We start from the raw sequence: 56,222 nt of genomic DNA on the forward strand, positions 1-56,222 counted from the left end.
CTGCTTTATCCCTGTTTCTGGTAATAAAATGTTTCAGCTTTGAGACAGTCTCATCAACTGAAACACAATCCGTGGCACGCCAATAAAAACGACAACGCCCCAAAGGAGGGCGACCTTTTCGACTTTTTGATCGACATCAACTTTCCAAGACTGCTGCTGCACATCTGTACCCAAAAGGGCGAATGGCCTGATCGCCAATAACAAGCCTGACTATAAAAAGGACGAATTGATGAGCTCAAGCAAGAACCACGCAGTGTCCTTCATGGACGCAGAACCCCTGGCCCCGGCGTGCGCCGAAAGCGCCCTTGGTTTTGGCCCCTTCCTGTTACTCGCACGCCAGCACGTATTGCTGCGAAACGGTGAGCCCGTCACCTTGGGCAGCCGCGCCCTGTGTTTGCTGATTGCCCTGGCCACCCGCGCCGGCGAACTGCTGGAGAAAGCCGAGCTGATCTCGTTCGCCTGGCCCAAGGTGGTGGTGGAGGAATGCAACCTGCGCGCGCAGATCGTCGCGCTGCGCCGAGCCTTGGGCGACGATGGCAACTTCAGCTATATCGTCACGGTGCCGGGCCGCGGCTATCGCTTCGTGGCGCCGGTGACCGTGCAGGCGGCCGGTGAAGACCATCTGCCGGTGCCCCACGCGCGCGTCCATGAGCCCTCTGTCGCGCCGCCGTCCTGCGAGGTGATTGGCCGCGATGAGTTGGTCGACAGCCTTGCCGACCAGGTGCTGACCCAGCGGTTCTTGACCATCACCGGCCCTGGCGGCATCGGCAAAACCACCGTCGCCATGGCCGTGGCCCATCAGTTAGCCAACGAACTCAAGCTGGACACCTGCTTCGTCGACCTGGCGCCGGCCACCAGCGGGCAATGGGTCACCGGCATGCTCGCCAGCGCCCTGGGCATCCAGACCGTCAGCGACGAGCCATTGCGCAGCATCGCCGCCACCCTGGCCGACCGCCGCCTGTTGCTGGTATTGGACAACTGCGAACACGTGTTGCCGGCCACCGCCGATGCCGTGGAAACCCTCTTGCGCAGTGCCCCTCAATGCTACGTGCTGACCACCAGCCGCGAGCCGCTGCGCGCCGAGGGCGAGCGCGTGCACGACCTGGCGCCGCTGCAAGTGCCCGACGAACACAGGACACTCAGCGCCGTCGAAGCCCTGAAATGGTCTGGCGTGCGCCTGTTTGTGGAACGCGTGCGCGCCCTCGACCCCGACTTTGTTTTCAATGACGCCGACGTGGCGGCCGTCAGCGCCATCTGCCGCAAGCTCGACAGCAATGCGCTGGCCATCGAAATAGCGGCCGCGCGGGTACGCACCTTTGGCATCCAGGACCTGGTCGGCCTGCTGGACGGCAGCTTCCGCCTGCAAATGACCGGCCGGCGCACCGCCCTCGCCCGCCATCGCTCACTGAGCGCGACCCTGGACTGGACCTATTCGATGCTCAGCGGCGACGAGCAGGCGATGCTGCGCCAACTGGCGGTCTTCACCGGCTCCTTCACCCTTGATGCCGTCAAGGCCATGACTGCCAGCAGCGCCCTCGACCCGCGCAATGCCCTGCCCTTGCTCGAAAGCCTGATGGACAAGTCACTGCTGCTCGCCGGCGAATCGCAGTTGCTCAAACGTTATCGCCTGCTGGAGACCACCCGCGCCTACGCCCTGGAAAAGCTCGCCGAACAGGGCGAAACCAACGCCACCGCCGAACGCCATGCGCGCTATGCCCTTGGGGTGTTGCAGGAAGCCGGGCAGACCCTGGATGGCCTGTCACCGCAAACCTGGGTCGCGCTGTATGGCCCCGAGATCAACACGGTGCGCTCGGCACTCGACTGGGCCTACTCAACGACCGGCAACCTGCCATTGGGAATTGAACTGACATTGGGCGGCGTGCCGTTATGGCTGCGCCTGTCGCTGGTCAGTGAATGCCGCAGCTGGGTTGACCAGGGCCTGGCCAGCGACGCCAGCACCCCGTTGCCGTCGCGCCAACGCATGCTGCTGAACACCGCGCTGGCCAGCGCGCTGATGCTCACCGACGGCACGGGCGGCCCGTTGCGGGAAGCGTGGCGCCAGGTGCGCGAGGACGGCCGCGAACTCGGCGATGCCGAGCACAAACTTCGCGCGCTGTGGGGGCTCTGGGGTGACCGTTGCGCGTGTAACCAGTACGCCGAAGCGCTGGAGTTGGCCGAGCGCTACATTGCGTTGAACAACAGCGGGAACCAGCAACTGCTGGGCAAACGCATGCGGGCGGTGGTGCTGTTTCACATGGGCGACCTGGCGGGCGCCCGACAAAATATCGACGAAGCCCTGGGTTCACCGTCGGCTCCGCGCTCGCACATCATCGACGCGCTGTTTGATCAGCGCATCGCCGCACGCTGCCTCAAGGCGAAAGTGCAACTGATGGAAGGCGACGTCGACCCGGCCCTGCGGCTGATCGGCACCTGCGTCGATGAAGCGGTGTCACTCGATCACCCGGCGACCCTCTGGTACACCCTGTGCCTGGGGGCGATCCCCCTGGCGCTGCTGGCGTCCAACCTGCCGAAAATGCGTTATTACCTGGGCCTGCTGCAGGACAGCACCACCCGCCAGGACTTGCATATCTGGCGGCAATTTCGCCTGTGTTTCGAGAGCATCCTGCTGATCCGCCAGGGCTCGCCGGAAGAAGGCGTGCCGCAACTAGGCCAAGCCCTGCAGCACCTGCAGGGCCAGGGCGATGGTCAGCTCTACAGCCTGTTTCGTTGTGAATACGCTTTGGGGTTGGCGCGCCTGGGCCTGGAAAAACTCGCGCTGGAGGTGTTGGAGGAGACGCTGCAATTGGCTATCGGCCGCCATGAGCGCTGGTTTGTGCCGCAGATGCTGCGGATCAAGGCCCAACTGACACTGCGCCAAGGCAACTACGGGTCGGTGGACACGGCCACGGTGCTGCTGCGCCAGGCGTGGGTGGATGCACAGCTGGCCGGTGCGCACTTCTGGCGGGCGCAGATTGCCACGGACCTGGCGCGGTTGCAGGAGCCCAAGTCACGCATTGCTTCTTTGCCCAGGTTTCAGCATCGCTGAGGGCATAGCCGGTATTTGGGTGATGGCCGCCTTGGGTTGCGCCCTTACGGCGGGTCACTTTGGAAAGCCCAAAGTAAGCAAAGGGCTCTTGCCCCACCACTCGGCACCTCGCCTAGGCTCGGTGTGCCCTCACGCAGGCTTTGCAGCGTGGTTTAACGGGGCGCCTAAGATCAAAATCAAAAGCAAAGCACGGCGGCCTGACAGCCGACCTGATCCTTGAAGCTGAACCCAATTCAATGTGGGAGCTGGCTTGCCTGCGATGGCATCAACCCGGTGTACCTGACAGACCGAGTTGTCTGCATCGCAGGCAAGCCAGCTCCCACAGAAGAGCAAAAGCAGTGCAGTGGTGAAGGCTGAACTCGCTCCCACATTTGGATCTCTGTGCTTCAGATAGAAATGTGTTGCTGTGCTTTTGATCCGCTTTTGTCTCTACCACTCAGTGCTTTGCTGAAGCCCTCGGAGTGGACCAACAACAACCACGACATCATCTGGCGCGTGGGCGACGGGTATGGCGGTGAGTATCACGATGTAGACAAACCCTGAGACGTGTCGGATAAGGCCCCCATCGGATGGGGGCCCATTCGCGGGGTGCATTCAGTTGGTGTCGAAACCCAACTGGCGGTACAGCGTTTTCATGTCGTAGTAATCGGTGCATTCGACAATCTTGTTGGCCTCGATCCTGATCACGCAAGTGCCGTCGACATTGATCTTGCGGTGAGTCGCCTGATAGCCGAACAGCTCGCCCTCATGGGTGCCCGTCATATGCCACTGGATCGTCCCGCCGCGCTCGCCAAGGCTGATCAAGTCGCGGATAACCTCGAAATCGGGCAATGCCTTTCTGATCAGGTCGAAAAAGTCGCCCAGCGCCGGGCGCCCTCGCATGATTTGCCCTGCGGCCTTGTCTTCATAGACGGTCGCCTCGGAAAAGATCGCGAGAAACCGCTCTTTGTCGGCGGTAGACCAGCTGTCGGCCCACTCCTGGATCAATGCACGGTGTTGATCTGTCATGGTGAATCTCCTGGGAAAGTTGGAACAGTGCAGCGCCACCCAATTGGTTGACGCCTGCGTCCATCGCCCGTGACAGATACACCTTCAGCTCCTGCTGAGCAGATACTCCCTCCGTACCAAAGCGCCAGACAAGCGTAGTCCGCGCGACGATTAAATCAACCGCGCCGCGACCAGCCAATCCGCTACCGCCTGGAACGAAGCATCCGGCACCGGATCACCGGGCACAGTCTTGCGCGCGATCTCAGCCGCCAGGTTCTTGTCCGGCGCGTGCGGAATACCCAGGTCGTAAGCCTCCTGCAACATCAGCAACGCCTCCTCCGGTGAGGCCCGGCACACGATCACCGGCACTGGCGTCTCACCGCGCACATAACGCACGCCAATCACCCAGCCATCGGTGGTGCCGATCATCATCGACGCCCTGCCCAGCCCCAGCTTGGTCGCCAACGCCTGCATTTCATTGCGCTGGCGCCGCCGCTCGCTCTTGATCAGCGGGTCGCCGTCGATGTCCTTGCGTTCGCGCTTGGTTTCGCTGCGGGTCATTTTCATGTCGCGACCGAACAGCCAGCGCTGCATGATCACGTCCACCGCACCGACCAGGATGAACGCGCACAACACCGTGAACACCAGCGGCTTGAGCACCAGGAAAAACGTCGACTCCATGCACTCCGCGCCACAGCGTGACGACTCCATCAGTGCCTGCAACGCATGCTTGCCGATCACATAAAACGCGATCGCCAGCACATGCACCTTGATCAGCCCCTTGATGAACTCCACCAGGTTGCGCAGGGCAAAAATCTTCTTCAAACCCTCGGCCGGGTTGATGCGTTTGAACTCGGGCTTGATCGGGTCCACCGAGAACACAAAGCCGCGCATGGTGATGATATTGGTCAGGATCACCACGCCGGTGGTCACCGCCATCACCGGCAAGGTAATACCGATGACCAGTTGCTCGGCATGGTCGAGCACCCGCGGCCACACCGTGGCGAAGGGCTCGATGTAGATTTGCGCGGTGAGGTCGATCAGCGCCGTGACCTGGGCCTTGGCACGCGGCGCCAGGATCGAGATGCACAGCGTGCAAAACAGGATGACCATGCCCGACACCAGGTCCTGGCTCTTGGCGACCTGGCCTTTCTGGCGTGCGTCCTTGAGCTTCTTGTCCGTGGCCGGCTGGGATTTTTCTTCGCTGGTATCGGCCATCGGCTACTCCATGCCGGCCAGGGTTTTGAGCAACTCGACAGTGCCGCGAAATTCCGCCAATTGGTCAAGCATCAACGGAATCAGAAAGCCGATGTAGATCACCATCAGGATCGAGAAAAACAGGTTTTTCACTGGCAGTGACAAGTCGAACATATGCAGGTTCGGCGCCATCCGCGACAGGTAGGCAAGCATCAGGTCGGTGATCAGCAACGAGATCAGCAAGGGCGAAACCATCAGCACGCCGACGCGCATGATCTGGTCGAGAATCGACAGCACCGCCAGCAACGCGGAGCTGGCGAACACCGGCGTGAATGAAGTCACCGGCCATAACTGGTAGCTGTGGTAATAGCCGTCGACCATCAGGATAAAGCCGCCGGACATGAAGAACAGCGTGATCAACATCACCGTGAGCAAGGTCGCCATCACGCTGGATTCACCGGATGACAACGGGTCCACCAGCTGCGCCATGGTCGAGCCGCGTTGCAGGTCGATCAACTCGCCCGCCACTTCCGCGGCCCAGAACGGAATGCCGAACAACAGGCCGATGAGGATGCCGATCAGGAACTCCTTGATCAGCAGCCCGGCGATGAACACGCTGCCGTGCTCGGGCATTCGGGTCAGCGCGTCGAACACCGGAAAGAACATCGGGATCGAAATGGCCACCGCCACACAGCCGCGAATCATGCCGGTCAGGCCCAGGCGGTTGAACGCCGGGGTGATCACCACCACCCCCATGGCGCGGCATGCGGCGAGCGAGGCGGCGCTGATCACCGGGTAGGCGACCTCCAGAAACTGCGCGGTAAGGCTGGCATCCATGGGCGGTCAGCGCGTCCACAGCGGGAAGTTATCCAGCACCTGGCTGCCCAGCTCCGCAACTTGGCCTGCGAGTACCGGGCCGAGAAACACGATGGTCAACAGCACCGCCACCAGCTTTACCACCTGCGGCAAGGTCTGGTCCTGAATCTGCGTCAGCGCCTGGAACAGTCCCACGCTCAAGCCCACGATAATCGCCACGCCCAGCGCCGGCGCGGAGAGCATCAGCACGGTCATCAGTGCCTGTTTCATCAATGACAGGAAAACGTCCTGGCCCATGGGTCGTGCCTCAGCCGTAACTCAGAATCAAACCGTGCATCAAGCGCGACCAGCCACTCAGTGACACGAATAAAAAGATCTTCAGCGGGATCGAAATCAGGTTCGGCGAGACCATCGACATGCCCATCGCCATCAGCACGTTGGACACCAGCAAGTCCACCACCAGGAACGGGATGTAGAGCAGAAAGCCGATCTCGAAGGCGCGGGTCAGTTCCGAGCTGACAAACGCCGGAATCAGCACCACCAGGTCATCGTCGCGCAGGTCGGCGCGGGCTTCCGGTGACCAGATGGTCTCGGTGGCCTGCACAAAAAAACCGCGCTCGGACTCATTCGCAAAACGCTTCAAATGCGCCTGCAGCGGCGGGCGCAGCGCATCGCCCAGGTCTTTGAGTTGCTCGACATGCTCGATATTGAGGTCGCGCCCCTCGACCTGGCGGTACATGTCGCCAATCAACGGCGTGGTCACGTACACCGACAGAATCAGCGCGATGCCGTACAGCACCAGGTTAGGCGGTGTCTGCTGCACCCCAAGGGCGTTGCGGATCAGGAACAGCACCACCGAAATCTTCATGAACCCGGTGAGCGTGACCACTGCCAACGGGATCAGCCCGATCGTCGCAACAACCAGGATGATCTCGATCAGGTTCGGCTGATAACCGGTCATGGGGTGGCAAAACTCAGCAGGCGCACGCCCAGGCCGTCACCGATTTTTACCAGTTGGCCCTGGCCGACGCGACGCCCGTTGACCATCAGGTCAACGTTGTCCACGCCGGGCGTGTTGAGCTGCAACAGGCTGCCCGCACCCAGTTCCCGCAATTGCGCCAGGGTCAGTTCCAGGCTACCGACCTGGCACACCAGTTTGAGCGGCAAGTCATCCAGGGCCGCAGCGGCATCAACATCAGTCATTGTGTTCTCCATGTGCAAAGGGGGTGCTTGTAGTTCTTCCTGCAACCGCAATTCGTCACCCTGGTATTGGCAGCGGGCCTGCAAGCGCCCGTCCAGGTCGAGCAACAAGCCCGAGCCCTGCTCCAGCATCAGCACATCGCCGGGCCGCAGGCTGCGCAATTCGCCCAGGGTCAGCCACTGCCGCCCGGCCACCACCGCCAGGGTCTGGTGCAGGGCGGGCAGCGGGTCGGGTTCGATCTGGCCGTATTGCGCCAGCAACTGCGCCACCAGCACGGCAGCGCCTTCGCTCAAGTCCAGTTGCGCGCTCATGGCCGGCTGGTTGCCAAAGGTCAATTCGAGCGCCAGGTGCACGGCATAGGCGCGCTGATCGTCAGTGGCCTCGACTAACTGCACCGGGTGGCCGAGCACCGGTTCCAGGGTCTCGATCAGGTCGAGCACCGCCAGTTCCAGCAGCAACGAGCGTGGCAACGATGGCAGCAACTGCGCATCGAACTGCAACGCCAGCGGTACCAGTACTTGCTCCAGCGCGGCCGACGACAGACGCAGGCGCACCGGGGCGCGACCCAGCAGCAAAAACACATCGCGCGAATTGCCCAGGCCTTGCGCTTGGGCGGCCCAGCTCACGCGCAACGCTTGCCCGGCGCAACGGCCCTGCCAGGCGCGACGGCGACGGTGCAGCTGGTTATGCAGCGCCAACAGCGCCGGGTCGTACTGCGTCAGCCAGGGTGCCAATGGGCCGGCAAGGGCGGTGATCATGTGCCGGTGCCTTCTTCGCGCAACTCACCGACACGGCGTTCATCACTTTCACGCCCTTGCAGCAGGCTTTGCCAGGCTTCGGACTGGCGTTGACGGCTCAGGCGTTCCTGGCGAAACAGGTCACGCTCGCGCTCCTGGCTTTGCAGGGTGGTGGACACGTGGTGCACGTCGTTCTCGAGCAGCTGCTGGTCATCCGACAGGCCGCGCAAACGCTCCTGAGCCGCCTGCCAGCTGGCCACCGACAGGCCCTCGGTCAAGGCTGCATAAACCTGACGGGCTTCCTCGGCAATCGCTTCACGGTGCAGGCGCAGTTGCTCCTTGGCGTCGGTCAACACGTCGTGGGTCTGCGCGCAGCGTTGCTGTTGGGCGGCCAGTTGGTTGGCGGCGCGTTGTTCACGCAGCACCCGCAGGGTTTGCAGGGTGCGCAGTTGGTCGGTTTTCATTGGGCTGTCTCCATGTTCATGCCAATACAAATCTGCGTGGCGAGCAGGCTTGCCCTGCGTTGGGCTGCGTAGCGGCCCCTTGCAAACTCACCGCGTTCTTCCCGAAAAAACTCAGTGCCTGGTTTGGGGCTGCTTCGCAGCCCAACGCAGGGCAAGCCTGCTCGCCACAGCAAGCCTGCTTTTCACAAACATTTGCGCCACTCTTTAACAGGCTCATGCCAACACCTGGCGCATGCGGATCAGGGTCTGGTCCAGGCTGCTCGGCTCGCCGGCGTTCTGGCGCAGGAACGCTTCGATGGCCGCATGGCGGTTGATGGCTTCGTCGGCCAGCGGGTCGCTGCCGGCGGAGTACTCGCCGACGCGGATGAGCATTTCGATTTCGCCGTAACGCGCCATCAGCTCACGTATGCGCATGGCCAGGCGTTTGTGTTCGTCACCGGCGACCTGCTCCATCAACCGGCTGCGGCTGCGTAATACATCCACCGCCGGGAAGTAGTTGCGCTGGGCCAGTTCCGCGCTGAGGGCGATATGCCCGTCGAGGATCGAACGGGCTTCTTCGGCCACCGGGTCACTGGCCGCATCCCCTTCCGTCAACACGGTGTACAGCGCGGTGATGCTGCCGGTGGGGCCGGGGCCGGCGCGTTCGAGCAGGCGCGGCAAAGCCGAGAAAAACGACGGCGGATAACCGCGACGGGTGGGCGGTTCGCCCACGGCCAGGCCGATTTCGCGCTGGGCGCGGGCGAAGCGCGTCAGGCTGTCCATCAGCAGCAATACATTGCGGCCCTGGTCGCGGTGGTACTCGGCCAGCGTGGTGGCGACAAACGCCGCACGCACGCGCTCGGCCGCCGGGCGATCCGAAGTCGCAACCACTGCCACGGTGCGCGCGCGGGCCTGGGCGTCGAGTTGCACGTCGAGCAGTTCGCGCACTTCCCTGCCCCGCTCGCCGATCAGGCCGATCACAATCACATCGGCTTCGCTGTTGCGGATGATGCTGGCGAGCAACGACGACTTGCCCACGCCCGGCTCACCAAAAATGCCCATGCGTTGGCCCTGGGCCAGGGTCAGCAGGCCGTCGATTGAGCGAATACCCAGCGCCATCGAACGCACGATCAGTTGCCGCGAAAACGGTGCGGGCGGCTCGGCATGCAGGGGGTAACGCTGCAAGGCCAGGGTCGGCGGGACGCCATCGCCGTCGAGAAAATCGCCCATGGGGCTGATCACCCGGCCCAGTTGCGCATCGCCCACGGCAACGCCCAGGGTTTCGCCGGTCGCCGTGATTTGCGTGCGGGTCGACAGGCCTTCCATGGAGCCGATCGGCGACAGAATCGCCTCGTCGCCATCAAAGCCGATCACCTCGGCGCTCAAGCTGCGGCCACTGCCGGGGTCGCGCAGTTGACACAGTTCACCGATGCTCGCACCGGCCACACTGGCGCGCAGCAATACACCGCGAATGCTCAACACGGTGCCGTGCATCGGTCGTGGACGGGCTTGCGCCAACCGTTCAGTCAGGCGTGGCAGCAGCTGTTGCAGGTTCATGCCACACCTTCTTCGGCAAAGGGCAGCAGGCTGCGGCGCAGGGTTTGCAACTGCGCTTCCAGGCCCAGTTCGACAGACCCGGCTGGGCTGTTGAGGCGCGCCTGACCGGCGCTCAGCTGCTCATCGGCGTCCACGGCAATCGCCAGGCCTTCGTGCTTGAGGCGTTGGCGCAAGGCCTCGACGTCGGTCGGCGGCACCCACAGGGTCAGTGCCTGGTCCTGGCGAAATGCACTCAGGGCCTGGCGGGTGCAACGCACGACACGGTCGGCGTTGTCCAGCTCACCCAATACTTCGCGCACGATGCCCAAAGCCAGGTCGGCCAGCGACGCTTCCAGGCTGCTCAAGTAGTGCTGCACCTGGGATTGGGTCTGCACCAGCAACTGCGCGACTTGTTCGGCGCCTGCCTGGCGCGCGCTTTCAAAACCCTCGGCGCGGGCGGCGTGCAGCCACTGGTCGCTGTCGGCCTTGATCTGTTCGGCCTGTTCCTTGGCGGCTTGCAGAAAGGCAAATCCATCGGTCCACAGCGCTGCTTCTTCAGCACGCAGGATGCGCGCAGTGGGCCGGCTCGGTAATTCACTCATGGGCGTTGTCCTCGGCCGCAAGGCTCGCAGCAGCGGCTTGAACGATTTCCAGGTCGCGGGGCAAGCGTGCGCTGTGGCCCTGGGGGAAGGCGAAACGCAGGCGCAGCCAGCCCTGCAAGTCGGCGTGCTGGGCGTGCAGCCAGGCGGCAACACAGCCTTGGCCGTCGCGGTCGATGGCCTCAATCAGCTCCGATGGCTCGCGCAGCAGGTCTGCGGCGCCGCCAAGTTGGCGCTGCGCCAACGCCTGGCTGAACACCTCGGCACCGAGTCCCTCGCGCAATTCGTTGACCCCCTCACGGCGGATCTCGCGGCTCAGGGTCGAGGCATGCCAGATGGCACCGCACAACCGTGGCAGGCGTGAAAACTGCGCGGGTGACAACAGCAACACCGCCAGGTCGGCGGCGGACGGCGTCACCAGGTGCGCAATTGGCGCCAGCTGATAATGGTTGACCAGCAACTGCTCCAGACGCTGACGAAAACGCGCCTGGCCTTGCAGGGCCTGCAGCACTTCATCGGGCAACTCATCGGCGAAACAGGCGCCCAGGCTCGGCCCGCGCACAAACTGCAGCGGCTCGGCGATCAGCCCCTGCCAGCGTTCAACCAGGCTCATTCACCCTCCTTGAGCACATACATCGCCTGGGACTGACGCCGCGCCCAGTGTTGGCGAGCCAATACCCCAAGCGCGCCGAGGGCAATCAGCAGCAAGCCGCCAAACATCACGCGTGCCTGCGCCAGGTTGTCTTCCAGCAACCACAGCCCCATGAAGCGCGCCAACCGCGGTTGCGCCGGGTTCTGGCTGATGGCGACGGCGGCCTTGATCGCCGTCACCGAGACGCCGTCGTAGCTAAGGCCGGAAATGCCGTTGGCGACCAGGGTCTTGATCTGCGGGATCAGCGTATTGATGTCGGTGCCCGGGTCGTAACGCACCAGCACCGAGGCCGACGACGGTGAAATCACGCGCTTGAGCAAGTCGTTGTCGGGCAACACCACGTGCACGCGGGCGGCGGCGATGCCGTCGATCTGCGACACCGAGTGCGACAGTTCTTCGCTCAGCGCATAGATCATCTGCGCGCGTTCCTGCACCGGCGACGACACCAGGCCATTGCCCTTGAACACCTCGCCCATGTTGGAAAAGCTCTGTTGCGGCAGGCCGGCGTTGTCGAGCAGCGTCATGGCCTCGGCAAAGCGCTCCTCGTCCACCACCACTTTGAGCTGGCCGTTGTCCTGGGTCTTGCGCTCCGCCGGGATGCCACCGCGCAGCAGCACCGCGACCATGGCGTTGGCATCGCGCTCGCTGAGGTTGGTATAGAGGTCGGTGTTGCACGCCTGCAAGAGGCTGGCGAGCAGGCCGATCAGCAGCAGGCGCAGCGCGCGGTTTGGGCTTGGCATGGCGTTATTGACCCTTGAGCAACGTGTTGGCGGACCCGGAAATCTGCGTCGCACCGCGCACTACCATCTGGGTTTCGATGGAGTAATCGAACATCTTGCCCAGGGAGTGCACGATCTGGTCGACCTGTTGCTCGCCGACTTTTTTGCCCGGCTCGCCCTGCGGCGAAGCACTTGCCGTGCGGATGTCCACCGAGGCCGGCGGCGGCGCCGACGGGTTATTGGTGAGCACGTCGGCGCGTTCGGAAAACGCGCGCGTACGGTCGATGAAACTGTTCATGCGCTCCATCAGGCCCGAGCCGATCTGGTGCGGGCTGGCGCCTTCGGGCATGCCCTTGGCGGTATTGGCCATGTGCTCGAACAGGTTCTGCGAGGCCCCGGCGGGCCCCGCACCGGCGGACGGCGGCAAGGCCGTGGCGCCGGCGGCGAGACTGATAGTCATAGGGGCTCCCTACTCTTCGTCGTCATCGGACATGGCGTCGTTCAGCAGTTCCTGCATCTTCGGCATGATGATGAACTGACCGCCGATGGTGACGGCCTGGGTGATCAACGCATCGTTGAATTCGGCGTCGCTGGTCTCCGACGGTTTGTCGGCGGCCTTGGCGTTATCCACCGCGGCGTTGAACTTGGCTTCAGGGCTGGCGCCACCGGGGGCGAGGTTGCTGTCTACGGCCGTTACGGACATGGTGCTGCTCCTTTACTGGGTTGGGGTTTCGGTACTGACTTGCGCGCCACGGAACACCCGCACCCCGCGCTCGCGCGCCACCGGGGCGGCCACGACCGTGGGTTGCAGGTGGTCGACATGCTGTTGCACCAGCGCCAGGTACGGCGGCGGGCCGGAAACAAACACTTCATCGCCCTCGGGGCCGTTGCGCATGGAGAGTTGCTGGCCGAACACGTCGAGGGTGTTCAGGTAGGCCTGCAACTGGTCCAGGTTCAGGGCGCTGGCCTTGAACAGCTTGGTGCTGATTTCATCGCTGGCATTGAGGTACAGCAGGTTGCCGTCGAAGTACCAGGTCAGGGCGTTGGTGCTGCACAAGGTCTGCAGGAACTCACCGGCGGTGGCTGCGCGGATGGTGCTGCGCGCCTTGCCGCGCACCTTGTCGGAAAGCACCAGCGGCACGTCGAGGTTGTGACCGAATTCTTCCAACGCGCTGCGAACGTCCTGATCGACCAGCACGTAGGCGTAGGGCTGCGAGAACCACGCGGGCTCCTCGGCCGCATTGGCAAAACCCGCACCGAACAGGCATAGGAGCGCCATCAAAAATATGCTTACATGGCCTGCGCCTTCGCCCGACGAGTTGTGACGATGACCCACAAATTTCTGCTCGCCAGCACCTTGCTGCTGGCTGCCTGCTCCAGCAAACCTGCGACCGATACCGACAAATCCCTGCAACTGGCCAACGACCTGAGCAAGCGCGGCGACTACAGCAGCGCGGCTGCGTTGTACGAGCGCGCCACCCAACAACCGGGTGCCGGCATTGAGCTGTGGCTCAAGCTCGGCCAGGCCCGGCTCGACGCCAAGGACGCGCTGGGCGCCGAACGCGCCTTCCAGCAGGCGCTGGGGTTTGATGCCCACAACGCCGACGCCCTGCTCGGCCTTGGCACTGCGCAGTTGCAATTGGGCAAGACCCAACGCGCCGTGACAGCGTTGGAGCAGGCTGCCGAGATCAATCACTTGCCGGTGGCCTACACCCGCCTGGGCATCGCCCACGTGCTGAATGGCCAGGCCAGTGCCGCACAAACCGCCTTCGCCAAAAGCCTGAGCCTGCAGCCCGACGACCTCGACAGCCGTTGCAACCTGGCGCTGGCTTATGCGCTGGGCGGGCAGCCGCAACAGGCGCTGGATACCATTGCGCCCGTCACCCAATCGCCGCGCGCATTGCCCCGGCATCAGCGGAATGAGTTGTTGGTGATGGTGTTGGCCGGGTATGAGCAGCGGGTGGCCAGCCTTCCCCTTGATGACATCCCTGCCGCAGAACGTGCGCGATTGGTGGTGGAGGCCAAGCGGATCAAGGCGATCAGTGATCCGGTGGCGCAGGCCAAGGAATTGGGGTTGGTGGACCCGCGTTGAGCCCGTGGTGATTAAGGGTGTTGTGGCGAGCGGGCTGGTTGAGGTGAACGGGCTTGTTGTGGCGAGCGGGCTTGCCCCGCGTTGGGCTGCGAAGCGGCCCCTTGCAGTCTCGCCGCGTTCTTTCAGATAGCACTCAGGGCCTGGTTTTGGGGCTGCTTCGCAGCCCAACGCGGGGCAAGCCCGCTCGCCACAACAAGCCCGCTCGCCACAGGACGTTCTCAGAACATAGGAAACGTGGCCCTCAACAGTCATTGTTGGCCTCCGGTGGCGCCGGCTTTGGCTTCTTGTTGATCTTTGCGACGTTGCAGCTGCTCGCGGTCGAAGCCTTCGATGTAGACCTGCGCGGCGCGGCCAACAGGGGCGGCCATCGCCGGGCCGGTGGTGCGGCCTTGGGTCAGGTCCTGTCTGCGCTCAACCATCTGCATCAAATTCAAATTGTTCGCGCAGCCCAGCGGCAGCGTCGGTTTGAAGTCTTCGTCCAGCCCGATTGCGTCCTTGGCCGCCGGTTGCTGGCACTGGCTTGGCAGGCCATCCGCGCGAAACTCCGGCGCGTAATACACGGGCGCCAAGTGGGTCTGGCAGCCCATCAGCGCCAGGGGCAAGAGCATCAACACACGCAAAGCAGTCATCGCAGGCCCCCTCATCAATTCATGTAAAAACCGAACGCGCCGCCGCTGCGCGGGCCGCTGGCTGCGGCGGTCGCCGGTTGTGCGTCCAGCGGCGTGGCGAGCGTGCGACTGCGCACCGGCTCGACCAGGTACGGGGTAATCAGGATCACCAGCTCGGTTTCATTGCGCTGGAAACGCTTGGAGCGAAACAGGTTGCCCAGGATCGGCAAGTCGCCAAGCAGCGGCAGCTTTTCAATGTCCTGGCTGCTCTCACGCTGGAACAGCCCGGCAATCGCGAAGGTCTGCCCGCTGCCGACTTCCACCCGCGTGTCCGCGCGGCGCACGCTGAAGGACGGCACATGGAAGTTGCCGAAATCGACGGTACCGCCGCTGACCACGCTGCTGACTTCCGGGCGTACTTGCAGGGCAATGCGGCCGTTGGGCAGCAGCGTCGGGTTGAACAGCAGCGACACGCCGAACGACTTGTATTCGATGCCTACCAAGTCACGGTTGACCGGCACCGGGATCGCCACTTCGCCACCGGCGAGGAAGCTGGCGGTCTGGCCGGTCATGGCGGTGATATTCGGCTCGGCCAATATCTGCAAAATGCCGTTGGCCTGCAGCGCATCGAGCATGCCGTCGATGTTCACATTGCCCGAGCCGGTGCCTGCCGTTGCCAGGCCACCGGCCGTTGCCGCTGCCAGGCCGCCACCGGTGATCAGGCCAAAGGAGAAGGTGCCGTTGCTGAACATCGCGTTCCAGTTCACGCCGTAGTGCAGCAATTCGGAGCGCGAGACTTCGGCAAACCGTACGCGCAGGTTCACCTGGGCCGCGCCTGCGTATTCGGTGGTGTTGATTGCGCTCTGGAAGCCTTGGCCCTGCGGGTTGAGCAGCGCGTTAAGGTCCGTCGCTTCGGCCACCGAACCGACGGTGCCCTTGGCGATCAGGCGGTTGCCGGCGCCGCTGATCTGCGCGCCATTGCCGGGGTGCAAGGCCTGCATCGGCGTGGTCACCGCGGCCGTACCGCTGCTGACCGACAAGGTCAGGCCGGCCAGTTGTTTGCCGTCATTGCCAAGGGCGATCAGGCTGGTAGTGCCTGGCGTCTTGCCGAAAATATAAATCGTGCCCGGCGACACCACTTGCAGGTCGGCCACATTCGGCTCGGCGACCAGTACCGAATCCACCGGCGCCACAAAATGCAGAATGCGCCCTTCACCGGACGCCAGGTTGATCGAACCTGAGGCCCCGTTGGCAATGTCCTGAGCCTGACTTGCAGTGGTGACCAGAGCCAGCAACAACATACAAAAACGCATCATGAGGCAGACGCCAGGGAGGTGACTGAAGCCGCGGCAGGCGCGCGGCGGTTGGAAATATCGGTGAGGCTGATGGTCACCAGCGCTTGCAGGTTGTACTCGGTGGCCAGCTCGCGGAACGACAGCACCGCCAATTCCAGTTCACCGCGCAACACCAGACGGCGCAGGCTGCGCCGCAGCTCCGGGTGCACCAGCAATACCGCGCTGTTGACCTCGCGGGTGTTTTCACAGGCCTGGCGCAGTTGCGCGATCAAGGCGCGGCTGACGTCTTCGGGGATCAATTCGCGCTGCGGTTCCTGGCGACGCAGGGACGCGCGCAACTGGTCTTCCAGGCCCGGCGCCAGCACCAGTGCACCGATTACCCGGTTACGGTCGGCGTACTGATGGCTGATCTGGCGCGCCAATGCCGCGCGCAAATGTTCGGCCAGCCGCCCGGCATCGGTCTCGCGGGCGCCCCACTCCACCATGGCTTCGAGCAAGGCGCGCTGATTGCGGATCGACACGCCTTCGCCGACCAACAGGCGCAAGGTCTCGGCAACGCGCTGCAAGGGGACCAGGCGCAAGGCTTCCTTGACCAGTTCGCCGTACGTGGCTTCGGTGCGCTCGAGCAGCAGGCGGGTTTCCTGGATGCCGAGGAAGTCGGCGGCATAGCGGCGCAGGCTGCGTTCCAGCACGCCACGCAAGACTTCGGCGGGCAGCAGGAAACCGATGCCGGCGTTGCGCAAGGTCTCTTCGTGCTGGCGCTCGACCCAGTGGGCATTACGGCCGTTGAGCGGCGAGTCGGCTTGCACGGTGGCGATGTCCAGCAGTTGCACATGCACCGGGTCGTCCTGCACAAGCAGACAATTGATCGGCAGTTCGCCTTCGCTCACCGGCACGCCTTCCAGCGACACGCGGAAACTGACCGGCGTGGCCTTGGCCTCCATGTAGATGCCCGGCACCGGCACATCCACGCCCAGGTCAGTACGGATGTCGTGACACAGCGCTTCGACACGCTGGCGCAGCAACTGGCGCGGCGCGCTCTGGGACACGCCGCTGCCCAGGGTGAGCAGCACGCGAGTATCGGGCAGCAGGTTGTCATCCAGTTCGGCCTGCGCCTCGACCACCGGTTCCGGGGTTTCGGCCAAGGCTTCCAGCTCGCCCTGGGGCTGGCGGGTGTGCCGGCGGTACATCACAAACGCTGCGCCGCCAAAGGCTGCGGACAAGCCGAGGAATACCCAGGTCGGAAAACCGGGCAACAGGCCCACACCGATCATGATCAATGCCGTCAGGCCCAGTGCCCGGTAGCTGGCGCCCAGTTGCTTGATGATCTCGCTGCCCAGGTCGCCGGCTTCACCGTCGCTGTTAACCCGCGTGACCACCGTGCCCGCCGCCACCGAAATCAGCAGCGCCGGGATCTGTGCGATCAGGCCGTCACCCACGGTCAGCAGCGAGTAGGTGTGCACCGCCACACCAAACGGCATGTCGCGTTCGATCATGCCGATCAGCATGCCGCCGAGCAGGTTGACCGCCAGAATCACCAGGCCGGCGATGGCGTCGCCTTTGACGAATTTCATCGCGCCGTCCATCGCGCCGAACATCTGGCTTTCGCGCTCCAGGCGCGAACGCCGACGACGCGCTTCGGCCTGGTCGATGTCGCCATTGCGCAGGTCGTTGTCGATGCTCATCTGCTTGCCGGGCATCGCGTCCAGGGTGAAGCGCGCGGCCACTTCCGCGACGCGTTCGGCCCCTTTGGTGATCACCACGAACTGCGCCACGGTGATGATCAAAAACACCACCATGCCGACCACGACCTGGCCGGCGATCACAAAGTCACCGAAGGCCTTGACGATATGGCCGGCGTCGCCGTGCAGCAGGATCAAGCGAGTGGTGGTGATCGACAACGACAAGCGAAACAGGGTGCTGAGCAGAATCAGCGGCGGCAGCGCGGAGAATTCCACGGAATGGCCGATGTAGAACGCAACGATCAGGATCAGGATGCTCAGGGCAATGTTGAGGCCGATCAGCATGTCCACCAGGTAGGTGGGCAGCGGGATGATCATCATCACAATCGCCATCAGCATGAATGCGACGATGATCACGTCGGTGCGCTGCGCCGCCATGCGCGCCAGGTTGTTCAGGCGGTTGAGGGCACTCATGCGCCGGCCCTGCGCGCAGCCAGGTAGCGTTTGAAGCACTGGCGCGCTTCGTCCTTGCGCTCGCCGTACCACAGCGCGCGGGCGCGCAGCAGCAACAGGCTGGCGGACTCGCCTTCCAGCGCCACCAGACGATCGAGGGCGCCCAGGGCACGGCCGGCGTCGCCGCTGTCGGTGAACGCGAGCACCAGCGAGCGCAGCAACACACCGTCTTCTGGCGCGACGCTGACGGCGATCAGCAGCATCACCAGCGCGCGCTGGGACTGGCCGTTGCGTCGGTACAGCTCGCCAATCCCTTTGAGCAATTGCACGGCGTCGTCGTTATCGCGGGCCATCAGGCATGTACCTCCGAGCGTTGCTGTTCGAGGGTGCGGCGCATCTCGATCTCTTCGCTGATCAGGTCATGGGCCAGCTCCTTGATATCCGTCTCGGCATCGAGGGACGGCAGGATGTGTTCCATCACGTGTTCCAGCAGCTCCAGGGAGCGGGCGCTGCCGAACAGCAAGGAGTCAACGCCCGCGGCGCTGGTGAGTGCTTCGAGGTCACTGCGCAGCGAGCGGCGGGTTTGGGTCTTGCGGGTGTTGAGCACCGCCTCGAACGCAGTGGCCTGGCGTGAATTGACCGGGCGAACGGCTTCGACGGGGGCGCTGCGTGCGTCGCTGGGGATGAGCGGGCGGGGTTCGACTTTCATGCGGGGGCCTGCGAACAGCGCTCATGGCTGAATAGGTACTCCGACCCAAGATCTCTAGCGCCTGACAGATAGCTTTCGCGGGCAAGCCCGCTCCCACATTTGAATTGCGTGGCGGTGGGTAGACTTGGGTTGGCGGGGGGGACGCCATCGCGGGCAAGCCAGCTCCCACGGGTGGGTTGGGTGCGTTCCATGGGGCCACTCATAAGGTGAAGGTGAAGCGCTCTTCGCCACGGGCGAGGATCACTTGGTTGTTCTCGATGCGCTCCAGCACCCAGTTGTCCGCCAGGGCCGCGCCGGGGTACAGGCGTTTGCCGCTGTCGTTGATCACGTAGGGGTTGGTGCCGAACCACACGGCCTGGAAGCGCACACGCGGGCGTGCGGCGTCGGCGCGTACGCTGACGCGAGGGTTGAGGACGATCTGTTGGCCGTAACGCTCATCGAAGGCTTGTTGCAGGGCCAGCCATTGAGGTTTTTGCGACTGTTCGAAGCTGCCGACGGCACTGAGCTGGCCGTTGGCGTCAGTGACCTTTATTGCATCCAGGTGGGCAGCCTGGAGTTGCTGCTCCAGCCAGGTTTTGGCGTGTTCACGCGATGGTTTTTTCAGCGCAGGCACCTGCGCCGCGACCGCGGCCTGGGTGAGCGGCGTGTCGTTGCGCACCGCCAGCGCCCCCGCACATAAAAACAGCAGGACGAGCGCGACAATCCAGGGCGTAAATGTGCGCGTGGCGTCCGAAGGTTTTTCCACCCCCTCAGGCGAGGCCAGGCTGACACCTGCCGCGCCGATACGCAGCTGCAACGGCAGTCGCGCGCGATGGCCGCTGCCGTAGGGAATACGGACATTTTTGCCAAGCACAACATCGCCGCCCAACGCTTCGACTGCCACCTGGCCGCCCTCGAACCGCAGGCGCAGGTGCAGGCCGGCGATGCCGGGATCGCTGAGTACCAGATCGGCCGCGAGGTCCGCGCCGAGGGTGTAGACAGGCTGGTCGAGCACCAGGGAACTGCCCTGATGCAAACCGCTGGTCACAGTCAGGGTCGGTGCGCCAATACCAGCGACCGGACCCAAGGAAATCAAGGCTGTCATGTTCGGGTTTGCCCCCTTGAGCATGTGCAACGGGGTCAACAATCAGAAGGTGAAAACACTCAGCAGGTAAACGGGCAGCGCCGGCGCCGCCCGTTTTGGCGAATCAGTTCTGCGGACGCTGTTTGGTGGCGTCGAGTTCCGCTTTTTTCGCGGTACTGATTTCAGTGATCTTGGCCGACTTCTCGATAGCCATGTTGAAGGTCGCTTCCATCTTCGCGATAGCGTCGTCGGCGCCGCCGGCTTTTACTGGTGGGACATCAGCCATGTTCATCTCCTTGCATCGATAGGGAAGTTATTCAGTTGCGCAACAGCAAGCTGAAAGTATGCAAACCGGTGAATGCCCAAAACGTCAGACAGTGAGCCTTCGAACCGTCGTTGGTTTGCATGGGCCCCATACTACTCACGATCAAAACGCCTTCGCTGTGAAAGCTTGTGAAACGTTTCGCTTACAGGGTGTGAAAGGTTTGGCTCAACCTGGCAGTGAGAAAAACTCATGCATCTGAGGCCGTTGAACTTTTTTAAAAAAATCCATACACGCAAAAGACCCAGTGTTTACGGGCCTCTGGCGGCATCACTTGAACAGTTTGCGAACTTTCAACCCCTGGTTGAGTGTTCGATCCGGGACGTTCTCAGCGCTAATTTCGCGACCACTTCACATTTTTCGCTAATAGCCTTTTGCCCAACTTTGCGGATACTTCCATTTGTAACAAAAGCGACTTGATCATCGCGTTTGATAGCTCGGCGCGAGTGGCCTTAATCCCCGCGAGCAACTAATTGCCTGCGCCGAATTAGTACAGTTGCACTAATAGCCGAAATCATTAGTGCGCAGGCCCTGATATATGAAAGAACTTCCAGGTGATCATTTATGCCAGCGATCCCAAGTAGTCGGGACCCTGTTGACACCCCGGGCACAGACGGCTCGCAGAAAAAATTCGAAACCGCGTTGGGTATGCACAACAGCTGACCGACAGGTGTCGCACCAGCGCTAGTGTGGCAAGCGGCTTTGTTATGGCGAGCAGAGTTGTTGTGGCAAGCGGCTTGTTGTGGAGAGCGGGCTTGCCCCGCGTTGGGGCGCGAAGCGGCCCCTCCTACAAACACCGCATTCTTTCAGGCAAACCGCGTAACGGGTTTTGGGGCCGCTGCGCAGCCCAACGCGGGGCAAGCCCGCTCGCCACTGCAAGCCCGCTCGCCACAACGGGCCTGCGCCCACAGTTTTATCTCGGCCCAGGAACAACTGACCGACAGGTGTGACAACCAGCGTTATCGTGGCAAGCGGCGTTGTTGTGGCGAGCGGGCTTGCCCCGCGTTGGGGCGCGAAGCGGCCCCTCGTGCAAACACCGCATTCTTTCAGGCAAACCGCGTAGCCGGTTTTGGGGCCGCTGCGCAGCCCAACGCGGGGCAAGCCCGCTCGCCACAAGCAAGCCCGCTCGCCACTGCAAGCCCGCTCGCCACAACGGGCCCGCTCGCCGCAACAGGCCTGCTTGCCACGACGAGCCCGCGCCTACAGTCTTAGGTTTGCGGCGTACAGCTGATCGCGCTCAGGTCCAGGTGCCCGTCCTTCAGCGGTGGGCACCAGTAGTACCCGCCCGTCAACGGCTTACTGATGCGATACAGCCCATCCACTATCCCGTCTTCCAGCCCGCTCATGCGCCGCAGTTGCGCTTCAAATGCATCAAAGGAATGCCCAAACGCAAGAAACATCAACCCCGCCTGACCGTTCTCGGCCCAAGGCATCGAGCGGCGCACCACAAAGGCTTCCGGGGTGAAACTTTCCTGCGCGGTGCGTTTGGTATGCGCGGACTCGGGTGCATCGTCCAGCTCTTCGTTATCGCCATGGCGGCGGCCGATGATGTGGTCGCGCTCTTGCGCAGGCAACGCGGCAAAACCGTCGAGGTCGTGCTGCCACTGCTGGATCGCGGCAAAGCTGGCGCCGTTGTCGGTCATCGCGGCTTCGACCGCGGCGTCGTCGTGGGGGTTTTCAGTGCCGTCTTCATAGTCGGTCAAATCGAAGCCGGTCTTGTAGCGGAAACCTTCGGTCATCTGCACCAGGCGAAAGGCCGGCGCCAGGGCCTTTTCAACACTGCGGCTGCGCAACAGCAGCTCACCGCGATCCACACCATGCAGCCATACCCACAGCGCCTGCTGGGTGGAGGGGTTATGCGCGCCCGGGCCGCTGACGACAGGGAACGCGCGCAAGCCGTCAATGGTTGCGCCCAGTGCAGTCACCAGCGGCTCACCCAAACCCACCACCGCGGCCGAATCCGTCAACTGCACCAGCGCGTCCAACGCGGCGGGTACGGCTGCCAGGCAATCCACGGCAAAAAACAGATGGCGTGCCTGCAAGGGCACCGGTGCGGCAAGAATGCCCGGCTGGTACTGACTCATGTGAACTCCTTCAAGAAAGCCGCGTAGTTTAACCGCCGCACGCCTGCTTTTGCTCAGGCTTTTCCAGATCAGCGGGGCCAGAACCAATTGCGCCTTCAACTGCGTCCAGCCCTTGGGCGTAACCCGTACCGCGCGGGAATCTTTCGAGCGGCGCAACCAACCGGCTTCGCACATCGCGCTGAGCAACTGCACGCCCAACGCCCGGCCAGATGGTTGTAGCAGCACCGGCCAAAGCGCAGCGCCTGAGCCTCGCGACTTTGGGGTTTGAGCGCTATCGCCGACACAGGCGCAATCGCGCTGAGGCCGGATTCGCCGCCGGCACCCTCAACACCGCGCGACAAATCGGCGCAGCGCTGGGCGTGGCGCCGGCAGGGACGCTGCTGTAATGCGTCTGGCGCTTGCCACACAGCCCTTGGATGGGTGACTCTCTAGTCATGTTTTGCAACTATTCCAGGGGTAGCGACATGACCACCAGTAACCTGCTCGCCCAGCTGTTTCCGACCTGCGCCGCCGATATTCCCGAGCAATTTCGCCTGGCGGCGCCCATTGAACAGCGTGATTACCTGGTCGACGGCCAGTTGCAGGTGTGGAACGGCCCTTTGGCCCAGGTACTGAGCCCGGTGCAATTGGGCGATGAGCGCGTGCATATCGGCAGCACGCCACTGCTGGACGCCGACACCGCACTGACCGCCCTCGACGCCGCCGTGCGCGCCTACGACCGAGGCCAGGGCGAATGGCCGACGATGCGCGTGGCCGAGCGCATCCAGCATGTGGAAGCCTTTTTGCGGCGCATGCGCGAACAGCGTGACGCGGTGGTCAAGCTGCTGATGTGGGAGATCGGCAAGAACCTCAAAGACTCGCAGAAAGAATTCGACCGCACCTGCGACTACATCACCGACACCATCAATGCCCTCAAGGAACTCGACCGCCGCAGCAGCCGCTTCGAGCTGGAACAGGACACGCTTGGGCAAATCCGCCGCGTACCGCTGGGCGTGGCGCTGTGCATGGGGCCTTACAACTACCCGCTGAACGAGACCTTCACCACGCTGATCCCGGCGCTGATCATGGGCAACACCGTGGTGTTCAAGCCGGCCAAGCTTGGCGTGCTGTTGATTCGCCCGCTGCTGGAGGCGTTCCGTGACAGCTTTCCGGCCGGGGTGATCAACGTGATCTACGGCAGTGGCCGTGAAACCGTCAGTGCGCTGATGGCCAGCGGCAAGATCGATATCTTCGCGTTCATCGGCACCAACAAGGCCGCCAGCGACTTGAAAAAGCTGCACCCCAAACCACACCGTCTGCGCGCGGCCTTGGGCCTGGATGCGAAAAACCCTGGCATCGTGCTGCCCGAGGTGGACCTGGACAATGCAGTCAACGAAGCCGTTACCGGCTCGCTGTCGTTCAACGGTCAGCGCTGCACTGCGCTGAAAATCCTGTTTGTGCACGAAGATGTCGTCGAGCGCTTTATCGAGAAATTCAACACCAAGCTGGCGACGCTGAAACCCGGCATGCCGTGGGAAGACGGCGTCTCGCTGACGCCGCTGCCGGAAGTCGGCAAGGTCGATTACCTCAACGCGCTGGTGGCCGATGCGGCGCAGCATGGCGCCAAGGTGGTGAATGCCAATGGCGCAACCAGCCGCGGTTCGTTCTTCTACCCGGCGGTGCTGTACCCGGTGAACCCGCAGATGCGCGTGTACCACGAGGAGCAGTTCGGGCCAGTGGTGCCGATCGTGCCTTATCGTGACCTGGGCACGGTGATCGACTACGTGCTGGACTCGGACTTCGGTCAACAACTGAGTATCTTCGGCACCAATGCCGTGGAGGTCGGGCGCCTGGTAGATGTGTTTGCCAACCAGGTGGGCCGTATCAACATCAACGCCCAGTGCCAGCGTGGCCCGGACACGTTCCCGTTCAACGGCCGCAAGAACTCGGCCGAGGGCACGTTGTCGGTACATGACGCGTTGCGCGTGTTCTCGATCCGCACGCTGGTGGCGACCAAGTTCCAGGAGAGCAACAAGGCGCTGGTCAGCGATATCCTGCGCAACCGTGACTCAAGCTTCTTGACCACCGACTACATTTTCTAACGATGGCGCAGTTCACAATGTGGGAGCGGGCTTGCTCGCGAAGGCGCTGGATCAGTCAACGATGTTTCGACTGACACTGCGCACTCGCAAGCCAGCCCGCTCCCACCCTTTAGACCGCGTTCGCACTGACTACTGAGGCCACGTTTATACCGATGAACCTGCATTTGCCCGCGTTCGCCCGGCGCCTGCTGCGCCCCTTGCTCGACCCCTACCGCCGCTATCGCCATGCCAAGCTGATCCACGCCGTGCGCGTGTCCATCGGTTTGCTGGCCACCATTTTGCTTACCACCGGCATCAACCTGCCGCACGGCGAGTGGGCCTCGGTGACCATGCTGATCGTGATCGGCGGTTTGCAGCACCACGGCAATATCGGCAAAAAGGCTGTGGAGCGTGCTTACGGCACCTTGATCGGCGCCAGCGTCGGCTTGTTGCTGGTGGTGCAACAGGCCTATTTCGGCCAGCCGCTGCTGACTTATCTGTTGATGTCGGTGGTGTGCGGGTTCTTTTCCTATCACGCCATCGGCAAGGGCGGTTACATCGCGCTGTTGTCGGCGATCACGGTGTTTATCGTGGCGGGGCACGGGGATAATCCGATATCCGACGGCTTGTGGCGCACCGTCGACATTCTGATCGGCATCGTGTTGGCGCTGGCGTTCTCCTTCGCCCTGCCGCTGTACGCGGTGTACTCGTGGCGCTACAACCTGGCCAGCGCGTTGCGTGACTGCGCGCAAATCTATAGCCGAATCATCAGCGGCCAGTCGGTCACCGATGATGAACACTTGAAGCTGCTCAACCGCTTGAATGCGGCAATGCTGCAGTTGCGCTCGTTGATGCCGTCGGTGTCCAAGGAAGTGCGCATCTCCATGACCGAACTGGATGCGATCCAACGGCATCTGCGCATGTGCATCAGCACCCTGGAGATTCTCGGCAATACCCGGCCCGACCCGCGCGATGAACAGGCGATGGCGCGGATGCAGGTGATGTTGAAGGCGGAGCACCGGCAGATTCGGGTGCAGTTAGTGGGCATGGCGCGGGCATTGAAGCTGGGGTTTACCGAGCGGCTGGAACGGCCTGCCACGCACACAACGGATGACGAGGCGTTGGAAGCGCCGGTACAGAATGCGCTGGACGGATATCGGTTATTGACGTTGCAACTGGCGGCGAATGTGGATGCCATGCGCCAGCGGTTGGCCAAGACGGCGAGTCACTGGAAGATTTGACGAGAATGCAAAAGGGGCAGCGTACGGTTAAGTAGCGCTGTCCCGACGCACGCTCAAGCATGACGGATGATCAGGTCAGACGGGTGATGCGCACCGAATTGACGATAAAGTCATTGCCACCCTCCGCACCACTGCCGCCGCCTTTGGCCTGGTAGTTATAAAGCACAACTTCCGCACCGCCCATACTGCCGACAAACTCGGCATCCAGCACATACCATTGCTGCCGAGGTATGGAGACTGGGCCTTTGAGGGTTTGCCCAGCCACAAATATAGCCAGGAGCGGGTCGTTATAACCCGACTGATTATAAATAGTTGCATCAACCCGATAACGGTGAGCGCTATTGAAATTACGCACCGCATTGAACAAGACACCCGCGTTCGATGCCGGCCAGAGTGCGGTGACAACTTGAAAGCCTGTGCCTGACATGTAACCACCCGCCGCACCTGCACCGGTACTCCAGGGCCCATAGCTTCCACCCGGAAAGTTGGATACAGCGTCCGTCCACGAATCGTTAATTATGTAGCTCGCTGTTGGAAACACTACGGCTCGCCATTTGTCCGTGCCGCCATCGTAGGCCACTCGAGTCTCAATCTGAAACCTGAAGTTCCTCGGCAGCGCTGCCAAAACATTACGCAGCACTGCCTGATTCACCAGGCCATTTATCGCATCGTGAGTCGTGACCACATAATCCGTCAGCACCTCCTGCAATCGCCCCTCTCCCGTCAACGTCATCCATACACGCTGACCTGCTTTACTTAACGGCCATTGACTCAACGACAACTGAGCATTGCCCGCGAAGTTGTTCAAGTCGATGACCGTTCCATTGGCTTGATGATTAATTGTGGGTGTCGGCAACAGGGCTGGCGCAATTGCACCGACTGTGACGGTTTGAACGGTTGACTGAGCTGTTCTTCCAGCCCGTTGAATCGAATACTGCAACTGCACCCGGCTATTGACACTGTTATGCAGCACTTGAGCCGCCGTCAGATCGAACACTACGGTGCCACTCGCATGACCACTCAGGGTTGTTTGATATTGACTGCCATCCTGATAAATCCAACTCAGTGTGATGCTGTCCGTGGCGAGCATGCCAGGGTATTTAACCGTCACACCGGTGTTGTATTGAATGGCCAACGGGTCAACTGTCGTCGCTTGCGCAGTGTTTGAAGCGCCGTTGAGTGTTGGGTAGGGCAACACCTCGGGAGTCGGTGTGCCTACCACCCTGACCACAGTGGTGCCCGACCGTCCCAGTAGCGAGCCCGTGCCGGTTTGCCACTCGAACCTCAGGCTGACCGTGGCATCCGTCAGCGCGCTGAGCACGTCGTTGCCGATAGGAATGGTCTCCCCTCGCAGGTTTCTGTCGGTGACCGCCGGCAAACGAAGCGTACGGGTTGACTCGCCATACTCGGTCACCTGGGTGATCACCACTGTGAGCACAACGCGGTTGCTCGGGCTCGGTGTCGGCGTCTTGCGTGGCAACGCGACCAGCGCCGCAAACCGTGCCGCGCTGAACTGGTCCAGATCGACGACGGAGACTTCGACTTCGTTGACCGTGAAGATCGGCGGATCAAGCAGGCTGGGGTCCAGTTCGCTGTTGAGGATGTAGGGTCGGGAATACGCGTACTTCTCGCCGGAGGTGTTGTTCACCACATCGCGCACCATAAATTGCACACCCACCGGGCCGTACGGGTTGCCCGCCTGGATAACCGAAGGGCTGATGAAAACCCTGATCGGCCCCGGCCCGGCAGCCTCGTCGGGGCTGACCACATGGTCCATGGTCGTGGCGCCGTAGGCGACGGTGATGGTGTCGTTCTTGCGGATGTTTTCGTACTTGGTAATCAGGCACCACAGCCCGCTTGTGATATTGGTCGGATTAAGGATCGCACCCGCCGGGAACCCCTCAACCGACAGGATCAAGCCTCTGTGGAATTGTTCGGATGCCCAGAACGTGAGGCCACCGGGACGCTTGGTCTTCACCAGGTAAGTTTCAGGCATGGAGCGCAGTAATTGCCCGCTGGCAGCGCGCTTGACCTGGCCGAACACCGGGAATTCGCCTTCCGGAATTTTGGTCTTGGGGATGGACAGGTTGTAGCGATCAGTCACTTTGGTGACGATGGCCGAGGCCACCGCAATGCTCGAGTCCCGCCAGTAGATCGCGTAAAGATCGTTGACCGTGGCCGCGTACCAGTTCTCGAAGGTAAAGAGCGCATTGGGGTCGGTTTCGCGCTGACCCAGCCCCCACTTCGCGGTTTCCGGGTACAGGGCCTCAGCCAGTGAAACAGACGGATAGACCGAATACGGCGGCGGTGAGAGTTCTTCAGTGGGGGTGGTCATGGCCATCACCTTGCTGGGTTGGGACGCGCGCAAATGGCGCGACGGGCAAGGTCGATGAAGCGCTCGGAACAGTCATCGAATCTACTGTCAGAACTGACAGTAGCGACAAATGGTAGAGACCGTTTTACGGCGTCAGGGAGCCGCCAGGCCGGCAAGTCGTTGCAAGCGTTAACGAAAAAGGGACAGCCTGCGTTGACGCAGTGCTGTCCCATGCACGTCCTGTGTGTGTTACGTGAGACACCAAAGACTTTAAACCGGGACGAAACTCACACTGTCCGAGCCGTTATTGACGACCAGGGCTACGCCGGCGGCGGGCGAGAAGGCTATGTTTGCAGCGTTGCTGAACCCGGTGAGGCGTTTAGTAACCTGGTTTGTGTTGGTGTTGATGATGTACACCGAATCGCGATTGGACCCAATGCCGCCAGGGCCCACGCCGCCCACCCAGAGTTCCGGAGCATTCGGGTTTCGCGTGATGCCCCACGCCCAATTGATACCCGTGATTTTCTGGATGATGACGTTACTCATAAGGTCCACAACCAGGACGCCATCAACATCACTGACATAGGCGTAGCGCGCCGGCGTGCCTGCACTGAAGGCAATTTGCACGGGCCGATTGGTACCGCTGATTCTCGCCACGAGCGCATTGCGGGTACCGGCGCTGATGATATCCAACACCGAGGCTGAAGCGACGAGCACCTGTGTTTGTTCCGGATTGACCGCCACGCCGAACGGGTTCACCCCAACGGAGACCCGACCCAGAACGGCGCCCGAGGCGGCATCATGGACGGACACGAAGGAATTTCGGGTGCAGGCAACAAACAATCGCGAACCATCCGCCGTAATGGCGAGCCCCGAAAGGTCGTTGCCGCCCGCGATCTGAACTGTCGAAAGGATCCTGTACGTGGAGGTATCAACGACGGTGTAACTTGACCCATCAAAATTGCCCACATACAGACGCCGGTTGTCTGGACTGAGCACCGACAGGAACGCCGAGTTCACATTGAAGAGGGTGTAAATGACTTTACGCGCCTTGATATCAATCACTGAAACCGAATGGCTAAACTGACAGGTTACAAAAGCCCGCAGCCCATCGCTGGTGATACTGATCCCGTGGGGGGCCATCCCGACGTCAACCGTCTCGGTCAACCCGCCGCCCTGGGCTTGAAACGTCAGCTCCTGAATAGCCGAAGATTGTGTCTTGGTCCCCGTCGTCACCTCATAAGACAGCTTGATGAGCTGGCCTGGGCTTTGCGCGAGAATTTGCGCGCTGATGGAAAACAGCACCAGGCCACTGCTGACCCCGGCCTGCACAGGAATACTGGCGACAGTGCCATCGGCAAAGGTCCATTTGAGCCTGATTATCTGCGCTTCAGTCATGCCCTGATACGCCACGGCCACAACGGCGCCACTCGGATAGTTGCTGGCGAGGACAATCTGGGGCCCCGTTTTGTTATCGAAAGCCGGCGCCAGCAGCCGCAACGCTGGCGTACCGACCACTTGAACCACACTGGTGCCAGAGCGATTGAGCACCACTCCCCAGCGGTTTGCCACTCAAAGCTCAGGCTGATCTTGGCCTCCATCAACGAGCTGAATACGCCGTTGCCGATGGGAATGCTCTCGCCCCGCAGGTTTCTGTCGGTCACCGCCGGCAAGCGAATTGTTCGGGTTGACTCGCCGTACTCGGTAACCTGGGTGATCACCAATATGAGCACCACACGGTTGCTCGGGCTCGGCGTCGGCGTCTTGCGCGGCAAGGTGACCAGCGCCGCGAAATGTGCCGCGCTGGACAGATCCAGATCAACGACGGAGGCTTCGACGTCGTTGACCGTGAAGATCGGCGGGTCCAGCAGGTTGGGGTCCAGTTCACTGTTGAGGATGTAGGGCCGGGAATAGGCGTACTTCTCGCCGGAGGTGTTGTTCACCACATCGCGCACCATAAACTGCACGCCTACCGCGCCGTACAGGTTGCCCGCCTGGATAACCGACGGGCTGATAAAAACCCGGATCGGCCCCGGCCCGGCAGCCTCGTCGGGGCTGACAACATGGTCGATGGTGGTGGCGCCGTAGGCGACGGTGATGGTGTCGTTCTTGCGGATGTTTTCGTACTTGGTAATCAGGCACCACAACCCGCCGGTAATGTTGCCGGGGTTAAGGATCGAACCCGCCGGGAACCCCTCAACCGACAGGATCAAGCCTCTGTGGAATTGCTCCGCAGCCCAGAACGTGAGGCCTCCGGGACGCTTGGTTTTGACCAGGTAGGTTTCAGGAAGGGAGCGCACCAATTGACCGCTGGCAGCGCGCGTGACCTGGCCGAACACCGGGAATTCACCTTCCGGAATCTTGGTCTTGGGGATGGCCAGGTTGTAGCGATCAGCCACCTTGGTGACGACGGCCGAGGCCACCGCAATACTCGAATCGCGCCAGTAGATCGCGTAAAGATCGTTGACGGTGGCCGCGTACCAGTTCTCGAAGGTAAAGAGCGCGTAGGGGTCGGTTTCGCGCTGGCCCAGGCCCCAGGTCGCGGTTTCCGGGTAAAGCGCCTCAGCCAATCGGACAGCAGGGTAGACCGAATAAGGGGGTGGAGACAGTTCTTCAGTGGGAGTGGTCATGGCCATACCTTGCTGGTTTAGCGCGCTGAAACGGCGCGACGGGCAAGGTGAATGAGGCGCTTGGGGCAGTCATTGAATCTACTGTCAGAACTGACAGTTGCGACGAATGGTAGGCTTGCAGGAAAAATCCGACAGGCAACAACAGGATCGACAATCTGTTGTTACCCACCCATTTTCTTACATTTTTTTCACGATTTATTCACATCCGCAGACGTAGGGTGAAGCCTCATCCGTTACAAACGTTGCACATCAAGCCCGCCGCCCCAGCGGGCTTTTTTTTGCCCTGAATAAAGGCTTATCGCGCGGCCTTGGTCGCGGGCGCAACCGCTTGTTCACGAATGGCGCGCTGGGTATCCAGCACCTTGGCCAACGCGGTTTCAGCCTCAGCGCTTTGCTGCGGCACACGAATCGCGGCCGACACCAGGGTGATCAATTTGGCCATTACCTCGGCATCCGTGGCCGGGCGGCCCAGGCTCATGGAGTTCATCAGCAGGCGCAGTTCCGTCCCCGCCATCACCCCGGAAATCGCCTTGAGGGCAAATTGCAGGCGCACACCCAACTCATTGCGGGGCAGGTCCGGCAAGGCCAGCGCAAACGCTTCGAAAAAACGCTGAAACACCGGCTGGTAATGAACCTTGAGGTATTCCTGGATAAACGGCGAGGTGTCGCTGTAAACCCGACCCAGGAAGCGAATGAATGAGCGCCCTTCCCCGCTGGCCGGGTCACTGCGCTCCAGGCCCATGGCCGGGGCGAACAGCACGCCAAGCAAGGTATCGCAATCGAGAGGCCCATCGGATTCGGCTTCACAGCGCGCGAGCAGTTCCAGGCGCTGCTCGTTGAGCGGCTCCAGGCGCTGCATCAGCAGGGTTTTCATCAGGGAATCCTTGTCCCCGAAGTGGTAGTTCACGGCGGCCAGGTTCACCTGGGCGCGCTCGGTAATCTGCCGGAGCAGAACGGCGTCGTAGCCGTACTTGATGAAGAGAGCCTCTGTCGCATCCAGCAGTCGAGTCTTGGTAACGTTTGGAGCGCTGAGTTTCTTCGCGACCATAGGAGTTCCACGGGGGAAATATTGTTTTAAAAAATAATTTGATTTTTTATACCGGGGCGGCCCTTCGAAAGCAAGTACTGACACTGCGCTATCCATCTAAAAGCCTGTATAACCGGGACTTCTGCGACTTGCCGAAGGGATCGTGAGTCGCCTGAACGCTTGCGCGATAAAATCGTTTCAAAGGGTAAAACCGCTCTACATCCATGGCTGGCGAAGCGCATGGAACGCGGTTACTATTCAAACAATATTTTAAAAACAAGAAATAAAACCAGTCCGTGACGCGTACCAGGCAGCTCCCGAACTTGTTACAAGGATTTACCGGGCGCAAGCGGCACCGTCGAGACTGCAGGCGTAGTCATGATGACAGAGACCCCCGCGCACCCAGGCTTGATCTCCCTGCAAGGCATCGGCAAACGCTATCAGCTTGCCGGCCAGGAACTGAACATCCTCAATGATGTGTGCCTGTCCATCGCCAGCGGCGACAGTTGCGGCATTCTCGGCGCCTCTGGCTCCGGCAAAAGTACCCTGCTCAATATCCTCGGCCTGTTGGATTTGCCCAACTGCGGCCAGTACCACTTCGCCGGCCACGATATTTTCAGCGCCAGCCCCGATGAGCTGGCGGCGATCCGCAACCAGCAGATCGGTTTCGTGTTCCAGAGCTTCAACCTGCTGCCGCGCCTCAGTGCCCTGGACAACGTCGCCCTGCCCTTGAGTTACCGCGGCGTGTCGCGCCACGAGTCGGTGGAACAGGCGTTGCGCATGCTGGAACAGGTCGGCCTGGCCGAGCGCGCCCACCATCGCCCCGCCGACCTCTCCGGCGGCCAGCGTCAACGCGTGGCAATTGCGCGTGCGCTGGTCGGCAAACCCTCGGTGATTCTTGCCGACGAACCCACCGGCAACCTCGACAGCACCACGGCCCAGGAGATCATGGATCTGCTTCTGGGCCTCAACCGCGAGCAGCAAGTGACCCTGATCATCGTCACCCATGACCCGCATATCGCCGAGCGCCTGGAGCGCAAGATCCTGGTGCGCAATGGCGTGGTGCATGAGGCCGGGCGCCTATGAGCTTGCGGGTCGAGCAGAGCCTGAGCCAACTGCTGCACGAAGCGTTCGTGAGCCTGCGCACCCTGGGCAAGCGCTCGGTCCTGGCGCTGCTGGGCATCGTCATCGGCAGTTCATCGGTGGTGGCCTTGATCAATATCGGCCATAACGCGGCGGTGGATGCCGCGATGATTTTCAAGGACATGGGCACCGACACCCTGGTCGCCCAGTTTCCGCCCAAAGGCAACAGCAGCGCCCCGATGCGCGCCAGCCTCGACCTTGAGGCCGTGCGCGACACCGTGCCGGGCATTGCCCATATCGGGGCCCTCAGTGTGTTTGGTGGCCCCATCGTGTTCCACGGCCGCACGGCTAACGCCAACCTGGTCGGCACCACAGCCGATATCAAGGACGCCATGCGCCTGGTGGTGCGCGACGGGCGATTTCTTTCGCCTTTCGACGCCAGTGAGACCTACGCCGTGATCGGCGACCAGCTCGCTCAGGCCCTGGGTATGCCGGGCGATCCGCTGAAACCGGGCGACCGCATACGCATCAACGACTACCTGTTTCTGGTAGTGGGCATCCTGCACAACCAGGCCCGCGCCATGCTTATGCCAGTGCAGGCCAACGAATCGCTGTTCATCCCCGCCGAAGGCATGCGCCGCATCTACCCGACGCCGCAGATCGGCAACGTGATTATCCGCGCCACGCCGGGCCAGGACATGGAACGCATCGCCCGCGACGCCTCCAGCGCCTTGAAACGCCAGCTCACCGACCACGATGTCGACATCCAGGTGCCCCAGCAAATGATCGATGGCATGACCCGGCAGAGCCGCACGTTCGCCTATTTGTTGCTGGCGCTGGGTGCGATCTCGCTGGTAGGCGGCGGCGTCGGTGTGATGAACGTGATGCTGATGAATGTCTCGGAGCGCCGCCGTGAGATCGGCATCCGCATGGCCCTGGGTGCGCGTCAGCGTGATATCCGCAACCTGTTCCTGCTCGAAGCCGTGACCCTGACGGCCGTCGGCGCACTTTGCGGCGCGGTGCTGGGCATGAGCGCTGCCTGGCTCTACGCCTGGCTGTCGGGCTGGGCGTTTGCCCTGGCCGCCGCCGCCCTGCCCCTTGGGGTGGGCAGTACGTTGCTGGTGGGCTTGTTCTTTGGCATTTACCCGGCGGTGTCCGCCTCGCGGCTGCAGCCGGTGGAGGCCTTGCGTGATGAATAAATGGCCGCTGTTACTGCTGATCGTAAGCCTGCCGGCCATGGCTGGCGACGTGGTGATCAACCCGTCCGCCCCCAGCAGCACCCGCAGCGGTTACGAGCGCGGTGTGTCGTTGAATGCCCAGGTCACCACCCTGACCCTGGGTGATGCGGTGTACCTGGGCTTGCGCAACAACCCGGCGATCCGCAGCGCGTACCTGCAACGGGTGGCGCAGAAGTTCGACCTGCGCGTGGCCGAAGATGTGTTCAACCCCAAGCTCACGCTCAACAGTTATTACCGCCAAAGTCGCGGCACCGCCGATAACTCACGCAATGCCAACCTGGCCCCGAACGCCACCTTGCTCGGCGAATACGGCACGCGGCTGAGCATGGCTTGGACCCAGCAACTGAACAACGCCGATCGCGCCGGCCGCTACCGCAGTGACGGCCTCGACCTGGCGCTCATCCAGCCGCTGGCGCGCGGCGCCGGCTGGGACGCCACCACCGCGCCGCTGCGCCTGTCGCGCCTGTCGGAACAGGCCAATCGGCTCAACCTCAAGGCTACCGTGGCGCAGACCATCAGCCAGATCATCGCCACCTACCGCGAACTGCTGCGCGCCCAGGAGCAGTTGAGCATCGGCCAGGACGCGCTCAAACGCTCCAACACGCTGCTGGAGGTGAACAAGGCATTGATCAGCGCAGGCCGCATGGCCGAGTTCGAAATCGTGCAGACCGAAGCCGACATCGCCACCCAACAACTCGGCGTCGAAGAAGCGCAGAACCAGCTCGATACCAGCCGCCTGGCCCTGCTGCGCCTGTTGGCACTGGATCTGTCGACGCCCATCCGCGCCAGCGAGGCGCTGGAGGCCAGGCCAATGACCATCGACAAGCGCCAGGCCTTCAACCTGGCGCAGACCCAACAGCCGGAATACCTCGCCGCCCTGCTGGGCAGCCAGCAGGCCGACCTCAACCTGGTGATCGCCAAGGATTCCGGGCGCTGGCAGGTCGACCTGGTAGCCGGGGCCAACCAGATCCGCGATGCCTACAGCAACAACGACAACGGCAATGGCATCGGCAACGGCAACAACCGCACGTGGAACAGCTACGCTGGCGTGCAGGTGCAAATCCCCATCGGTGACATCAGCACGCGACAGGCCGAAGTGCGCGCGCGGGTCAACGTAGAGGACCAGGAGATCCGTATCACCGATGCGCGTCAGGAGCTGGAACGCAACGTCAATGACGTGGTGCGCGACCTCGGCACCCGCTGGCGCCAATATGAAATCTCCCAGCGCGCTGTCGAACTGTCGCGGCGCAAGATCGAAATCGAACGGGAAAAACTCAGTGCCGGGCGCTCCACCAACTTTCAGGTGTTGAGTTTCGAGACCGACCTGCGCAACGCCGAGAACGCGCAGCTCAATGCACTGATCGCTTATTTGAACGCCCAGACCCAGCTCGACCTGACGCTGGGCATGACGCTGGAAAGTTGGGAAATCGCCCTCAATGACTACTGATAAAAAACGCCTGCTGGGCGCTGTATTGGTCGTGCTGCTGACCGGCGCAGGCATTGCCGTGCTCAGCCATCGCAGTGACGCCGGGCAAGCCCAGACGGCCGAGCAGTGGCTGGCGGTGAAACCCGACGCACTCGTGCACCAGATCGGCCTGGTGGGCAAGATCGAACCCGAGTCCACCGTCACCCTGACGGCGCCGTTCGACGGCAACGTGCTGGACAACCTGGTCGAGCAAGGCCAGCGTGTCGACGCCGGCCAGGTGCTGCTGCGCATGGACCCGGCCACCCTCGAGGTGCAGCTGCGCGACGCGTTGTCCGCCCAGCTCAAGGCCCGGCGCACCGTGCAAGAAATGCAAGACTGGGACAGCAGCCCCGCGGTCAGCCGTGCGCGCCGCAGCCTGCGCACTGCCGAAATGACCGCCGGCAACACCCAGCGCAAACTCACCGAAAGCGAAAACCTGTTCAAGCGCGGCATCATCCCGCGCAACGAACTGGACGACCTCAAACAACAGACTCAGCAGCAGCAACTGGACCTCGCCTCGGCCCGCAGTGAACTGCAGCAGGCGCAGAGCCAGGGCCAGGGCGAATACAAGCAGATCGCCGACATGGAACTGATCAATGCCACGGTCAAGTACGACGCCCTGCACAAACTGCTCGATGGCAAGGAGGTCAAGGCGCCGTTCTCCGGCATCGTGGTGCCCGCCCCCGGCAGCAATACGTCGACGCCAGGCGGTGGCAACAATAACGCGCCGGTGCAGGCCGGCAGCAAAGTCAGCCAGGGCCAGGTGCTGTTCGGCCTGGCGAACATCGAACGGCTGAAAATCGTCGCCAAGGTGTCGGAGCTGGACATCAACCAGCTGCACCAGGGCCAGGCGGTGGAGGTGATGGGCGATGGCTTCGACGGTGAGCGGCTGACCGGCTCCGTGAGTGTGGTCAGTGGCTTGGCGATTGCCAGCGACAGCCAGGGCAGCGCGCAGTTTCCGGTGACGTTGTCGATTCCCAAACTGACACCGCAGCAATTGCAACGCGTGCGGCTGGGCATGAGTGCGCGGTTGACCATCGTCACCTACAACAACGCGCAGGCGATTGTGATTCCCAGCCAGGCGATCAACCGCGCTGACATGACCGTGGAGTACCGCGCGACGATGGATCAACCGGTGGAACGGGTGAAGGTCACCACCGGGCAGTCGACCGCGCAGGGGGTGGAAGTGTTTGGCCTCAAGCCTGGTTTCGTGAAGATTGGAAGTTGAAAGCCGATCAACTGTGGGAGCGGGCTTGTCGGATCGCCGCACCGCTGCGATGGCATCAACTGCTTATGGCTGATGTACCGAGTTGCCTGCATCGCAGGCAAGCCAGCTCCCACAGAAAAGCAGAGCACAGAAGTCTGCCGGCTGAACTCGCTCCCACATTAGATATTTGTCAGCTTCAACGCCAACGCCTTGGCCTGAATCGCCACGTCGGTCACCGCTGTGCTTTCCCACCACATCCCGCGCAACGGCGGGCCCATGGCGAACAGGCGCCGGCTGACATTGCCCTCGGCATCCAGTACAGCGCCCGACACGTCCGCCGCAATCCCCAACGCCAATGGCCCGGGCCGGATCAACCCACGCTTGAGCAACTGCTGGGGCAACGGCCGGGCCACGCGGCGCCAGTCGTACTCAATGCCACTGGAATTGATCAACGCCGCCCCCGACACCTGCGTCACCTCCTGCTCGCCGCGACGACGCACGCGGACAGTCACACCACCGTCCGAGGCCACCAGGCCCTTGAACGATGCTGCCTGAATGCGCAACCGCCCTTCGTCCTGCAACCGTGCCACCAATTGCGCGCTCAACGGCGGCGAACGGTGATGATGACTTTCCCACCACGGCCGTACATGGCGCACGAACTGGCGTTTTTCGACGTCGCTGGCCTGGCTCCACAAACGGGCAACATGCGCGCGCACGGTGTCCAGCGGCGCCTGCCAATCGATGCCTTGCTGCAGCGCACTGCGGCATTGGCGGCGCACCTCGCGCAGCAGTTGCCTGGGGCTGCGCAGACGATGGTCCTCGGCGAGAAAATCCACCCAGCCCGGGGGCTGGCGCCGTACATGCGGCAGCAGCCCGTGGCGCGAAAAAATCTCGATCGGGCCACGATGGCCGGCCTGCTCCAGCGAGACCACGGCGTCCACCATGGTCAACCCGGAGCCGATGATCAGTACCGTCGATTGCGGGTCGATCAGGGTCATCGCCTGCACATCCCACGGGTCCACGGCTGCCGCGTTCAAGCCGCTGGAGTCGGTCTGCGGCGTACGCGCGGCAGGAAACATGCCGGTGGCCAATACCGCGAAGGCGCCGCGCAGTTGCTGGCCGTTATCAAGTGTCAGCACTGTCGCGCTCTCGTCCACGTGCAGGTCGATGACCTCGCCACGCACATGCTCGACCGTCGAAGCCGACAACGCCTTGGCTTCGGCCAGCCGCTGCTGCGCGTACAGCCCAAAGATCCCGCGCGGCGGGAACAGCTCACTGATCGGCACCGCTTGCTGGTGCGCCTGCGGCCACCCACCGGCGCCGATGTAGTCGGTGAGCCATTGGGTCAGGTCGTCGGCGTTATCCGGGTCGACGCTCATGCGCGCGGCGTTGCCGTTCAAGGTGTGGCCCAGCTCGACCGCGCTGTAGGCTTCGCCTCGGCCCAGTTCAGCGCGGGGCTCAATCACCAGGATGCGACGCTGCCCAGGCAGGCGCAGCAATTGCACGGCCAACATCGTGCCGCTCAGGCCGCCGCCGATGATCAAGACATCAGCGTTGCGGGTGGATTCAGTCATGCACATCGCCCTTACTGTTTACCCAGATAAATATCGTGCAAATCGCCGCGCGCCCGTAGTTCAGCGGCGCTGCCACCCAAGACAACCCGCCCAGTATCCAGCACGTAGCCCTGGGACGCATAGGTGAGCGCGACGTTGATGTTCTGCTCGGCGATCAAAAAGCTCACCTGCTGCTCACGGTTGAGCTGGGCGATGATCGCGAAAATTTCCTGCACGATCATCGGTGCCAGGCCCATCGACGGCTCGTCGAGCAGCACCAGGGTGGGCCGCGTCATCAACGCGCGGCCGATGGCGACCATCTGCTGTTCGCCGCCGGAGGTCAGCCCGGCACGCGTGTGGCGCTTGGTCTTGAGGCGTGGAAACCAGGCGTAGATGCGTTCCAGGTCATGCTCCATGGCCTTGCGGCTCAGGCGCCGCACAAAGCCGCCACTGCGCAGATTGTCTTCGACCGTCAGCTGGCCGAACACATGCCGGCCCTCCAACACATGGACCATGCCCTCACGCACGCGCTGGCTGGGGTCGATGCCGGCAAGGTCGCGGCCGGCGTATTCGATCACGCCCCGGCTGACCTCGGCCCGTTCGGCACGCACCAGCCCCGAGATCGCCTTGAGCGTGGTGCTTTTGCCCGCGCCATTGGCGCCGAGCAAGGCAACGATGGCGCCCTTGGGCACGCTCAAGGACACCCCGGCCACCGCCAGGATTGCGCCGTCATAGATCACTTCGATGTCATCGACCGTCAACAGCGCTTGGCTGGCGGACTCGGCGGCGGGTTGGCTCATGAGTTATTCATCTCCGGTGCAGGTGCGCGGCGTCAGGCCTTTTTCCTTGGCGAACGCGGCGGATTTTTCGTCAATCAATGGGCGCAGCAACGCGCGGTCGGCGGCGATCCAGTCGCTGATCAGCGTCCAGTTGGCGCCGTCCCATTGCTGCACCCGCGCCGAACCGCCGCCTTCATGGTCGCGGCACGACAATTTGAGGTTCTGCATCAGGCCCAGGTAGCCCATGTCCTTCAAGCGCGCGTCGTCGATGTTCAAGTGTTCCAGGCCCCAACGGCCTTCTTCGCCGTTGAGCGGGCGCTTGCCGAATTTGGCCTGGCCGGTGCGGATCGCTTCCACGGCCACGGCGGCGTTCACCAGGCCGGAGTTGTAGTAGACGCTGCCGAAGTTTTTCAGGTCCTTGAGGTCACTGTGGCCCTTGTCGAGGATGTACTGCTTGAGGCGTTTGTGGATCTCGAAGTCGGCACCGGCCGGGTATGGCGTCAGCGCCAGATAGCCTTTGGCGGACGCACCGGCAGGCAGCACGTCTTCGCTGGAGCTGGCCCAGATATCGCCGATGATATGGTCAACCGGAAAGCCAAAACGCGCGGCGGTTTTCACCGCTACCGGCGTGGAGACGCCCCAGGTGCGCAGGAACACCCAGTCCGGGTTCGCCTGGCGGACCTGGCGCCATTGCGCCGACTGTTCATTGCCCGGATCGGCCACCGGAATCTGGATATTTTCAAAGCCGTATTTCTCTGCCAGCAACTTCAGCGGGCCAAGGGTTTCGCGCCCATAGGCCGAGTCGTGGTAGACCGTGGCGATCTTCTTGCCCTTGAGTTTGTCGAAACCGCCTTCGCGCTGAGCGATGTAGTTCACCAGGGTTGAGGCTTCGCTGTAAAAGGTCAGCATCACCGGAAAGTTGTACGGGAACACCGTGCCGTCGGTGGCTTCGGTGCGGCCGTAACCGAGGGTGATCAGCGGGATCTTGTCCACCTCGGCACGCTCACTCAGCGCGTACGCCGCCGGGGCGCCATTGGGTTGATAGACCGCGACCGGCGCGCCATCCAGGCCATTCTTGAAGCGCTCGTAGCACTCGATGCCCTTCTCCGCCGTCCACTCGGTTTCGCATTCCTGCCACACCAGTTTCACGCCATTGATGCCGCCTTCGACCTCGTTGATATAACGCAGGTAGTCGATCATCCCGGCCCACACCTGCACGCCGCTGGAGGCGTACGCGCCCACACGGTAGGTGGCCAGGGGAATGAATTGCTGGTCGGGCGAGGCCGTCGCCTGGGGCACAGTGCCCGCCAAGGCGGCCAGCGCAAAGGCGGCGCCGACCAGGGAACGTTTCAGGGTTGCACGCATATTGGATTCTCTTGAGGGAATGTTAGAAGCGCAGCGGCCACTGCCGCAGACGGTCGCGCAGGTTGTGCAACAGACGAATCAACCCCTCGGGTTCCTTGATCAGGAACACGATGATCAACACGCCAAAGATGATTTTCTGCAGGTTCTGCAATTGCCCCGCATCCACCGAGCCGCCGAACAAAGCCTGCCCGGCATGGCTGAGCAAAATCGGCAGCAGGCTGATAAACGCCGCGCCGACAAAGTTGCCGGCGATGCTGCCCATGCCGCCGATAATGATGATGAACAGGATCTGGAACGAGCGGTTGATATCAAAGCTGCTGGCGCTGGCCGTGCCCAAGTAAGCGAAGGCCCACAGCGCACCGGCAATGCCTAAGTAGAACGAACTGACGGCGAACGCCAGGCGCTTGTAGCGCACCACCGGGATACCGACCACGGCGGCGGCGGTGTCCATGTCGCGGATCGCCATCCAGTTGCGGCCGACCTGGCTGCGCACCAGGTTGACGGCGGTCCAGGTCAGCAGCAACACCGTGATCAGCGTCAGCAGGTAACGCCCCAGCGGCGTGTTGAGGTCATGGCCGAACAGCGCCAGTTGCGGCGCAGAAATGGTGCCGGAGGAGCCGTAGTTGTAGAACCAGGGGAATTTGACGAACAGCCACTCCAGAAAAAACTGCGCGGCCAACGTGGTGACCATCAGGTAAAAACCCTTGATCCGCGAACTGGGCAGGCCGAACAACAGCCCCACCAATGCGCTGATCACCCCACCGCCGAGCAGCGCCACCGGCAAACCGAGCGCCGGCAGACGCAGCAAAAACCCGTAGGTGGCGAACGCGCCGACGGCCATGAAACCGGCCGCGCCCACCGAGGTTTGCCCGGTGTAGCCGGTCAGCAGGTTCAAGCCCAGCCCGGCCAGTGACAGCACCAGAAACGGGACGAGGATTGCATTGAGCCAATAGTCATTGCCCCACAGCGGCACGACAACAAAGGCCAGCGCCAACAGGCCGATCAGGCCCCAGGGCACGCGCCGCTGGATCAACACCAACGGTGCGGTTTGTTGAACAACAGGAATCGACATGGGTTCAGACTCGCTCGATGGCGCGCTCGCCGAACAGGCCGGCGGGACGGATATACAGGAAGGCCAGGGCCAGTACGTAGGCGAACCACGGCGTGATGCCGCCGCCGATCAGCGGGCCGATATACACCTCGGCGAGGTTTTCCGCCGCGCCGACAATCAGACCGCCGACAATCGCTCCGCCAATCGAGGTAAAGCCGCCGATGATCAGCACCGGCAAGGCCTTGAGCACCACCAGCGACAGCGAAAACTGCACCCCTTGGCGCGCGCCCCACAGCAGCCCCGCCACCAGCCCGACCACACCGGCCACGGCCCAGACGATCTGCCAGATGCGGTTGAGGTTGATGCCGATGGACAGCGCCGCCGTGGTGTCATCCGCCACCGCGCGCAACGACACGCCGATGCGGGTCGTGTTGAACAGCAACGCCAACACCGTGACCAGCACCACCGCCGCCGCGGCGGCGATGAGGTCGAACTGGCTGAGCATCAGTGGCCCGACAAACAGCGGCACGTCGTCAATGCCCAAATCCAGCGCGCGCACCTGCGAGCCCATCAAGCCCTGGGCCAGGCCTTCGATAATGAACGACAGGCCCAACGTGGCCATGAACAGAGTGATCTGCGAACGGTTCACCAACGGGCGCAACACCAGACGTTCGATCAGCAAGGCACCGACGACCATTACGATTACCGTCAGCAGCAGCGCCAGGGCGAACGGCACGCCTTGGTCATGCAGGCTGACGAAGGTCAGCGCGGCGAACAGCAGCATCGAGCCCTGGGCGAAATTGAACACGCCGCTGGCCTTGTAGATCAGCACGAAGCCGATGGCGACCAGCGAGTACAGGGTGCCGGCGAGCAAGCCGCCGAGCAGGGTTTCGAAAAAGAACGTCATCAGTGTGCGACTCCCAGGTAGGCGCTGATCACTTCGGGGTTGGCCTGAACCTCGGCGGGCGTGCCGTCGCCGACCTTGCGCCCGTAGTCGAGCACCACCACATGGTCGGACAGGCCCATGACCACGCCCATGTCGTGCTCGATCAACACCACGGTGGTGCCCAGGTCGCGGTTCACGTCGGCGACGAAGCGCGCCATTTCGTGTTTTTCTTCGGCGTTCATCCCGGCCATGGGTTCGTCGAGCAGCAGCAGGCTGGGGCCTGCGATCAACGCGCGGCCCAACTCCACACGTTTTTGCAGGCCGTAGGACAGGTTGCCCACCAGCACGTCGCGGTGGGCTTGTAGCTCCAGGAATTCGAGGATGCCCTGGGCACGCAGGCGGAAGGCCTCGGCCTCACGCCGGGCGCGCGGCAAACCCAGGGCCTGTTCGATAAAGGTGCTGCGCATATGCCGCGACAGGCCGGTGAGGATGTTGTCGAGCACGCTCATCTTTTTGAACAGCGCGTTGTTCTGGAAGGTGCGGCCAATGCCTCGACGCGCCGCGCCCAATGGGTCGATGCGGTGGAAGTGTTGTTGCTCAAAGACGATCTCGCCGGCGTCAAAGCGGTACACACCGTTAAGCACGTTGAGCAACGAACTCTTGCCGGCGCCATTTGGCCCGATCAGCGCGCAAATCTCGCCGCGCTGCACGTCAAACGACAAGGCATTGATCGCCTTGACGCCCTTGAATGACAACGAGATGTCGCGCACCTGGAGAATGGCCTGGCTCATGCGATGTCCCGTTTGAATTCGGCCAGCCATGTCGGCTCGGCCTTGGATTTAAGCGGTTGCCAGATGTAGGACAGACGCTGAAAGCCCAGCAGCCTGCGCACGCGGTTTTTCAGCAAGCGGCGCAGGCCACTTTGCGGGTGGGCGATGGCCCAGTCGCACAGGCGTCGGCGCCAGGTACCGTGGGGCGCGAGGCGGCTTTCGATGTCGTCGGCCAGGTGGTGCAAACGCTCAGGTGATAACAGCAGGCCGGTCGGAGCGACTTCACTGCGATCGCGTCGGGCCGAGGCGAGGTTTTCCGGAAACGCCAGGCCATGGCCGCTGTTGAGCCACTGCTCCAGCACCACAGCCAACCCGCCCTGCCAGTGAGTGCCCTCCTCGCTCCACAACGCGGTTTCGCCAGAGGGTTGCCACCAGCGCTGCAAGTGCTGCGCCGGGTCCAGCGGGCCGAGCAACTGGGCGAAATCCAGTCGATTGGCAGACGCCCAGTGCCGCACTTGCCGGCGGTCCTGCACATACGAATGGGTCGGGCGAATACGCCACAGCTGTTGGTAAAGGACTTCGGGCTCGAGGTCATCGGCCAGGGTCACCACCTGCCCGCCGACCGATTGCGCAGCCAACGCCAACAACAGCAGGTTCGGCTCGAACGCGCCGCTGAGGGCCAGCCGCGACTGCTCGCCAAAGCCTTGCTGGCGCAACCCATCGGCCAGGCGCTCGACGTCGCGCAAGGCGTCAATCCACCGCCAGGCATACCACTGGCCCTGGCGCTTGTGGCGCAGGGCCGTCTGCAACGGCGTGATTTGCGCCCAGTGACGCAGGTGTTCCAAAGGCTCGGACAGGTTGCCGAGCAGTTCGGCGGGCCATTCCAGGCCCAGCGGACGTTTGAGTTCGTGCACGCTCATAGGGGTGATGCTCCTATTAAAGTGATGTGCGTGCGGTGGTCCGCTGGCTGAGTTATTTGGATCAATACAGTTCTACTGTGGGAGCTGGCTTGCCTGCGATAACGGTGTGTCAGTCGGCACATTTCCAGCTGACTCGACGCTATCGCAGGCAAGCCAGCTCCCACATGGATTGGGTTTGTTCAGTTATAGAGCGCTGGCCTTAAGATCCCTGTAACCGGCACCCGGGTGATTCGCCCCCAATCGTGCGCCATCGCCGAACAACTTCTCGCGCAAGGTGCCCTGGGCGTATTCGGTCTTGTACACGCCGCGCTTTTGCAGCTCCGGCACCAACAGGTCCACGGCGTCGATAAAGGTTTCGTGGGTCAGCGCATAGGCCAGATTGAAACCGTCCACGTCAGTCTCCTCGACCCATTCCTGCAGCAGGTCGGCCACGGTTTCAGGGCCACCGACAAACAACGGGCCAAAGCCGCCAATGCCAACCCAGTCGGCCAGTTCGTTGGGCGTCCAGACTTTGTTGGGGTCCGCCGTGGAGAAGGCCTCCACCGCGGACTGAATGGCGTTGGTGTGCACGTGCTTGAGCGGTTCATCGGGTTTGAACTGGCTGAAGTCGATACCGGTCCAGCCAGAGATCAGTGCCATCGCGCCTTCGTAGCTGACGTAGGATTTGTACTCGTCGAACTTGGCCTTGGCCTTGGCGTCGGTCTCGCCGACGATCACCGTCTGCAAGTTGAAAATCAGGATTTTCTTCGGGTCGCGCCCGGCTTCTGCGGCACGGCGGCGGATATCGGCCACGGTCTTTTTCAGCAACACCTTGGACGGCGCCGCGACAAACACGCACTCGGCCTGCTCGGCGGCGAACTGCTTGCCACGGCTGGACGCACCAGCCTGGTACAGCACCGGCGTGCGCTGCGGCGACGGCTCGCACAGATGAATACCGGGCACCTGGAAGTGTTTGCCGACGTGGCGGATTTCGTGGATTTTGCTCGGGTCGCTGAAAATTCGGCGCTCGCGATCACGCAGGACCGCGCCCTCTTCCCAGCTGCCTTCCCAAAGCTTGTAGCAAACCTCCAGGTATTCCTCGGCGTAGTCATAGCGTGCGTCGTGTTCGGTCTGGGCTTTCTGGCCGAGGTTCTTGGCGCCGCTTTCCAGGTACGAGGTGACGATGTTCCAACCGACGCGGCCCTTGGTCAGGTGATCGAGGGTGGAAAGCCTGCGGGCAAACGGGTACGGGTGCTCAAACGACAACGAGGCGGTCAGGCCGAAACCCAGGTGTTCGGTGACCAGTGCCATCGGCGCGATCAACGACAGCGGGTCATTGACGGGCACCTGCGCCGCCTGGCGAATCGCCGCGTCACCGTTGCCGTTGTACACGTCGTAAATACCCAGCACGTCGGCGATAAACAGCCCGTCGAATTTGCCGCGTTCGAGGATTTTGGCCAGGTCGGTCCAGTACTCCAGGTCTTTGTACTGCCACGAACGGTCACGCGGGTGCGCCCACAGCCCGGGCGATTGGTGGCCGACGCAGTTCATGTCGAAGGCATTCAAGCGGATTTCACGGGACATCAAAGCGCTCCGTTGAGGTGGTAGTTGCCGACAATCTGGTATTTGCTGCGCAACGGATCATCAAGGCTGGGCGGCAGCGCGGTGCGCTGGCCGGTGAGTTCGAACTCGGCATTGCTGGCGAAAATCAGCGCTTCGGCGGCGGCGATCTGCGCTTCGGTGAGGGCCACCGGGCTTGGGTCGGTGGCGGCGCGCTCAAGCAAGGCGGCGGCCACATCGACGCGGATCTGCCAATCGCCGAAGCGGCTGATCACGTAGGGGTCATCGCTTCGCTCAACCGTGCGGCGGGTGCTTTCCAGCAGTTGGCGCGCGTGATTCAGTGCGGTCATGGGTCAGGCTCCTCAGTTCCAGGCGTGGCGGGCGGGCTTCACGCCGTTGAGCACGAAGTTGCCGATCAGGTGGTATTTCCAGCGGGCCGGGTCGTGCAGGGTGTGGGTACGCGCATTGCGCCAGAAGCGGTCGAGGTTGTGCTTGGCGGTCACCGAGCGAGTGCCGGCGAGTTCGAAGAGTTTGCTGCTGGCGAGCAAGGCGGTTTCGGCCGACAGCACTTTGGCCTGGGCGACGACCAGCGAGGCGTGGGCCACGGTGTCTTCGTTCGGCTCGGCCAGGGCCAGGTCGACCGCCTTGCCGGCTTTGGCAAGAATGGCTTCGGTGCCGTGCACGCGCCATTGCAGGTCGCCAATGGCGGCGATGGTGAATGGGTCTTGCCAGCCGTGTTCCTGTTGGCTGTCGATCCAGGGCCGCGCCTGGCGGGCGTGGATTTTGGCGTGTTCAAGCGCGCCAAGGGCGATGCCGGTGTCGACCGCGGCCTGGATGATCTGCGAGATCGGGCCGTTGGCGGTGGGTTGGTCGAAGGCCAGGTGAGCCGGGATCACTGCGGTGCGCGGCACGCTCACGCCGTCGAGTGTCACCCCGCCGCTGGCGGTGGTGCGTTGGCCAAAGCCGTCCCAGCTATCAACCACCGTGAGCCCCGGCGCATCGCGTTCAACGAACGCAATAAAGGCCTGGCCGTTTTCATTGTTGCCGACGGTGGGCACGATATGCGCGAACAGCGCGCCGGTGCAGTAGAACTTCTCGCCGTTGATTTGCGCGGTGTCGTGCTCAAAACGGATCTGGGTATCAAACGTGCCGGCGTTTTTGCTCTTGGCTTCGGAGAAGGCATTGCCGAACCGATAACCGGCCAGGACCTTGCCGAAGTAGTGGCGCTTTTGTTCCTCTGTGGCGGTTTGCAGCAGGATGTCCACCACGCCCAAATGGTTCTGCGGGATTTGCCCCAGCGATGGGTCGGCGGCGGAGATCAACTTGATCACCTCGGCCACCGTCACATAGGACACCTCGGCGCCGCCATAGGCTTTAGGAATGGTGATGCCCCACAAACCGCTGGCAGAAAACTCGTCAAGTTCGGCCACCGGCAAGCGCCGCTCGCGGTCGCGTGCACTGGCGTCGACGGCAAAGCGTGCGGCCAGGCGCGTGGCGACCTCGATGGCCTCGGCGTCCGAGCGAATGATATGGGCAGGTTGTTGAGGGTGGGCTGACATGGGCCGACTCCAGGCTCCGGTGAGATGACCTGGGTGATTGCAGGAGTCGTGCCTGAATCTAATCGCCAATAAAATCAGGGTGTTGCGGCTAAAATCTTCAAACGCCTGCGTGTGCAGGCGAGCAAAGTGTCCATCCACTGTTGCCTGGCAGACAGTTAGATCACCACGTTGCGCACAAAGCGCACCGCCACCTCTCCGTCATTGCGATAGCCGTGGGCCTGGCGGCTGGCGAACATGAAGAACTCACCGGTGGCCACGTGTTTTTCTTCGTCATCGAGGATCAGGGTCAGGCGGCCTTCGAACACAAACAGCTGCACGCTCCAGCCTTCCGGGTCGGGTTCCGGGCTGTAACGGTCGCCCGGTTCCAGGCGCATCTCCCACAATTCCACTTCGCGCCGGGCAGTGGCCTTGGCCAGCAATACGGCTTTACTGCCGGGAATGTCGCCGGCCCACGCCAGCTCGTTGATGCGGCTGTGATCGCCGGCATCCGGCGCCTGGATCAGGTCGCTGAAGGCCACATCCAGGGCTTCGGCGACGCGGTCCAGGGTGGACAGGCTGACATTCTTCTCGCCCGCCTCGATGGCCACCAGCATGCGCCGGCTGACGCCGGACTTTTCCGATAGCGCGGTCTGGCTCATGTCGGCAGCATGCCGCAAACGACGGACGTTCTGGCTGACGTGTTGCAGGACCGACGCCCGATGTGGATTTTCTTTGTGCACTATATTGCTCAATAGGTAGGTGTGCGCAGTATACTGCCCAGCGTGCGGCGCATTGTGCGGTCCGTGCCTTTCCCTTGCAAGACCGAGCCGCCATGACTGCCCCGAACCCTTCCTCACGCTTCAACCGTTTCAGCAAAGCCGAATGCATTCTGGTGGTGATCACCATGATCTGGGGCGGCACCTTTTTGCTGGTGCAACATGCGATGACGGTCAGCGGACCGATGTTTTTCGTGGGGCTGCGGTTTGCCGCAGCGGCCATCGTGGTTGGGTTCTTTTCGTTGCGCACCCTGCGCGGCCTGACCTTGTTTGAGTTGAAAGCCGGCGCCTTCATCGGCACCTCGATCATGTTCGGCTACGGCATGCAGACCATCGGGCTGCAGACTATTCCGAGCAGTCAGTCGGCGTTCATCACCGCGCTGTATGTGCCGTTCGTGCCGCTGCTGCAATGGCTGGTGCTGGGGCGCCGCCCGGCGCTGATGCCGGCCATCGGCATCATGCTGGCGTTTACCGGCTTGATGCTGCTCACCGGCCCGGCCGGCGCGTCGCTGAACTTCAGCCCCGGCGAAATCGCCACGCTGATCTGTGCCGTGGCGGTGGCCGCCGAAATCATTCTGATCAGCGCGTTTGCCGGGCAGGTGGATGTACGCCGGGTGACCGTGGTGCAACTGGCCACGGCGTCGTTATTGTCGTTTCTGATGGTGGTGCCGATGGGGGAACCCTTGCCAGGTTTCTCGTGGTTGCTGGTATTCAGCGCGGTAGGCCTGGGCTTGACCAGCGCGGTGATCCAGGTCGCGATGAACTGGGCGCAGCAGAGTGTCTCGCCGACACGCGCTACCTTGATCTACGCCGGTGAGCCGGTGTGGGCCGGCGTGATCGGACGGATGGCCGGTGAGCGCTTCCCGCCGATCGCGATGGTGGGGGCGGCGTTGATTGTGGTGGCAGTGATTGTGAGTGAGCTGAAGACTAAAGGGCAGAAGGCCATCGAACTGCAGGATGAAAGGGAACAGGAGCAGCAGGGTTAAGGTCTGACTGCTGTAATGGCTGTCAGATCGCCATCGCGGGCAAGCCAGCTCCCACAGGAAGCCGTGGTGACGGCTGCAATGGCGCCAGCTGAAACAATGCCAAACGGGGGGTTTCAGCCTACCTTGTAGGATCCTGCCACATCTTGGCGTTTGGTGATCGACAAAGCGGCACGTATGATGCATCCCAAACTCCCGCAGATTAGAAGCCTATGTCCCTGATAGTTCTACTGCTTCTGCCTTTTATTGGCAGCTGTCTGGCGGCCTTGCTGCCGCACAATGCACGTAACACCGAATCCCTGTTGGCTGGCCTCGTGGCCTTGGTCGGCACCATTCAAGTCGCCCTGCTCTACCCTCAGATCGCCCACGGTGGCGTGATCCGCGAAGAATTCATGTGGTTGCCCAGCCTCGGGTTGAACTTCGTGCTGCGCATGGATGGGTTCGCCTGGCTGTTCTCGATGCTGGTGCTGGGCATCGGCTCGCTGGTGTCGCTGTATGCGCGCTACTACATGTCGCCGGACGACCCGGTGCCGCGTTTTTTCGCGTTTTTCCTGGCCTTCATGGGCGCCATGCTCGGGCTGGTGATTTCCGGCAACCTGATCCAGATCGTGTTCTTCTGGGAACTGACCAGCCTGTTCTCGTTCCTGTTGATCGGCTATTGGCACCACCGCGCCGATGCCCGGCGCGGCGCCTATATGGCGCTGATGGTCACCGGCGCGGGCGGCCTGTGCCTGTTGGCCGGCGTAATGCTGCTGGGGCATATCGTGGGCAGCTATGACCTGGACCAGGTGCTGGCGGCGGGCGATCAGATTCGCGCGCACTCGCTGTACCCGGTCATGCTCGCCCTGGTGCTGATCGGCGCCCTGAGCAAAAGCGCACAGTTCCCCTTCCACTTCTGGCTGCCCCACGCGATGGCGGCACCGACGCCGGTTTCGGCGTATCTGCACTCGGCGACGATGGTGAAAGCCGGCGTGTTCCTGCTGGCCCGCCTGTGGCCGTCGCTGTCCGGCAGCGAAGAATGGTTCTGGATCGTCGGCGGTGCCGGCGCCATCACCCTCCTCCTCGGCGCTTACTGCGCCATGTTTCAAAACGATCTCAAGGGCCTGCTGGCCTACTCCACCATCAGCCACCTCGGGCTGATCACCCTGCTGCTGGGCCTCAACAGCCCGCTGGCCGCCGTCGCTGCGGTGTTCCACATCCTCAACCACGCCACCTTCAAGGCCTCGCTGTTCATGGCGGCGGGCATCATCGACCACGAAAGCGGCACCCGTGATATTCGCAAGCTCAGCGGTCTGGTGCGCCTGATCCCGTTTACCGCGACCCTGGCGATGGTGGCCAGTGCATCGATGGCCGGGGTGCCGTTGCTCAATGGCTTCCTGTCCAAAGAGATGTTCTTCGCTGAAACGGTATTTATCTCGGCGACCGCCTGGGTGGAAATTGCCCTGCCGATGATTGCAACCATCGCCGGCACTTTCAGCGTCGCCTATGCGCTGCGTTTTACCGTCGATGTGTTCTTCGGCCCGCCAGCCACCGATTTGCCGCACACGCCCCACGAACCGCCGCGCTGGATGCGCGCCCCGGTGGAACTGCTGGTGTTCACTTGCCTGCTGGTGGGCATCTTCCCGGCCCAGGTGGTCGGCTCGATTCTCGCTGCCGCTGCGCTGCCGGTGGTCGGTGGTGTGCTGCCCGAGTACAGCCTGGCGATCTGGCACGGCTGGAACGCGCCGATGATCATGAGCCTGGTGGCGATGTCTGGCGGCGTGGTGCTCTACCTGCTGCTGCGCAAACAGCTCAAACGTGGCCGCTTCAAGTACCCGCCGGTCATCAGCTACTTCAACGGCAAGCGCATGTTCGAACGCAGCCTGGTGGTGATGATGCGCGGCGTGCGCCGGATCGAAAAACGCATCAGCACCAAACGCCTGCAGACCCAGCTGTTCCTGCTGGTAATGGCAGCGGTGATTGCAGGTTTGATCCCGATGCTCAACAGCGGCCTCAGCTGGGGCGACCGGCCGAAGATCCCGGGCTCCATTGTGTTTGTGACCCTGTGGCTGCTGGCGATTGCCTGCGCCCTCGGCGCCGCGTGGCAAGCCAAGTATCACCGGCTGGCAGCCCTGACCATGGTCAGCGTGTGCGGCTTGATGACCTGCATCACCTTCGTGTGGTTCTCGGCGCCGGACCTGGCGTTGACGCAGCTGGTCGTCGAAGTGGTGACCACCGTGCTTATCCTGCTGGGCCTGCGCTGGCTGCCACGGCGCATCGAAGAAGTGTCGCCATTGCCCAGCTCGTTGCGCAAGGCGCGCATTCGCCGCCTGCGTGACTTCCTGCTGTCCACCGTGGTCGGCGGCGGCATGGCGCTGCTGTCCTACGCGATGCTGACCCGCCAGACGCCCAACGATATCTCCTCGTTCTACCTCAGCCGCGCCCTGCCCGAAGGCGGCGGCAGCAACGTCGTGAACGTGATGCTCGTCGACTTCCGTGGCTTCGATACCCTCGGCGAAATCACCGTGCTCGGCGCCGTGGCGCTGACGGTGTATGCCCTGCTGCGGCGCTTCCGTCCGTCCAAAGAAAGCATGCAACTGCCCGCGCAACAGCGCCAGTTGGCGCCGGACGTGGCCACCGACCTGGTCAACCCGCGCCAGGCCAGCGACACCGCGCTGGGCTTCATGATGGTGCCGGCGGTGCTGGTGCGCCTGCTGCTGCCAATTGCGCTGGTGGTGTCGTTCTACCTGTTCATGCGCGGTCATAACCAGCCGGGCGGCGGCTTTGTCGCCGGCCTGGTGATGTCGGTAGCGTTCATCCTGCAATACATGGTCGCCGGTACGCAGTGGGTTGAGGCGCAGATGAGCCTGCGGCCAATGCGCTGGATGGGTTTTGGCCTGCTTTCGGCAACCCTGACCGGGCTCGGCGCGCTGTTTGCCGGTTACCCGTTCCTCACCACCCACACCTGGCATTTCAGCGTGCCGGTGCTCGGCGATATCCATATCGCCAGCGCGCTGTTCTTCGACGTCGGCGTGTACGCCATGGTCGTCGGTTCCACGCTGCTGATGCTCACCGCCCTCGGCCACCAGTCCGTGCGGGCCCACAAACCGAGCAACCAGGCCAAAAAAGTGGTTGCCGCAACGCAAGGAGCCGCCTGATGGAAGAAGTCATCGCAATTGCCATTGGGGTCCTGGCGGCCTCCGGCGTCTGGCTGATCCTGCGGCCACGGACGTTCCAGGTGGTGATGGGCCTGTGCCTGCTGTCATACGGGGTCAACCTGTTCATTTTCAGCATGGGCAGCCTGTTTATCGGCAAGGAGCCGATCATCAAGGACGGCGTGCCGCAAGACCTGCTCCACTACACCGATCCCCTGCCCCAGGCGCTGGTACTGACGGCGATCGTGATCAGCTTCGCCATGACCGCGCTGTTTCTGGTGGTGCTGCTGGCCTCCCGCGGTCTGACCGGCACTGACCATGTAGACGGTCGGGAGCCCAAGGAATGACGTGGATCAATCAACTGATCGTCGCGCCGATCCTGCTGCCGTTGCTGACCGCCGCGCTGATGCTGATGCTCGGCGAAAAACGCCGTCCGCTGAAGGCAAAAATCAACCTGTTTTCCAGCATCATCGGCCTGGGCATCGCCGTCCTGCTGCTGTACTGGACACAACAAGGCGGCCCCGGCTCCATCGGCGTGTACCTGCCGGGCAACTGGCAGGTACCGTTCGGCATCGTGCTGGTGGTGGACCAACTGTCGGCGATGATGCTGGTGCTCACCGGGATTATCGGCGTGAGCGCGCTGCTATTCGCCATGGCCCGTTGGGACCGTGCCGGTACCAGCTTCCACGCGCTGTTCCAGATCCAGATGATGGGCCTGTACGGCGCCTTTCTGACGGCGGACCTGTTCAACCTGTTTGTGTTCTTCGAAGTGCTGCTGGCGGCGTCCTACGGTTTGATGCTGCACGGCTCGGGCCGTGCGCGGGTGTCGTCGGGCCTGCATTACATTGCGATCAACCTGCTGGCCTCGTCGCTGTTCCTGATTGGCGCGGCGATGATCTATGGCGTCACCGGCACGCTGAACTTTGCTGACCTGGCACTGAAAATCCCCTTGGTGCCAGAGGCCGATCGCGGCCTGTTGCACGCAGGCGCGGCAATTCTGGCAACAGCGTTCCTGGCCAAAGCCGGCATGTGGCCGCTGAACTTCTGGCTGGCGCCCGCCTACTCCTCGGCCAGCGCGCCGGTGGCGGCGATGTTTGCGATCATGACCAAAGTAGGCGTGTACACCGTGCTGCGCCTGTGGACCTTGCTGTTTTCGGGGCAAGCCGGTGCTTCGGCGCTGTTTGGCGGCGACTGGCTGGTGTACGGCGGCATGGCGACGATCATTTGCGCAGCATTAGCGATGGTCGCGGCGCAGCGGCTGGAACGCATGGCCAGCTTGAGCATTCTGGTGTCGGCCGGAATTCTGCTGTCGGCCGTGGGCTTTGCTCAGCCAAGCCTGACGGCCGGGGCGCTGTTCTATCTGGTCAGCTCGACGCTGGCATTGAGCGCGCTGTTCCTGCTGGCCGAACTGATCGAGCGTTCGCGCTCGGCCAATGACCTGCCGCTGGACGAGGAAATCGATGCGTTGCCCAAGGCCATGGAGTCGTTGCATCCGCGCCCTGGCGTGAACCTCGACGATGAACAGAAAGCCGTGGTCGGCCAGGTGATTCCGTGGACCATGGCCTTTCTCGGTTTGAGCTTTGTTGCCTGCGCATTGCTGATTATCGGCATGCCGCCGCTGTCTGGCTTTATCGGCAAGCTCAGCCTGTTAAGCGCGCTGGTCAACCCGCAGGGGCTGGGGAATGCGGTGGATGAACCCATACGCCCCGCCGCCTGGGGCTTGGTGACATTGCTGATCCTGTCGGGCCTGGCGTCGCTGATCGCCTTCGCCCGTTTGGGCATCCAGCGCTTCTGGACGCCGGAAGAGCGCCCCTCGCCGCTGCTGCGCCGCTACGAGTGCCTGCCGATCTTCTTCCTGCTCGGCCTGAGCATCCTCCTGACGCTCAAGGCCGAGCCGTTGATGCGCTACACCCAGGCCACCGCCGAAAGCCTGAACAACCCGGAACACTACGTGATGGCCGTCTTGGCGACGCGCCCGGTGCCGAGCCCTGAAGCCAAGACCGCCGCCCTGGAGGTGCAGCCATGAAGCGTCTGTTCCCTGCCCCCTGGTTATCGCTGGCGTTGTGGCTGTTGTGGCTGGTGCTGAACCTGTCCGTCAGCCCCGGCAACCTGCTGCTCGGCGCGCTGCTGGGCTTTCTTGCCCCGCTGATGATGGCGCCGCTGCGCCCGTTGCCGATCCGCATCCGCCGCCCAGGGGTGATCCTGCGCCTGTTTCTGGTGGTGGGCCGCGACGTGATCATCTCTAATCTGCAAGTGGCCTGGAGTGTGCTGATCTGCGGCTCGCGTGCGCCGCGTTCGCGCTTTATCAAAATCCCGCTGGACCTGCGCGACGCCAACGGCCTGGCCGTGCTGTCGATGATCACCAGCATCACACCCGGCACGGTCTGGTCGGAACTGGCGCTGGACCGCAGCATTCTGCTGTTGCACGTGTTCGACCTTGAGGATGAAGCGCCCTTTATCGAGCACTTCAAAACCACCTACGAGCGGCCCCTGATGGAGATCTTCGAATGAGCGCCCTGCTCTCCAACGCGATCCTGATCAGCCTGTTCCTGTTCTCGCTGGCCATGGTGCTGACACTGGCGCGCCTGTTCAAAGGCCCGTCGGCACAGGACCGGGTTCTGGCACTGGACTATCTGTACATCCTGGCGATGCTGATGATGCTGGTGCTCGGCATCCGCTACGCCAGTGACACCTACTTTGAAGCGGCGCTGCTGATTGCGCTGTTTGGCTTTGTCGGGTCGTTCGCTTTGGCGAAATTCCTGCTGCGTGGCGAGGTGATTGAATGATGCCGTTATGGGTTGAAGCCAGCGTGGCGGTATTGCTGGTGCTGAGCAGCGTATTCGCACTGATCGGCGCGATCGGTCTGCTGCGCATGAAGGACTTTTTCCAGCGCATGCACCCGCCGGCGCTGGCCTCTACATTGGGTGCGTGGTGTGTGGCGTTGGCGTCGATCATCTACTTTTCGGTGCTCAAGTCCGCGCCGGTGCTGCACGGCTGGTTGATTCCGATTCTGCTGTCGATCACGGTGCCGGTGACCACGCTGCTGCTGGCTCGCACTGCACTGTTCCGCAAACGCATGGCCGGGACGATGTGCCCGCCGAGGTCAGCAGCCGCCGCTGATCGACCAGGCGCACACAGTAAAACATGTGGGAGCGGGCTTGCTCGCGAATGCGGTACATCAGTCACACATGTATTGACTGACACTGCGCATTCGCGAGCAAGCCCGCTCCCACATTGATTTGCGCTAGGCGAAGGATCGGATTCTGGCCGCCAGCTCTGCCAACTCAGCATCATCCGCCCGTACATGATCGTGGGACGAGATATAGCCCTCATACGCCTCGAAGAACTTGTCCACCTTCGAACTCAACGCCTTGAACGCACTGTCCGAGCCCGTGCCATGCATGGGAAACAGCTTCGCATGCAGGTGATCCACCCCATACCCTTCCAGCATCATCCCGGTGCGCGCCACATCCGAAAACGCCCGGTCGATCTGCAATGCGGTTTTCTTGGTGGCGACAACAAGGTCGGCCAGCACCTTATCCGACTGCGCAAACGCATAGCTGCCGTAATGTTGCTTGGGGATCACCACGCTGAAACCCGGCGTGTTGGGGAAGATCGACAGGAACGCCATATGGTGTTCGTCCTCCCACAGAATGTGGGCTGGAGAGGTCTTTCGGACAATGCTGCAAAAAATACAATCCATTCAAATCACCGCCAGTTTCATCATGGGTTTGGTCGTGGCGATCATCTAAAGCCATGAATGGACGAGCGTCAAAACAAAAGACAATTTTCCGAAAGCTCTTACGAAATTGAGATCAGAAACGCAACGGTGATGGGCCGCCCTGATCGATGAGCTGATCATCATCCGTATCCCGGTGCTGTTGGGACAAGGGATTCCCTTGTTCAGCCTGATTGGTAGTGAGCGTGAACTGCGCCATGTCGGCACGTATGCGTCGCAGAATGGGTTTGGCAAGGTGCTCTGGGACGGTAAAGGGGCCAATCAACAGCCCCAATCACACGTCAAACCAAGGTCACCGCGTTGGCGTAGATGTCAGTCGGTGGACTCCCGCCTTGCCTACCCCACACTTCCTCTCGCCCATTGATCACTGCAAGCGAATGGCCCACCATTTGACCGTTAACCGGAACGCCATGAGTCACAAGACCCAGTTGCCCACGCGCCAAGTTTTCAACAGTGGTTTTTTGGATGTGGGCACTCAGGCCCAGGCGCACGAACCCATTGTAATTGTGACCAAAGGGCTCACCGTCATTGATGCTGTATAACGCGCTCTCGAAACCTCGCGCGGCATAACCGTCGTTATTCTCCACTTGCGCCCGTTTAGCACTCACGGCATACAGAAAATTAGCATCTGCCACCATCGCCGGATTATCGCCACTGAACTCAGATCTATAGGTTGCCTGCGC

Annotated in this window: 54 protein-coding genes and 1 pseudogene (1 of these 55 running past the window's edge); 16 read left to right on the forward strand and 39 right to left on the reverse strand. The window is 62.4% G+C overall.

Annotated elements, in window-relative coordinates:
• Window positions 1-229 precede the first annotated feature (229 nt).
• Window positions 230-3,046, forward strand: coding sequence for a winged helix-turn-helix domain-containing protein (locus AB5I78_RS17525; protein ID WP_369303169.1), 2,817 nt, complete (start codon window positions 230-232; stop codon window positions 3,044-3,046).
• Between the two features lie 594 nt (window positions 3,047-3,640).
• On the opposite strand, the gene AB5I78_RS17530 is transcribed toward AB5I78_RS17525, so the two are convergent.
• The 14 genes from AB5I78_RS17530 to AB5I78_RS17595 all read right to left on the reverse strand — a co-directional run bounded on the left by AB5I78_RS17530 (window position 3,641) and on the right by AB5I78_RS17595 (window position 13,212).
• Window positions 3,641-4,054 (reverse strand): ester cyclase, encoded by a 414-nt coding sequence (locus tag AB5I78_RS17530; RefSeq protein WP_145164102.1) that lies wholly within the window; start codon window positions 4,052-4,054, stop codon window positions 3,641-3,643.
• A gap of 150 nt (window positions 4,055-4,204) precedes the next feature.
• Window positions 4,205-5,251: an EscU/YscU/HrcU family type III secretion system export apparatus switch protein gene (locus AB5I78_RS17535; protein WP_262207680.1), complete on the reverse strand. Its 1,047-nt coding sequence runs from the start codon at window positions 5,249-5,251 to the stop codon at window positions 4,205-4,207.
• Window positions 5,252-5,254: 3 nt separating this feature from the next.
• Window positions 5,255-6,067, reverse strand: coding sequence for a type III secretion system export apparatus subunit SctT (gene sctT / locus AB5I78_RS17540; protein WP_106578746.1), 813 nt, complete (start codon window positions 6,065-6,067; stop codon window positions 5,255-5,257).
• 6 nt (window positions 6,068-6,073) lie between these two features.
• Window positions 6,074-6,343, reverse strand: a complete 270-nt coding sequence (gene sctS, locus AB5I78_RS17545) for a type III secretion system export apparatus subunit SctS (RefSeq protein ID WP_003208314.1) — start codon at window positions 6,341-6,343, stop codon at window positions 6,074-6,076.
• Between the two features lie 10 nt (window positions 6,344-6,353).
• Entirely contained in the window at window positions 6,354-7,007 is a 654-nt protein-coding gene (gene sctR / locus AB5I78_RS17550) for a type III secretion system export apparatus subunit SctR (RefSeq protein ID WP_017137580.1), read from the reverse strand.
• Window positions 7,004-8,005 (reverse strand): type III secretion system cytoplasmic ring protein SctQ, encoded by a 1,002-nt coding sequence (gene sctQ / locus AB5I78_RS17555; protein WP_369303170.1) that lies wholly within the window; start codon window positions 8,003-8,005, stop codon window positions 7,004-7,006. The genes sctR and sctQ overlap by 4 nt, the downstream gene beginning before the upstream one ends.
• Window positions 8,002-8,448: a hypothetical protein gene (locus tag AB5I78_RS17560; protein WP_242199435.1), complete on the reverse strand. Its 447-nt coding sequence runs from the start codon at window positions 8,446-8,448 to the stop codon at window positions 8,002-8,004. The genes sctQ and AB5I78_RS17560 overlap by 4 nt, the downstream gene beginning before the upstream one ends.
• 213 nt (window positions 8,449-8,661) lie before the next feature.
• Window positions 8,662-9,984 carry a FliI/YscN family ATPase gene (locus AB5I78_RS17565; RefSeq protein ID WP_369303171.1) on the reverse strand — a complete coding sequence of 441 codons (1,323 nt, stop codon included), beginning with the start codon at window positions 9,982-9,984 and terminating at the stop codon, window positions 8,662-8,664.
• Entirely contained in the window at window positions 9,981-10,565 is a 585-nt protein-coding gene (gene sctL / locus AB5I78_RS17570) for a type III secretion system stator protein SctL (protein ID WP_242199432.1), read from the reverse strand. The genes AB5I78_RS17565 and sctL overlap by 4 nt, the downstream gene beginning before the upstream one ends.
• Complete coding sequence (locus AB5I78_RS17575; RefSeq protein WP_369303172.1) at window positions 10,558-11,175, reverse strand: type III secretion protein; 618 nt, start codon at window positions 11,173-11,175, stop codon at window positions 10,558-10,560. Before AB5I78_RS17575 ends, sctL begins: the two co-directional genes overlap by 8 nt.
• A complete protein-coding gene (gene sctJ / locus AB5I78_RS17580; protein ID WP_369303173.1) occupies window positions 11,172-11,954 on the reverse strand; it encodes a type III secretion system inner membrane ring lipoprotein SctJ in 783 nt (260 codons plus the stop codon). The genes AB5I78_RS17575 and sctJ overlap by 4 nt, the downstream gene beginning before the upstream one ends.
• Window positions 11,955-11,958: 4 nt before the next feature.
• The gene (locus tag AB5I78_RS17585; RefSeq protein WP_145164086.1) at window positions 11,959-12,393 is read right to left on the reverse strand and encodes a hypothetical protein; all 435 of its coding nucleotides are present in this window, start codon (window positions 12,391-12,393) and stop codon (window positions 11,959-11,961) included.
• 9 nt (window positions 12,394-12,402) lie between these two features.
• Window positions 12,403-12,636, reverse strand: coding sequence for a hypothetical protein (locus AB5I78_RS17590; RefSeq protein WP_119739909.1), 234 nt, complete (start codon window positions 12,634-12,636; stop codon window positions 12,403-12,405).
• Between the two features lie 12 nt (window positions 12,637-12,648).
• Entirely contained in the window at window positions 12,649-13,212 is a 564-nt protein-coding gene (locus AB5I78_RS17595; protein WP_369303174.1) for a type III secretion protein, read from the reverse strand.
• 48 nt (window positions 13,213-13,260) lie between these two features.
• Between AB5I78_RS17595 and AB5I78_RS17600 the strand changes: the two genes are divergently transcribed.
• The gene (locus AB5I78_RS17600) at window positions 13,261-14,025 is read left to right on the forward strand and encodes a tetratricopeptide repeat protein (protein ID WP_369303175.1); all 765 of its coding nucleotides are present in this window, start codon (window positions 13,261-13,263) and stop codon (window positions 14,023-14,025) included.
• Between the two features lie 248 nt (window positions 14,026-14,273).
• Here the strand turns inward: AB5I78_RS17600 and AB5I78_RS17605 are convergent, their stop codons facing one another.
• The 8 genes from AB5I78_RS17605 to AB5I78_RS17640 all read right to left on the reverse strand — a co-directional run bounded on the left by AB5I78_RS17605 (window position 14,274) and on the right by AB5I78_RS17640 (window position 22,241).
• Entirely contained in the window at window positions 14,274-14,654 is a 381-nt protein-coding gene (locus AB5I78_RS17605; protein ID WP_106578757.1) for a hypothetical protein, read from the reverse strand.
• A gap of 14 nt (window positions 14,655-14,668) precedes the next feature.
• The gene (locus AB5I78_RS17610) at window positions 14,669-15,949 is read right to left on the reverse strand and encodes a type II and III secretion system protein family protein (RefSeq protein WP_262209192.1); all 1,281 of its coding nucleotides are present in this window, start codon (window positions 15,947-15,949) and stop codon (window positions 14,669-14,671) included.
• Window positions 15,946-18,084 carry a type III secretion system export apparatus subunit SctV gene (sctV, locus tag AB5I78_RS17615; protein ID WP_369303176.1) on the reverse strand — a complete coding sequence of 713 codons (2,139 nt, stop codon included), beginning with the start codon at window positions 18,082-18,084 and terminating at the stop codon, window positions 15,946-15,948. The genes AB5I78_RS17610 and sctV overlap by 4 nt, the downstream gene beginning before the upstream one ends.
• Window positions 18,081-18,416 carry a lipopolysaccharide assembly protein LapB gene (locus tag AB5I78_RS17620; RefSeq protein WP_145164076.1) on the reverse strand — a complete coding sequence of 112 codons (336 nt, stop codon included), beginning with the start codon at window positions 18,414-18,416 and terminating at the stop codon, window positions 18,081-18,083. The genes sctV and AB5I78_RS17620 overlap by 4 nt, the downstream gene beginning before the upstream one ends.
• Window positions 18,416-18,772: a hypothetical protein gene (locus AB5I78_RS17625; protein ID WP_262209189.1), complete on the reverse strand. Its 357-nt coding sequence runs from the start codon at window positions 18,770-18,772 to the stop codon at window positions 18,416-18,418. Before AB5I78_RS17625 ends, AB5I78_RS17620 begins: the two co-directional genes overlap by 1 nt.
• A 199-nt stretch (window positions 18,773-18,971) precedes the next feature.
• Window positions 18,972-19,856: an FHA domain-containing protein gene (locus AB5I78_RS17630; protein ID WP_369303177.1), complete on the reverse strand. Its 885-nt coding sequence runs from the start codon at window positions 19,854-19,856 to the stop codon at window positions 18,972-18,974.
• Window positions 19,857-19,959: 103 nt separating this feature from the next.
• Window positions 19,960-20,121, reverse strand: a complete 162-nt coding sequence (locus AB5I78_RS17635) for a hypothetical protein (protein ID WP_016969018.1) — start codon at window positions 20,119-20,121, stop codon at window positions 19,960-19,962.
• A 1,244-nt stretch (window positions 20,122-21,365) separates the two neighbouring features.
• Complete coding sequence (locus tag AB5I78_RS17640; protein ID WP_369303178.1) at window positions 21,366-22,241, reverse strand: Dyp-type peroxidase; 876 nt, start codon at window positions 22,239-22,241, stop codon at window positions 21,366-21,368.
• Window positions 22,242-22,450: 209 nt separating this feature from the next.
• Here AB5I78_RS17640 and AB5I78_RS17645 point away from each other — a divergent pair, with 209 nt between their 5' ends.
• From AB5I78_RS17645 to AB5I78_RS17655, 3 genes are all read left to right on the forward strand, one after another.
• On the forward strand, window positions 22,451-22,627 hold the full coding sequence (locus AB5I78_RS17645) for a hypothetical protein (protein WP_178119721.1): 177 nt from the start codon (window positions 22,451-22,453) through the stop codon (window positions 22,625-22,627).
• A gap of 78 nt (window positions 22,628-22,705) precedes the next feature.
• The gene (locus AB5I78_RS17650; protein ID WP_242199419.1) at window positions 22,706-24,322 is read left to right on the forward strand and encodes an NADP-dependent glyceraldehyde-3-phosphate dehydrogenase; all 1,617 of its coding nucleotides are present in this window, start codon (window positions 22,706-22,708) and stop codon (window positions 24,320-24,322) included.
• 158 nt (window positions 24,323-24,480) lie between these two features.
• A complete protein-coding gene (locus AB5I78_RS17655) occupies window positions 24,481-25,542 on the forward strand; it encodes an FUSC family protein (RefSeq protein ID WP_369303192.1) in 1,062 nt (353 codons plus the stop codon).
• 70 nt (window positions 25,543-25,612) lie between these two features.
• On the opposite strand, the gene AB5I78_RS17660 is transcribed toward AB5I78_RS17655, so the two are convergent.
• From AB5I78_RS17660 to AB5I78_RS17675, 4 genes are all read right to left on the reverse strand, one after another.
• Window positions 25,613-27,877, reverse strand: coding sequence for a hypothetical protein (locus tag AB5I78_RS17660; RefSeq protein WP_369303179.1), 2,265 nt, complete (start codon window positions 27,875-27,877; stop codon window positions 25,613-25,615).
• Window positions 27,878-28,126: 249 nt separating this feature from the next.
• Window positions 28,127-29,254: a YncE family protein gene (locus AB5I78_RS17665; RefSeq protein ID WP_370003126.1), complete on the reverse strand. Its 1,128-nt coding sequence runs from the start codon at window positions 29,252-29,254 to the stop codon at window positions 28,127-28,129.
• A complete protein-coding gene (locus AB5I78_RS17670) occupies window positions 29,251-30,486 on the reverse strand; it encodes a hypothetical protein (protein ID WP_370003128.1) in 1,236 nt (411 codons plus the stop codon). The genes AB5I78_RS17665 and AB5I78_RS17670 overlap by 4 nt, the downstream gene beginning before the upstream one ends.
• Before the next feature lie 295 nt (window positions 30,487-30,781).
• Window positions 30,782-31,534, reverse strand: a complete 753-nt coding sequence (locus tag AB5I78_RS17675) for a TetR/AcrR family transcriptional regulator (RefSeq protein WP_145164059.1) — start codon at window positions 31,532-31,534, stop codon at window positions 30,782-30,784.
• A gap of 357 nt (window positions 31,535-31,891) precedes the next feature.
• Between AB5I78_RS17675 and AB5I78_RS17680 the strand changes: the two genes are divergently transcribed.
• Genes AB5I78_RS17680 through AB5I78_RS17695 form a run of 4 tightly spaced genes read left to right on the forward strand, consistent with a single transcriptional unit; the run spans window position 31,892 to window position 36,527 of the window.
• A complete protein-coding gene (locus AB5I78_RS17680) occupies window positions 31,892-32,599 on the forward strand; it encodes an ABC transporter ATP-binding protein (protein ID WP_262209178.1) in 708 nt (235 codons plus the stop codon).
• Window positions 32,596-33,795, forward strand: a complete 1,200-nt coding sequence (locus AB5I78_RS17685) for an ABC transporter permease (protein ID WP_145164055.1) — start codon at window positions 32,596-32,598, stop codon at window positions 33,793-33,795. Before AB5I78_RS17680 ends, AB5I78_RS17685 begins: the two co-directional genes overlap by 4 nt.
• A complete protein-coding gene (locus tag AB5I78_RS17690) occupies window positions 33,788-35,281 on the forward strand; it encodes a TolC family protein (RefSeq protein WP_369303181.1) in 1,494 nt (497 codons plus the stop codon). Before AB5I78_RS17685 ends, AB5I78_RS17690 begins: the two co-directional genes overlap by 8 nt.
• A complete protein-coding gene (locus AB5I78_RS17695; RefSeq protein WP_369303182.1) occupies window positions 35,271-36,527 on the forward strand; it encodes an efflux RND transporter periplasmic adaptor subunit in 1,257 nt (418 codons plus the stop codon). The genes AB5I78_RS17690 and AB5I78_RS17695 overlap by 11 nt, the downstream gene beginning before the upstream one ends.
• A gap of 158 nt (window positions 36,528-36,685) precedes the next feature.
• On the opposite strand, the gene AB5I78_RS17700 is transcribed toward AB5I78_RS17695, so the two are convergent.
• The 11 genes from AB5I78_RS17700 to AB5I78_RS17750 form a co-directional block, all read right to left on the reverse strand.
• Entirely contained in the window at window positions 36,686-38,080 is a 1,395-nt protein-coding gene (locus AB5I78_RS17700; protein WP_369303183.1) for an FAD/NAD(P)-binding protein, read from the reverse strand.
• Window positions 38,081-38,091: 11 nt separating this feature from the next.
• A complete protein-coding gene (locus AB5I78_RS17705) occupies window positions 38,092-38,859 on the reverse strand; it encodes an ABC transporter ATP-binding protein (protein WP_262209163.1) in 768 nt (255 codons plus the stop codon).
• Window positions 38,860-38,862: 3 nt separating this feature from the next.
• Window positions 38,863-40,203 (reverse strand): ABC transporter substrate-binding protein, encoded by a 1,341-nt coding sequence (locus tag AB5I78_RS17710; protein ID WP_369303184.1) that lies wholly within the window; start codon window positions 40,201-40,203, stop codon window positions 38,863-38,865.
• 22 nt (window positions 40,204-40,225) lie between these two features.
• A complete protein-coding gene (locus tag AB5I78_RS17715) occupies window positions 40,226-41,275 on the reverse strand; it encodes a branched-chain amino acid ABC transporter permease (protein ID WP_369303185.1) in 1,050 nt (349 codons plus the stop codon).
• 4 nt (window positions 41,276-41,279) lie between these two features.
• Entirely contained in the window at window positions 41,280-42,161 is an 882-nt protein-coding gene (locus tag AB5I78_RS17720) for a branched-chain amino acid ABC transporter permease (protein ID WP_369303186.1), read from the reverse strand.
• A complete protein-coding gene (locus AB5I78_RS17725; RefSeq protein ID WP_242199404.1) occupies window positions 42,161-42,931 on the reverse strand; it encodes an ABC transporter ATP-binding protein in 771 nt (256 codons plus the stop codon). The genes AB5I78_RS17720 and AB5I78_RS17725 overlap by 1 nt, the downstream gene beginning before the upstream one ends.
• Window positions 42,928-43,830 (reverse strand): acyl-CoA synthetase, encoded by a 903-nt coding sequence (locus AB5I78_RS17730; RefSeq protein WP_369303187.1) that lies wholly within the window; start codon window positions 43,828-43,830, stop codon window positions 42,928-42,930. Before AB5I78_RS17730 ends, AB5I78_RS17725 begins: the two co-directional genes overlap by 4 nt.
• Window positions 43,831-44,013: 183 nt before the next feature.
• Window positions 44,014-45,393 (reverse strand): LLM class flavin-dependent oxidoreductase, encoded by a 1,380-nt coding sequence (locus AB5I78_RS17735; RefSeq protein WP_369303188.1) that lies wholly within the window; start codon window positions 45,391-45,393, stop codon window positions 44,014-44,016.
• Entirely contained in the window at window positions 45,393-45,719 is a 327-nt protein-coding gene (locus tag AB5I78_RS17740) for an acyl-CoA dehydrogenase (RefSeq protein ID WP_145164034.1), read from the reverse strand. The genes AB5I78_RS17735 and AB5I78_RS17740 overlap by 1 nt, the downstream gene beginning before the upstream one ends.
• Before the next feature lie 12 nt (window positions 45,720-45,731).
• The gene (locus AB5I78_RS17745; RefSeq protein WP_242199399.1) at window positions 45,732-46,928 is read right to left on the reverse strand and encodes an SfnB family sulfur acquisition oxidoreductase; all 1,197 of its coding nucleotides are present in this window, start codon (window positions 46,926-46,928) and stop codon (window positions 45,732-45,734) included.
• A 155-nt stretch (window positions 46,929-47,083) separates the two neighbouring features.
• Window positions 47,084-47,647 (reverse strand): helix-turn-helix domain-containing protein, encoded by a 564-nt coding sequence (locus AB5I78_RS17750; protein ID WP_106578787.1) that lies wholly within the window; start codon window positions 47,645-47,647, stop codon window positions 47,084-47,086.
• Window positions 47,648-47,739: 92 nt separating this feature from the next.
• On the opposite strand from AB5I78_RS17750, the gene AB5I78_RS17755 reads away from it, so the two are divergent.
• The 7 genes and pseudogenes from AB5I78_RS17755 (at window position 47,740) to AB5I78_RS17785 (ending at window position 54,920) form a co-directional block, all read left to right on the forward strand.
• On the forward strand, window positions 47,740-48,669 hold the full coding sequence (locus AB5I78_RS17755; RefSeq protein ID WP_369303189.1) for a DMT family transporter: 930 nt from the start codon (window positions 47,740-47,742) through the stop codon (window positions 48,667-48,669).
• 209 nt (window positions 48,670-48,878) lie between these two features.
• Window positions 48,879-51,803, forward strand: coding sequence for a monovalent cation/H+ antiporter subunit A (locus AB5I78_RS17760; RefSeq protein ID WP_106578789.1), 2,925 nt, complete (start codon window positions 48,879-48,881; stop codon window positions 51,801-51,803).
• The gene (locus AB5I78_RS17765; RefSeq protein ID WP_007986256.1) at window positions 51,803-52,147 is read left to right on the forward strand and encodes a Na+/H+ antiporter subunit C; all 345 of its coding nucleotides are present in this window, start codon (window positions 51,803-51,805) and stop codon (window positions 52,145-52,147) included. The genes AB5I78_RS17760 and AB5I78_RS17765 overlap by 1 nt, the downstream gene beginning before the upstream one ends.
• Entirely contained in the window at window positions 52,144-53,826 is a 1,683-nt protein-coding gene (locus AB5I78_RS17770; protein ID WP_369303190.1) for a monovalent cation/H+ antiporter subunit D, read from the forward strand. The genes AB5I78_RS17765 and AB5I78_RS17770 overlap by 4 nt, the downstream gene beginning before the upstream one ends.
• Window positions 53,823-54,311, forward strand: a complete 489-nt coding sequence (locus tag AB5I78_RS17775; protein WP_369303191.1) for a Na+/H+ antiporter subunit E — start codon at window positions 53,823-53,825, stop codon at window positions 54,309-54,311. Before AB5I78_RS17770 ends, AB5I78_RS17775 begins: the two co-directional genes overlap by 4 nt.
• Entirely contained in the window at window positions 54,308-54,586 is a 279-nt protein-coding gene (locus AB5I78_RS17780) for a K+/H+ antiporter subunit F (protein ID WP_106578792.1), read from the forward strand. Before AB5I78_RS17775 ends, AB5I78_RS17780 begins: the two co-directional genes overlap by 4 nt.
• A pseudogene (locus AB5I78_RS17785) lies at window positions 54,583-54,920 on the forward strand (Na+/H+ antiporter subunit G). Before AB5I78_RS17780 ends, AB5I78_RS17785 begins: the two are co-directional and overlap by 4 nt.
• A gap of 124 nt (window positions 54,921-55,044) precedes the next feature.
• Here AB5I78_RS17785 and AB5I78_RS17790 read toward each other — a convergent pair.
• Window positions 55,045-55,503 (reverse strand): HIT family protein, encoded by a 459-nt coding sequence (locus AB5I78_RS17790; protein WP_369303193.1) that lies wholly within the window; start codon window positions 55,501-55,503, stop codon window positions 55,045-55,047.
• A 317-nt stretch (window positions 55,504-55,820) separates the two neighbouring features.
• Window positions 55,821-56,222, reverse strand: the 3' portion of a protein-coding gene (locus AB5I78_RS17795; protein WP_369303194.1) for a hypothetical protein. 690 nt of this gene lie beyond the right edge of the window; 402 of the gene's 1,092 nt are visible here — the last part of the coding sequence; the start codon falls outside the window, past its right edge; the stop codon is at window positions 55,821-55,823.

The organism is Pseudomonas sp. N2-3-1-14 (assembly GCF_041228395.1).
In the GTDB taxonomy this organism is placed as follows: Bacteria; Pseudomonadota; Gammaproteobacteria; order Pseudomonadales; family Pseudomonadaceae; genus Aquipseudomonas.

Bases quoted from the DNA above. Each gene is read 5' to 3' on its own strand.
- AB5I78_RS17595 (WP_369303174.1), bottom strand. From the start codon at position 13,212: ATGGCGCTCCTATGCCTGTTCGGTGCGGGTTTTGCCAATGCGGCCGAG.
- AB5I78_RS17730 (WP_369303187.1), bottom strand. From the start codon at position 43,830: ATGAGCGTGCACGAACTCAAACGTCCGCTGGGCCTGGAATGGCCCGCC.
- AB5I78_RS17755 (WP_369303189.1), top strand. From the start codon at position 47,740: ATGACTGCCCCGAACCCTTCCTCACGCTTCAACCGTTTCAGCAAAGCC.
- sctV (WP_369303176.1), bottom strand. From the start codon at position 18,084: ATGAGTGCCCTCAACCGCCTGAACAACCTGGCGCGCATGGCGGCGCAG.
- AB5I78_RS17670 (WP_370003128.1), bottom strand. From the start codon at position 30,486: ATGACCACTCCCACTGAAGAACTGTCTCCACCCCCTTATTCGGTCTAC.
- AB5I78_RS17770 (WP_369303190.1), top strand. From the start codon at position 52,144: ATGACGTGGATCAATCAACTGATCGTCGCGCCGATCCTGCTGCCGTTG.
- AB5I78_RS17780 (WP_106578792.1), top strand. From the start codon at position 54,308: ATGAGCGCCCTGCTCTCCAACGCGATCCTGATCAGCCTGTTCCTGTTC.
- AB5I78_RS17565 (WP_369303171.1), bottom strand. From the start codon at position 9,984: ATGAACCTGCAACAGCTGCTGCCACGCCTGACTGAACGGTTGGCGCAA.
- AB5I78_RS17590 (WP_119739909.1), bottom strand. From the start codon at position 12,636: ATGTCCGTAACGGCCGTAGACAGCAACCTCGCCCCCGGTGGCGCCAGC.
- sctT (WP_106578746.1), bottom strand. From the start codon at position 6,067: ATGGATGCCAGCCTTACCGCGCAGTTTCTGGAGGTCGCCTACCCGGTG.
- AB5I78_RS17700 (WP_369303183.1), bottom strand. From the start codon at position 38,080: ATGACTGAATCCACCCGCAACGCTGATGTCTTGATCATCGGCGGCGGC.
- AB5I78_RS17675 (WP_145164059.1), bottom strand. From the start codon at position 31,534: ATGGTCGCGAAGAAACTCAGCGCTCCAAACGTTACCAAGACTCGACTG.
- AB5I78_RS17585 (WP_145164086.1), bottom strand. From the start codon at position 12,393: ATGACTATCAGTCTCGCCGCCGGCGCCACGGCCTTGCCGCCGTCCGCC.
- AB5I78_RS17685 (WP_145164055.1), top strand. From the start codon at position 32,596: ATGAGCTTGCGGGTCGAGCAGAGCCTGAGCCAACTGCTGCACGAAGCG.
- AB5I78_RS17560 (WP_242199435.1), bottom strand. From the start codon at position 8,448: ATGAAAACCGACCAACTGCGCACCCTGCAAACCCTGCGGGTGCTGCGT.
- AB5I78_RS17790 (WP_369303193.1), bottom strand. From the start codon at position 55,503: ATGGATTGTATTTTTTGCAGCATTGTCCGAAAGACCTCTCCAGCCCAC.
- AB5I78_RS17640 (WP_369303178.1), bottom strand. From the start codon at position 22,241: ATGAGTCAGTACCAGCCGGGCATTCTTGCCGCACCGGTGCCCTTGCAG.
- AB5I78_RS17695 (WP_369303182.1), top strand. From the start codon at position 35,271: ATGACTACTGATAAAAAACGCCTGCTGGGCGCTGTATTGGTCGTGCTG.
- sctS (WP_003208314.1), bottom strand. From the start codon at position 6,343: ATGGGCCAGGACGTTTTCCTGTCATTGATGAAACAGGCACTGATGACC.
- AB5I78_RS17775 (WP_369303191.1), top strand. From the start codon at position 53,823: ATGAAGCGTCTGTTCCCTGCCCCCTGGTTATCGCTGGCGTTGTGGCTG.
- AB5I78_RS17525 (WP_369303169.1), top strand. From the start codon at position 230: ATGAGCTCAAGCAAGAACCACGCAGTGTCCTTCATGGACGCAGAACCC.
- AB5I78_RS17680 (WP_262209178.1), top strand. From the start codon at position 31,892: ATGATGACAGAGACCCCCGCGCACCCAGGCTTGATCTCCCTGCAAGGC.
- AB5I78_RS17625 (WP_262209189.1), bottom strand. From the start codon at position 18,772: ATGAAAGTCGAACCCCGCCCGCTCATCCCCAGCGACGCACGCAGCGCC.
- AB5I78_RS17745 (WP_242199399.1), bottom strand. From the start codon at position 46,928: ATGTCAGCCCACCCTCAACAACCTGCCCATATCATTCGCTCGGACGCC.
- AB5I78_RS17635 (WP_016969018.1), bottom strand. From the start codon at position 20,121: ATGGCTGATGTCCCACCAGTAAAAGCCGGCGGCGCCGACGACGCTATC.
- AB5I78_RS17710 (WP_369303184.1), bottom strand. From the start codon at position 40,203: ATGCGTGCAACCCTGAAACGTTCCCTGGTCGGCGCCGCCTTTGCGCTG.
- AB5I78_RS17735 (WP_369303188.1), bottom strand. From the start codon at position 45,393: ATGTCCCGTGAAATCCGCTTGAATGCCTTCGACATGAACTGCGTCGGC.
- AB5I78_RS17645 (WP_178119721.1), top strand. From the start codon at position 22,451: ATGGTTGTAGCAGCACCGGCCAAAGCGCAGCGCCTGAGCCTCGCGACT.
- AB5I78_RS17665 (WP_370003126.1), bottom strand. From the start codon at position 29,254: ATGACTGAAGCGCAGATAATCAGGCTCAAATGGACCTTTGCCGATGGC.
- AB5I78_RS17600 (WP_369303175.1), top strand. From the start codon at position 13,261: ATGACCCACAAATTTCTGCTCGCCAGCACCTTGCTGCTGGCTGCCTGC.
- AB5I78_RS17725 (WP_242199404.1), bottom strand. From the start codon at position 42,931: ATGAGCCAGGCCATTCTCCAGGTGCGCGACATCTCGTTGTCATTCAAG.
- AB5I78_RS17715 (WP_369303185.1), bottom strand. From the start codon at position 41,275: ATGTCGATTCCTGTTGTTCAACAAACCGCACCGTTGGTGTTGATCCAG.
- AB5I78_RS17630 (WP_369303177.1), bottom strand. From the start codon at position 19,856: ATGACAGCCTTGATTTCCTTGGGTCCGGTCGCTGGTATTGGCGCACCG.
- AB5I78_RS17740 (WP_145164034.1), bottom strand. From the start codon at position 45,719: ATGACCGCACTGAATCACGCGCGCCAACTGCTGGAAAGCACCCGCCGC.
- AB5I78_RS17610 (WP_262209192.1), bottom strand. From the start codon at position 15,949: ATGATGCGTTTTTGTATGTTGTTGCTGGCTCTGGTCACCACTGCAAGT.
- AB5I78_RS17660 (WP_369303179.1), bottom strand. From the start codon at position 27,877: ATGACCACCCCCACTGAAGAACTCTCACCGCCGCCGTATTCGGTCTAT.
- AB5I78_RS17705 (WP_262209163.1), bottom strand. From the start codon at position 38,859: ATGAGCCAACCCGCCGCCGAGTCCGCCAGCCAAGCGCTGTTGACGGTC.
- AB5I78_RS17760 (WP_106578789.1), top strand. From the start codon at position 48,879: ATGTCCCTGATAGTTCTACTGCTTCTGCCTTTTATTGGCAGCTGTCTG.
- sctR (WP_017137580.1), bottom strand. From the start codon at position 7,007: ATGACCGGTTATCAGCCGAACCTGATCGAGATCATCCTGGTTGTTGCG.
- AB5I78_RS17620 (WP_145164076.1), bottom strand. From the start codon at position 18,416: ATGGCCCGCGATAACGACGACGCCGTGCAATTGCTCAAAGGGATTGGC.
- AB5I78_RS17575 (WP_369303172.1), bottom strand. From the start codon at position 11,175: ATGAGCCTGGTTGAACGCTGGCAGGGGCTGATCGCCGAGCCGCTGCAG.
- sctQ (WP_369303170.1), bottom strand. From the start codon at position 8,005: ATGATCACCGCCCTTGCCGGCCCATTGGCACCCTGGCTGACGCAGTAC.
- AB5I78_RS17605 (WP_106578757.1), bottom strand. From the start codon at position 14,654: ATGACTGCTTTGCGTGTGTTGATGCTCTTGCCCCTGGCGCTGATGGGC.
- sctL (WP_242199432.1), bottom strand. From the start codon at position 10,565: ATGAGTGAATTACCGAGCCGGCCCACTGCGCGCATCCTGCGTGCTGAA.
- AB5I78_RS17720 (WP_369303186.1), bottom strand. From the start codon at position 42,161: ATGACGTTCTTTTTCGAAACCCTGCTCGGCGGCTTGCTCGCCGGCACC.
- sctJ (WP_369303173.1), bottom strand. From the start codon at position 11,954: ATGCCAAGCCCAAACCGCGCGCTGCGCCTGCTGCTGATCGGCCTGCTC.
- AB5I78_RS17650 (WP_242199419.1), top strand. From the start codon at position 22,706: ATGACCACCAGTAACCTGCTCGCCCAGCTGTTTCCGACCTGCGCCGCC.
- AB5I78_RS17765 (WP_007986256.1), top strand. From the start codon at position 51,803: ATGGAAGAAGTCATCGCAATTGCCATTGGGGTCCTGGCGGCCTCCGGC.
- AB5I78_RS17530 (WP_145164102.1), bottom strand. From the start codon at position 4,054: ATGACAGATCAACACCGTGCATTGATCCAGGAGTGGGCCGACAGCTGG.
- AB5I78_RS17535 (WP_262207680.1), bottom strand. From the start codon at position 5,251: ATGGCCGATACCAGCGAAGAAAAATCCCAGCCGGCCACGGACAAGAAG.
- AB5I78_RS17690 (WP_369303181.1), top strand. From the start codon at position 33,788: ATGAATAAATGGCCGCTGTTACTGCTGATCGTAAGCCTGCCGGCCATG.